Genomic DNA, 55026 nt, shown 5'->3' on the forward strand with positions numbered 1-55026 from the left:
GATCAGTGCTGGTTCGATCAAGCTGGAAGGCGAGGAACTCAGACTGCGCGACCCGGCGGACGCCATCGCCAGGGGAATCGTGATGGTTCCGGAAGACCGCAAGGAGCAAGGCCTGATCGTCGGGCACCGGATCAGCGAGAACATTATCTACGCCAATCTCGATAAGCTGGGCGGCGGCTGGATCACACCGCGCATCAAGCGCTCCTTTGCGGAAAAGGCCGTCGCCAAATTCGGCGTCAAGGGCCGTGCCGAGCAATACGCCTCGGACCTATCAGGCGGCAACCAGCAGAAGGTCGTGATCGCCAAATGGCTCATGCGCGATCCCAAGGTCGTCGTGCTCGACGAACCGACGAGAGGCATCGATGTCGGCGCCCGCGCCGGCATCTACGACATCATCGTCAATCTCGCCAAACAGGGCGTGGCGGTCATCGTCGTAAGCTCGGACCTCGAGGAGGTTCTCGGCGTTTCCAATCGCATTCTCGTGCTTGCCCAAGGCAAGCAGGCAGGCATCCTCGATCGTGACCAGGCAAATGACGTCTCGGTCATGGAGTTAGCGACCATCTAAACAGACAGAGAAAGGAAGAGCGGTGTCTGACATCTCTCTGAACGCCCCGAAGCTTTTCGACCTCAGCGGCCAGGTTGCTATCGTCACCGGCGCCGGGAGCGGCATCGGGCAACGCATTGCCATCGGCCTTGCGCAATGCGGCGCCGACGTGGCGCTGCTCGACCGTCGAACCGACGACGGGCTGGCCCGGACGGCTGAACATATTCGCGCCGCCGGCCGTCGCGCGATCGAGATCGCGGCTGACGTTACGAGCAAATCTTCGCTTGCAGATGCCGTCGCACGAACCGAAGCGGACCTCGGCGCACTGACGCTGGCCGTCAACGCCGCAGGCATCGCTAACGCGAACCCGGCGGAAGATATGGAAGAGGATCAATACCAGACGTTGATGGATATCAACCTGAAGGGCATCTTTCTTTCCTGCCAAGCCGAGGCCCGCGCCATGCTGAAAAATGGACGCGGCTCCATCGTCAACATCGCTTCCATGTCGGGCGTCATCGTCAACCGGGGGCTGAGCCAGGCGCATTACAACGCCTCCAAAGCGGGCGTCATCCATATGTCGAAGTCTATGGCGATGGAATGGGTCGGCCGCGGCATTCGCGTCAACACCATCTCCCCCGGATATACGGCAACGCCGATGAACACCCGTCCGGAGATGGTTCATCAGACCAAGCTTTTCGAGGAGCAGACGCCGATGCAGCGCATGGCAGCGGTCGACGAAATGGTCGGTCCGGCGGTGTTCCTGCTGTCGAATGCGGCAAGTTTCGTCACCGGCGTCGATCTTCTCGTCGACGGCGGTTTCTGCTGCTGGTGATGCCTGAGGAGGCTCATCGCCGGCCGCTGGAAATGAACGGTCTCGCCTCCTCCCTGGCTGAGATCGAGGCGGTGAAGGGACCAACGGGCGACGGCGTGCAATATCGCCGTCCGCCCGCCCTTCGCGCCGACTGAACGGGCGCTCGCGCCGAGATTTGCTGTGTATGTCAGGATACCGGGAAGGAAAAAGCATGAAACGCTTTGAGCAAAAGACCGTCGTCATTACCGGGGGCAGCCGCGGCATCGGCGCCGCGATCGCCAGGCGCTTTGCGCGCGAAGGCGCCAATCTCGTCGTCTCGGCCAATGAAGATCTGGTCCACAGGGTTGCCGAACAGATCCGCATCGAAGGCGGCAAGGCGATCTCCTTCATCGGCGACGTCACCGACAAGGCAAGCGTCACCGCACTCTACGATGCCGCTGAAAAGGAATTCGGCACGGTCGACGTCTCGATCCAGAATGCCGGCGTCATCACCATCGCCCGCGTCGAGGACCTGACCGAAAACGAGTGGGACAAGGTCATATCAGTCAACACCAAGGGCGTCTTCCTCTGCGCCCAGGAGGCCATTGCAAGAATGCGCAAGCACAAGCGCGGCGGCCGCATCATCAACACCGCCTCCGGCCAGGCCCGCGACGGCTTCATCTTCACGCCGCATTATGCCGCCTCGAAAATGGGCGTCGTCGGCATCACCCAGAGCCTGGCGAAAGAAGTCGCGACCGAAAACATCACCGTCAACGCCTTCTGCCCCGGCATCATCGAGACCGACATGTGGGCTTATAACGACCAGGCCTGGGGCAAACTCCTCGGCAATTACGGTCCGGGCGAACTGATGAAGGAGTGGGTCGAAGGGATCCCGATGAAACGCGCCGGCTCCGGCGAGGACGTCGCCGGCCTGGTCACCTTCCTCGCCAGCGATGACGCCGCCTATATCACCGGCCAGACGATCAATGTCGATGGTGGGTTGATCATGTCTTAGGTGGGGTGGCGGCTTTTTGGGGAGAGGATGCAAGCGTGCCTTTCGCTTGCCGCTCAAGGCGTGCGTCGCTGACGCTCCTCACCCCCCTCATCTGCCCTGACGGGCATCTTCTCCCCGCTGGGGAGAAGGGGGAGCGAGCTGCACGGTGGCCACACCTATCGCAACGTCTCAAATGGAGCGAGGCGCCGCCGCGATTCCGCTTCTCCCCAGCGGGGAGAAGATGCCGGCAGGCAGATGAGGGGGCCGCACGGCACATCTTTCATTGCCTGGGCAAAATGCCCCTTCACCAACCCTACGTCCGACTGATCGAAACCCCGCCATCCGCCAGCATCGCCGTCCCCGTCACAAAGCTCGCCATATCCGACGCCAGGAACAACGCTGCATTGGCGATCTCCTCCGGCTGGGCCATGCGCTTCAGCGCATGCAGCCCCTCGACGAAGGCAAGCAGTTCCGGTGTCGCATCCGGCGCATTGGTGATCGCAGCCGGCGTATCGGTGCCTCCGGGAAGCAGGGCGTTGACACGGATATTCTGCCGCCCGAGTTCGGCCGCGAGCACCTGCACGAAGCCGATCAGCCCCGCCTTGCTTGCTGCATAGGCAGCCATCCCGGGCATGCCGGCGGTGTGGCCGACGAAGGTCGAGGTGAAGATCAGCGACCCGCCGCCTTTTCCCATCGCTGCCGACTGGTACTTGGCGCCGAGGAAGGAGGCGGTCAGATTGGTCTCGATCGTCTCGCGCCAGCCCTCCAGCGACAATCCGGCGGCCGGCCCCATCTCACCAAGGACGCCGGCATTGTTGAAGGCGATGTCGAGCCTGCCGAAACGCGAAACCGCCGTCTCGACGAGCCCTGCCTGCAGCGCCTCATCCCTGACATCGCCGGCAACGGCGATGGCCTCTCCGCCCTTCGCCTCGATTTCGGCGACGACGGCGTCAAGCGCCTCCTGCCGCCGGCCGTTGATCACCAGCTTCGCGCCTTCCCGTGCAAAAACCTTCGCAGCTGCGCGGCCGATGCCCGAGCTTGCGCCGGTGACGATCGCGACCTTGTCGTTCAGAAGTGTCATGTCCGTTTCTCCTCAGTTGTTGAGGCATCCCAAATCTCAGACATCTGACGATGCAGCCACCCGTTTCCCGCGCGCAAAAACAAAAGGCCCGATGGCAGATCGTCTCGGACAGACCAGTTTCGTTGGGCTGGCCGCATACGAAATGCCGGATTCACCAGACAAAACGGTCATTTGCCGTTGTTTTCACACGAGCACCTGCCGTTGCGTCAGCACCATTGTGCGCTGCATCGTCGATTTATCCCGGGTGTGACATTCATCCGATTCCCTTCATGTATCTTCCCGACTAAGAAGGGGCGCACAGGTAAAGGGAATCTCTTCATGCCGCGGTCACGCAATACTGAGGGCGCCATCTATATGAGCATGGCGATGGCCGGCTTTTCCTCCAGCGATGCCCTCTCCAAATCGGTGGTCGCCTATATGAACGCCGGCGAGATCATGTTCCTGCGCGGCCTTTTCACCAGCCTGCTCGTCTATCTGATCGCCTGGAAAATGGGCGCGCTGCGCTCCTGGCGTGTCATGCTGAAGCCGATGATCATTCTTCGTATCGTCTGCGAGATAATCTCCGCCGTCACCTACATCACCGCGCTCGGCATGATGCCGATCGCCAATGCCTCGGCGATCCTGCAATCGCTGCCGCTGGTCGTCACTTTCGGCGCCGCGCTGTTCTTCCGCGAGCCTGTCGGCTGGCGGCGCTGGTCGGCGATCCTGGTCGGTCTTGTCGGCGTCATGATCATCATCCGCCCCGGCCCGGAAGGATTCACGGCCGCTGCCCTGCTCTGCGTCGGCGCGGTGCTGACGACGGCCGGCCGCGATCTCGCCACCCGGTCAATCGACCCGGAGATTCCCTCGCTGATGATCACCGTCATCACCGCCATCTCCATCTCCTTCTTCGGCGCGCTTCTCATCCCCGTGCTCGGTGGCTGGCACCCGGTCAGCGCGACCTCGCTCGGGCATCTCCTGCTCGCCTCGGTTCTGGTGCTCGTCGGCTACCAGTCGGTCATTCTCGCCATGCGCACCGGCGAAATCTCCTTCGTCGCGCCGTTCCGCTATACCAGCCTGATCTTCTCCTCGCTGCTCGGCTTTTTCTTCTTCGCCGAAGTGCCCGACAGCTGGACGCTCATCGGCGCCGCAATCGTCATCGCTTCCGGCCTCTATACGTTCTATCGTGAAGCCAAGCGTCACGTGGCGCCGATCGCGCAGGAATCGGCGCCGCGCTCACCGGTTTGAGGCAGGATGATGACTGAATTCTCGCTCGACAGATCCGATATAGCAGGCGTCGTGCTGGCCGGCGGCCGCTCGCAGCGCATGGGCCACGACAAGGCGGGCGCAATGCTCGGGACCGAAAGCCTGCTCCGTCATGTGCTGACCCGCCTTTCGCAGCAGGTCGTCCCCGTCGCCGTCAACGCCGATACCGCCGCCGAGAATGTACCTCTCGTCCCAGACCGGTTTCCCGGCAAGGCCGGGCCGTTGGCCGGCATCCATGCGGCCATGCGCTATGCCGCCGGCCTTCCCGCGATCACCCATGTCGTCACCGTCTCCGTGGATTGCCCGTTCTTCCCGACCGATCTCGTCGCCCGGCTGGCGGCATCGGTCGAACGCCCGTCGCAGATCGCCATTGCCGCTTCCGAGGGCCGCAGCCATCCCGTCTTCGGGCTCTGGCCGGTGACGCTCGCAACCGATCTCGAAACCTGGATCGCCACCGACGAAAAGCGCCGCGTGCGCGACTTCCTGTTGCGGCATGACGTAACGGAAGTGGCGTTTCCGCTGCATCCGACCCGTGCCAGCCTGCTCGATCCCTTCTTCAACATCAACACGCCTGATGACCTGATCGAGGCGGAACGCTGGCTGGAGGCCCTTCGCGCATGAATGCACCCAAAATCTTCGGCATCGCCGGCTGGAAGAACTCGGGCAAGACAGGTCTCGCCGTCCGGCTCGTAACGGAGTTCACCCGCCGCGGCTACAGGATCTCGACGATCAAGCACGCCCATCATGATTTCGACATCGACAAGGTGGGCGCCGACAGCTACCGCCACCGCGAGGCCGGCGCCCATGAGGTCACCATCGTCTCCGGCACCCGCTACGCCATCATGCACGAACTGCGCGGTGCGCCCGAACCTGCATTCGAGGAAATCCTCGCCCGTCTCGCCCCCTGCGATCTCGTCCTGATCGAAGGCTACAAGCGCGAACCGATCCCGAAGATCGAGGCCCGCCGCCTGGAGGCCGCCAATCGCCAACCGCTGGCGACGAGCGATCCCCATATCTGCGCCATCGCCGCCGATCATGCCGTCGCGGACACGGCCCTGCCCGTCTTCGATCTAGATGACACAGGCGCCATCGCCGATTTCATCGCAACGATCGTCGGCCTTGAACAACGGCCCTGAACCACGCGCGCGGCCCGATCCGAGCACTGGAGCCGTCTCGCCGGCCACCGCCCTGGCGATTTCCTTGGCGAGCTGCGCCTGGTTATAGGGTTTTCCCAATCTCGGAAGATCGATGTCGGTGCCGGCGGGAAGATCGGCATAACCTGTCGCCAGCACGATCGGCAGCGCCGGATGAATGTCCCGCGCCGCCGCGGCGAGCTGTGCGCCGGTCATGCCGGGCATCGAATAATCGGTAATGACAAGGTCGAAATGCTGACCGCTCCTGATCAGCTCCAGCGCCTGCAAACCGGAATTTGCCTCGACGACCACATGGCCGAGATCTTCCAGCATGTCGACCGAACTCATGGCGATCAGGGCATCGTCATCGACCAGCAGGATCTTCAGCCCGGAAGCCGATAGCGGGACGGACAACTCCGTCTCGGCCGGCCGCTCGGGGCGCCGTTCGGTCGCCGGGAGCCACAATTCGGCGGTCGTTCCCACCCCGAGCTCGCTTGTCAGAACAAGCGCGCCATTGAGCTGAACGGCAAGTCCGTGAATCATCGATAAGCCAAGACCCGTGCCCTTTCCGACTTCCTTGGTCGAGAAAAACGGATCGACGGCCTTCTTCAACGTCTCCGCGTCCATGCCGGTGCCGCTGTCGGCCACCGCCAGCACGAGATAGCTCCCCTCGCCGAGATCGCCGTCATTGCCGACAACCCGCTCCTCACGCAGCGATATGGAGAGCCTGCCCCCATCCGGCATCGCATCGCGGGCATTGACGGCAAGGTTGAGCAGCGCCAATTCGAGCTGGTTCGCATCGACCAGCGCCGGCGGCAATCTTGCCGGCAGGGTGGGTTCGATGCTGACCGAAGTGCCGACCGAGCGCCGCAGCAGGTCGTTCATGCCGGAAACCAGCTCGGCCAGGTCGACGGGCCTGACCTGCAGATCCTGCTGTCTGGCAAAAGCCAGGAGCCGCTGCGTCAACGCTGCCCCGCGGCGCGCGCCCTGAAGCGCTCCCTCGACGAGACGCGTCGCCTTGGCATCTCCGGACAGGTGTTTGCCGAGCAGCTCCAGATTTCCGAGAACGACCATCAGCAGATTGTTGAAGTCATGGGCGACGCCGCCCGTGAGTTGACCGATCGCCTCCATTTTCTGGGATTGGCGAAGCTGCTCTTCGGCTCTTTCACGCTGGGCGACCTCTTCAAGCAGGGTCTGGTGGGCGGCATTGACCTCCCTGGTCCGCTCCCTGACACGCTCTTCGAGGGTTTCATTGAGCCGTCTCAGATTTTCCTCGATGGTCTTGCGGGCAGTGGTATCGGAGCAGACGCCGACGAGTTTCCTGGCGGAACCGTATCTGTCGGCATAAAGCTGGGCATGAACCTCGGTCCAATGCAGCGATCCATCCGGCCAGATCGTCCTGTGCTCCAGCGAATAGTCGCGGCCGGTATCGATTGTCTGGCGCAGGCGCGCCAGCACAAAGTCGCGATCGTCGGGATGGATGCTTGCGATCAGATCGTCACGCGTCACCTCATCATCCGGCCCTCGGCCGAACACTGCCTTACAGGTCGCCGAAGCCGACAAGGCCATCGAGGACAGCTCCAGCTCCCACGCCCCGAGACGACCGGCGGCGAGTGCGGTCTGCAGCCGCCGCTCTCCCTCTCCCAAAGCCTCCAGCCGGGCGCGCGCTTCATACTGGCGCAGGCGCCCCTTCAGTGCGGTCCGCGCAACGCTGATGAAGGACGTGGCATGGAACGGCCTCTCCAGAAAAGTCACGTTGCCGAGGAGCTCGGATAGCCTGGCAGCGGCAGGATTCCGGTCAGGTCCGCCGCCACGCTGGGTGAGGACGATGAACGGCAGATCGGACCAGCTTGGTTGAGCGGCAACCCAGGCAGCAATCGGTGTCAGGTCACACCCGCGGACGGCCTCTTCCGTCAAAATGCCAACCGCGACTTCGTCGTCGAGTGATGATGCGAAGAGAGTGAGGTCGGCAACAGCTATCGAGGCTAGTCCGGCCTCATCGGTCAACGATGCCGCGACCTGGGCGTCGCGTCCGGCCGGTGCATAGATCAGCGCCTTCGGGTCGTGGAGATTAGGAATTGCCGCCGTCCTCGCTGTCAGTTGGCAAAAGCGGAGCGGTCCCTGCGACGAACTCCGGAACACCACGAAGCACTCCCTGGAAACCGACGATGGGATCTCCGAATGTCAGGCCGCCAGCATCGATCCGATATTCCCGGATGTTGTCCTCGTGGTGGCCGGTCCTTTTCTTGATGATGGAGACCGCCCGCCGCACGCGTCCTACCGCCTCGAAATATCGCAGCAGGATGACGGTGTCGGCGAGATAGGTCACATCAACAGGCGCCTTCATGTCGCCGACCAGTCCATGCTGGGCAACGGTGAGGAAGGTGTTGGCGCCTTGCCTGTTCAGATATTGCAGCAGCTCGTGCATATGCAATATCAGCGAATTCTCATCCGGCATTGAGGCCTGGTAGCCGTTGATGCTGTCGATGACGACAGTCTTCGCCCCCGATCTGTCGACGGAAGCACAGACCCGATGGGCGAATTCACCCGGTGACAGTTCCGCGGCATCGAGCTGCTCGATATGCAGCAGCCCCTCATCCCTCAGGGCCTCAAGATCCATGCCGAGCGCTTTCAGGCGCGTGAACAGCAAGCCAAGCTCCTCGTCAAAAATGAAGGCAGCCGCCCGTTCGCCGCGTGCGATGGCCGCCATCAGAAATTGAAACGAGAAGGTACTCTTGCCGGTACCGGCCGGCCCCAGGATCAATGTACTCGACCCTCGTTCGACCCCGCCGCCGAGAAGCAGGTCGAGCCGGGCAATACCGCTGGAAAGCTGATCGCGAGCATAATTCGACCTGTGTTCGGCGGCGACGAGGCGCGGAAACACGACGACACCGCCGGTCTGGATGGTGAAATCGTGATAGCCGCCGCGGAAGGCCTGCCCGCGGTATTTCGTCACCCTCAGGCGTCGCCGCTCGGCGCCGTAGTTCGGCGCCAGCTCATCGAGATGAATGACCCCGTGCACTACACTGTGTACCGTTTTGTCAAGCGTGTCGGAGGTCAGATCATCGAGGAGAAGGACGGTCGCCCCTTGTCGGGCAAAATAATGTTTGAGCGCAAGAATCTGCCTGCGATAGCGCAGCGAGCTTTGCGCGAGCAGCCTTATTTCGGACAGGCTATCGAGAACCACCCGGTTCGGCTTGACCCGCTCGAAAGCTGCGAAGATTTCTTGAGTCGACTCACCGAGTTCAAGATCCGACGAATAAAGCAGGCTCTGCTGCTGGTCGGCATCCAGCAAGCTTTCCGGAGGCACGAGCTCGAAGACTTCGATATTGCCGTCGACCACCATGCCGTGCGATGCGGCAGCGGCCCTAAGCTCGCTCTCGGTTTCCGAAAGGGTGATGTAGAGCCCCTTCTCGCCGAGCCGCGCCCCTTCGATCAGAAACTGCAATGCGATGGTCGTCTTGCCCGCTCCCGGATTTCCTTCCAGGAGAAACACGTGGCCAGTGGAAAGGCCCCCCGCCAGAATTGTGTCCAAACCGGACACGCCGATCCGGGCTTTCGTGGCAGGTGCCGCAGTATTCATCCATTGTTTCCTCAGTTTTAATGGGAATTAGCGGCGAGCGATGGAATGTCAAATCGCCGGCAGGCGTGATTTCGCTTCCGGTAAAGCCGATCGACGCCGGCGTCTATTCTCGATAACGAAGCGCATCGACGACGACGGCGAAGGCCGGCGACGTGTGCCGGCGGCTCGGATAATAGAGATGATAGCCGGGAAACGGCAGGCACCAGTCCTCGAGCACGCGCACCAGCCGCCCGTCGGCCAGATGCGCCGCGACCACGTCCTCCGGCATGTAGGCAAGCCCCAGGCCTGCCAGCACCGCGCTGAGCCGCAGCGCGATATTGTTGAAGACCAATTGTCCTTCGACGCGAACCCTGATCTCACGCCCGTCCTTCTCGAACTCCCAGGCATAGACGCTGCCATAGGTCGGCAGGCGCAGATTGATGCAATTGTGGTCGGTCAGTTCCTGCGGCGTCAGCGGCTTCGGCCTCGTGTCGAAATAGGCGGGAGCGCCGACCACGGCCATGCGCATGTCCGGGCCGATGCGCACCGCGATCATGTCCTTCGCCACCTGTTCTCCAAGCCGCACCCCCGCATCGTAGCGCTCGGCGACGATGTCGGTCAGGCCGTAATCGACGATGATTTCGACATTGATATCGGGATAATCAGGCAGGAGCCTTTCCAAGGCCGGCCAGAGTACGGCATCGGCCGCATGCTCGCCGGCATTGATGCGGACGGTGCCGGCCGGCTTCTCCCGGAACGCGCTCAAGGCCGCAAGCTCGGTCTCGATCTCGTCGATGCGCGGGCCTATGGTGAGAAGCACCCGTTCCCCGGCCTCCGTCGGCGAGACGCTGCGCGTCGTCCGTGTCAGCAAGCGCAGTCCAAGCCGTTCCTCCAGCCCGCGGATGGTGTGGCTGAGCGCCGATTGCGAAACCCCCAGCTTGCCCGCCGCCTTGGTGAAGCTCTGCGCGCGCGCAACGGCAAGAAAAGCGATCAGGTCGTTGACGGCGGGACGCGACATTTATGAAATTTCCTCATGAGTTCTTGCCGTTTATACCACCTAATCACGACCACGCCCACGCGCTAAAGAGCTTGTCATCCCAGGCGGACCTGTCCGCCGAGGCAGACATGTCTGCCCCAGGCGGAAACTCCACCCCAACAACAGGAAAGGAAGACGAGATGAACATCAAGCGAAGCGGTTCGCAGCCTTCGGCCAGGGGACCGTCCGACTGGTTTACCGGCAGCGTGCGCATCGACCCGCTGTTTGCGGTAACAGGCCCCGCACGCGCGGCCGGCGCCAGCGTCACCTTCGAGCCCGGCGCCCGAACCGCCTGGCACACCCACCCGCTCGGCCAGACGCTGATCGTCACCTCGGGCTGCGGCCGCGTGCAGCGCGACGGCGGACCTGTCGAGGAGATCCACGCCGGCGACGTCGTCTGGTTCTCCCCCGGTGAACGCCATTGGCATGGCGCATCGCCGACGACGGCAATGACCCATATCGCCATCCAGGAACAGCTCGACGGCAAGGTCGTCGACTGGATGGAGCACGTCACCGACAGACAATATCAAGACTAGAAAGAGAAACTTCTATGCAGAAGCGTGAACTCGGAAAGAGCGGACTTCAAGTCTCGGCCATCGGTCTCGGCTGCATGGGGCTGAGCTATGGTTACGGCCCGGCGACCGGCATTCCGGAGGCAACCGCATTGCTGCGGCGGGCATTCGAACAGGGCGTGACCTTCTTCGACACCGCCGAGGCCTATGGGCCCTATAAGAACGAAGAGCTTCTGGGAGAGGCGCTTGCGCCCTTCCGCAGCGAGGTGGTGATCGCCACGAAATTCGGCTTCAACTTCGATGCCAATGGCGGCCAGAGCGGCATGAACAGCCGGCCGGAACAGATCCGCGTGGTGGCCGACCAGGCGCTGAAGCGCTTGAAGACCGACGTCATCGATCTGTTCTACCAGCATCGCGTCGATCCCGACGTTCCGATCGAGGATGTCGCAGGCACGGTCAAGGCGCTGATTTCAGAAGGCAAGGTGAAGCATTTCGGCCTCTCCGAAGCCGGCGCCCAGACGATCCGCCGCGCCCATGCCGTCCAGCCGGTGACGGCGCTGCAGAGCGAATATTCGCTGTGGTGGCGCGAGCCCGAGCAGGAGATCCTGCCGGTGCTGGAAGAGCTCGGCATCGGCTTCGTGCCGTTCAGTCCGCTCGGCAAGGGCTTCCTCACCGGCGCGATCAGCGAAACCACAACCTTCGACAGCAAGGACTTCCGCAACATCGTGCCGCGGTTTTCGGCAGACGCGCGAAAGGCCAACCAGGTGCTCGTCGATCTCCTCGCAGAGATCGCCGCGCACAAGAAGGTCACTTCCGCCCAGGTGGCGCTCGCCTGGCTGCTGGCGCAAAAACCCTGGATGGTGCCGATCCCCGGCACCACCAAGCTGCATCGCCTGGAGGAGAACATCGCCGCCGCCGCGGTCGAACTGACGGCCGAGGATCTCGGCTATATCGAAAGCGCACTCGCCACCATCAAGGTGGAAGGCGATCGTTATCCCGCACATCTGCAGGCAAGGGTCAACCGCTGAGAAAAGGAGCGGCCGCCATCGTTTGCGGCCGCTTCTTCGCCAATCGCATCATCGTCTCGGCGCCGGCGCATTCTCCTGGAAAGCCGGGATCGCCTCGAGCCTGCCGACAATCTGCGCGATATTGGGCCACCGGGCGAGATCGAAGCCCATGCGGCGGGCGCTGATCGCCTGCGGGAAGAGAAAGATATCGGCAATACCAGGCCGATCGCCGACGGCGAAGACGCCTTGCCTGCGGCCGGCGATCATCGTCTCCACGGCGGCCATTCCCTCGCCGACCCAGTGACGGCTCCAGGCGGCAATGGCATCGGCGTCGGCCTGGAAGGCCGTTTTCAGATGAAGGCCGATCCGCGGCGGCAGCAGCGCATGGATCTCGGCGGCAATCGCCAGCGCGATCGACCGTGCCAGCGCCCTGCCCTCCGCCGTCTCGGGCAGCAGCGGCGGTTGCGGCTGGAGCTCATCGAGATATTCGACGATTGCCAGCGACTGGGTGATGAGAACGCCGCCATCCGTCAGCAAGGCCGGCACCAGCCCCTGCGGATTGACGTTGCGATATCCGGCCTGCCGGCTTTCGGCCTCTTCGCCGAGAATGGTGACCGGCAGCGCCTCTGCCGTCAGCCCCTTCAGGGCGAGCGCGATCCGGACTCTCGAGGTCGCCGAGGAAATTTCGTTCTGATAGAGTTTCACTGTCTTTCTCCTTGGTGATTTAAAAAGGAGCGGCGGACGCCGCCGTTAGGAAGCCCACGAGGGGCGAAGGTTCCTGCGAGCTTATGTCGTAGATGCAGGGCGCGGCAAAGACCGCCGCCCCCAGAATGCAGATGATCATCAATCGCATCAAATCCTCCGTCGGTGCGGCCGCGACCGGCTTGAACGGAGTGTGGTTTGACCGACTGTTATATCCGGCATGTTTCCGAAATCGGCCGATATGTCACAAAACGTAGCATCCGGCATCCGGGACATTTTCCCCTACAAACCGCCGGAAAATTTCCGGCGGCTCCAATCGTCACCGAAGGGTGACTTCCGCCGCCAGCCCGCCGCCGGGGCGATTGTAGAGCCGAAGGGATCCGCCGATCTTGGCCGTCAGCTGCTGGGCGATTGCAAGACCGAGACCCGTGCCGCCGGTCTCCCGGTTGCGGGATTGCTCCAGCCGGAAGAAAGGCTGCATGGCGGCTTCGAGCATGTCGTCAGGAATTCCAGGCCCCCGATCCATCACGGTGATGACGATATCGTTTTCCGCGTTGCGCCCGACGCTGATTTCGGCGGCACCTGCAAACTTCAACGCATTGTCGATGAAGTTCGAAAGAATGCGGCGAAGGGCGTGCGGCTTGGTCAAGGCGGCGCCCTGCACCAGCCCGACGACCGTCACCGCCTTGCCGGTGTCCTGGTAGTCGTAGGATATGCTGTCGATGAACGAGGCAAGATCGATGCGGGCATTCTTCTCGCCGCTGCCGTGGGCGCTGCGCGCATAGGCTATGCCGTCCTGGACGAGGCGCTGGATCTCGCCGAGATCGTGCACCAGCTTGTTCTTTTCAGGCGAATCCTCCGCCATGTCGGCGCGCAGCCGCATGCGGGTGATCGGCGTCTGCAGGTCGTGCGAAATCGCCGCCAGGATCTGCACCCGCTCTTCGAGGTAATGGGCGATCCTCTCTCGCATCGCATTGAATGCCCTCGCTGCATGCGCGACCTCGCTCGGACCCGCCTCACTCAAGGCAGGGCCATCCTTGTTGGGGTCGAGGGCGTCGGCAGCGGCGGCAAGCGCGCCGAGCGGCCGGATCGCCTGGCGCACCGCAAACCAGGTGCAGAAGATGAGCAGCAGCATCTGGATGACGAAGACATAGGGAAGCCATGCGGCGATCGGCATAACGCCCTTCGGCGTAACGTCGATCGTCAGCGGGCTTCCGTCGCTCAGCGTCAGATGAGCCTGCAATCGGTTCACCTCGCCCGGAATCCGCTCGATGTTGATCGGAAATCGGTGGCCGACGGCCTGCTCGATCTTGCCCGATATCTCCGCGCCCTTGCTTGACGTGTCGGGCACGCCGGGAAGGCCCGTCCCGAGCACGAAGCGGTAATTGCCACGGCTCAGCCTGTCCAGGAGATCGCCGCGTTCGCCCGGCGGAAGCCGGTCGAGAACGGCGATCGATGTCGCGACGTCATTCTCCAGCGTGCCGAGCATCACCGCCTTGGCCGACATGGTGCGTTCCATGTAGAGCACGCTGAAGGACAGCCCGTAGGCAAGGGCGAGACCGATCAGCAGGATGAGGAAGATCCGCGAGCGCAACGTCCTCGGCCACGCCAGGCTCGAAAGCAGGGGGATCGCCGTCCTCATTGGCGCAGCTCCGTGATTTCGACCGGAACGGAAAAGACATAGCCTTCGCTGCGCACCGTCTTGATGTAGGTGGGTTCCCGTGCATCGTCTCCCAGCCGCTGGCGCAGGCGGCTGACCAGGAGATCGATCGAGCGATCGAAGAGGTCGGCATCGCGGCCCTGCGTCAGGCTCAGAAGCTGGTCGCGGTTCAGCACCCGCTGCGGGTGATCGATGAAAACGCGAAGCAGGCGGTATTCGGCGCCGCTGAGCGCGATCGCGGTTCCCTCCTTGTCGAGAAGATGCCGGGCGACCGTGTCGAGCCGCCAGTCGCCGAAAGTCAGCAGCTGTCCGGCCTCGCTGATCTGCAGGTTCGGCGGCAGCATGCGCGTGCGCCGCAGCACCGCCTTGATGCGGGCAAGCAGTTCGCGCGCGGCAAAGGGCTTGGCGAGATAGTCGTCTGCGCCCATTTCCAATCCGAGGATCCGGTCCATCTCGTCGGTGCGGGCCGTCAGCATCAGGATCGGGATCGCCTTGTGCCGGCCGGCGCGCAGTTCGCGGCACAGCACCAGCCCGTCGTCGCCGGGCATCATCACGTCGAGCACGATCAGGTCGACGGCATTGGCTTCGAGAAAGCTGCGCATCTGGCGCCCGTCTGCGGCAATGCTCGTCCTCAGGCCGTTTTTCTGCAGATAAGCCGAGACCAGCTCGCGGATTTCGCGATCGTCGTCGACGACCAGGATGTGATCGACATGATCCATATGTTCCTGTTCCCTTACCGATAGAAGCGGCCCCGACCTACGCATATTCGGCCGGCCGGAGCAACGAAGCTCTGCGGCCGGCCTCGTCGATCAGAAGCGGTCGACGTCGATGACCGCCTGCGCAAAGGCCTGCGGTGCCTCCTGCGGCAGGTTGTGGCCGATGCCGCCGCCGATCGTGCGATGCTCGTATCTGCCGGAGAACTTTCCGGCATAGGCTGACGGTTCGGGATGCGGCGCACCGTTTGCATCACCCTCCATGGTAATGGTCGGCACCGAAATCACCGGTGCTGCAGCAAGCGTTTCCTCATAGGCATCATACTTGGCCTCGCCTTCGGCAAGTCCCAGGCGCCAGCGATAATTGTGGATGACGATGTCGACATGGTCAGGATTGTCGAAGGCGGCCGCCGATCTGTCGAATGTCGCATCGTCGAAATTCCACTTCGGCGAGGCCGTCTGCCAGATAAGCTTAGCGAAATCGTGCCGATTGCTCTCATAGCCGAGACGTCCGCGCTCAGTGGCGAAATAGAACTGATACCACCACGCAAGCTCGGCCTTCGGCGGAAGCGGCTTTTGGTTGGCCTCCTGGCTGCCGATCAGATAACCGCTCACCGAGACCATCGCCTTGCAGCGCTCCGGCCACAGCGCGGCCATGATATTGGCAGTCCGCCCGCCCCAATCGTAGCCGGCAATCACCGCTTTCTCGACATCGAGCGCGTCGAGCAGAGCGATCATGTCGGCGGCGAGCGCCGATGGCTGGCCGTTGCGAACCGTCTTATCATCGAGGAAGCGAGTGGTGCCATAGCCGCGCAGATAAGGCACGATCACCCTATAGCCGGCCGAGGCAAGCAGAGGCGCAACGTCGACGAAACTATAGATGTCATAGGGCCAGCCATGCAGCAGCAACACGACTGGGCCGTCCGCCTTCCCCGCCTCGGCATAACCGATATCGAGCACACCTGCCTTGACCTGCTTCAGCGTTTCGAACGACGTGTTGGTTCCGGCCTTCACGTCGGACGGGGATGCGGCGGGCGATGCCTGAGCGGCGGCAACGCCGGCCACGCCGAATTCGACCGCGGCGAGGGCAACGGCGGTCATGCCGAAGAAACGGCGGCGGTGATGGTTGATTTGCTCTGACATCGGTCTCTCCTGTCGAATGATCACGGTGCTGATGTGACCTTGCGCTTGTATCCCCCATATGTCGCAAGCCGTCGATTTTTGAATGGGAATGTAGCTTCCGGCCGCCGGGATACATTCTGATACAATCCCGCCTTGCCGGCAAAACATCGGTATCGGCCCGCAATCCGTAGCGGTGACGTCAGCTTGTATCGCTTTGTATCGCCCGCGCCGATCCGCAACACTTCGGTACATTTTGCCGCCAAACCAGACACATCGGGGATACTTCCGCCCGGCCATATCCCCGCCGTTGCTGGTTCAGGCCCATCGCCGTCCAGAACCCGATCAATCGGTTTCAAAGGAAACGATGATGACACTTCTGATCATTGCCTATCTCGGGGGCGCGCTGACGATCCTCAGCCCGTGCATCCTGCCCATCCTCCCCTTCGTCTTCGCTCGTGCCGGACAGCCCTTCGTCAGGAGCACGCTGCCGATGCTGGCGGGTATGGCCGCCACCTTCGCCCTCGTCGCCACGCTTGCGGCGGTCGGCGGCAGCTGGGCCGTTCGCACTAACGAATATGGCCGCCTTGCCGCAATCGTCCTGCTGGCGCTCTTCGGCGCAAGCCTGCTTTCGCCGCGCTTTGCAAGCACGCTTGCCCGCCCGATCGTCGATCTCGGCAACAACCTCACGAACGCCGGCAGTGGCGGACGCTCCACCCCAACGATCAAGAGCGCCATTATTCTCGGCGTTGCCACCGGACTGCTCTGGGCGCCCTGCGCCGGGCCGATCCTCGGTTTGGTTCTCACCGGCGCCGCCTTGCAGGGCGCCAACCTGCAAACGACCTTCCTGCTGATCGCCTATGCCGCCGGCGCCGCAACCTCGCTTGCTCTCGCTCTGCTTGTCGGCGGCAGGATATTCGCTGCCATGAAACGCTCCCTCGGCTTCGGCGACCGGATCCGTCAGGCGCTCGGTGCAGCCGTCTTGGCCGGCGTCGCCGTCATCGCGCTCGGCCTCGACACCAGCCTGCTGGCACGGCTGTCCTATGCCAGCACCGCATCGCTGGAACAGGCCTTGCTCGACAGGCTGCATGCCAAGCCCGCCGGCGGCTCATCGTCCGAGGTCGCCAGCAGCGATGTGATGATCGCCAATGCGAAGAAGCCGTTCCGCAGCGATTTGGCCGTCGAAGGTTATGCGCCTTCACTTGACGGCGCCGTCGAGTGGCTGAATTCCAAACCGCTGACCATGGAGCAGTTGCGCGGCAAGGTGGTGCTCGTCGATTTCTGGACGTATTCCTGCATCAATTGCATTCGCACGATCCCTTATGTCAGGGCCTGGGCGGAAAAATATGCCGATCAGGGTCTCGTCGTGATCGGCGTCCATGCTCCGGAATTTGCCTTCGAAAAGAAGATCGACAACGTCAGGAAGGCGGTCGGCGACTTCAAGCTCGGTTATCCCGTTGCCATCGACAATGATTACAAAATCTGGCGCGCCTTCGAAAACAGCTACTGGCCCGCCGCCTATCTGATCGATGCCAAGGGCCAGATCCGCTACCACCATTTCGGGGAAGGCAATTATGACAGGACCGAGAAGGCCGTTCAGGACCTGCTGCGCGAGGCGGGCAGTGAAACGACGGCAAGCGCTCTGGTCACGCCCGATGCGAAGGGTGTGGAAGCCGGTCCCGACCTCGGCAGCATCGGCTCCGGCGAGACTTATATCGGCTATGAGCAGGCGGCGAATTTCGCCTCTCCCGAAGGCCTGCAAGCCGACGCCCCACACACCTATTCGATCGCCGAACCAGACCTCAATGGATGGGGCTTGTCGGGAACCTGGACTGTCGGCAAGGATCAGGCGACGCTTGATCAGCCTGGCGGCGGCATCACCTACCGCTTCAGCGCCCGGGACCTGCATCTCGTTCTCGGGCCTGGCGCCGACGGCAAACCGATCCGCTTCCAGGTGATGGTCGACGGCAAGGCGCCCGGGGCGGGCCATGGCTCCGACATCGATGCCGATGGCAACGGCACAGTAACGGCAACAAGGCTCTACCAGCTCGTCCGCCAGTCCGGCACCGTCGCCGCCCGCAACTTCGAGATCCGTTTTCTCGATCCCGGCGTCCAGGCCTACGCCTTCACATTCGGCTGAATAAAACCGGCGGCGATGACGACGGCCGAATTGAATTGCCCCTCTCCACGAATGGAGAGGGGCAAGACATCTTTACTGGTTGGCGGCGACCGGGCGGACCAGCGCTGTGACACGGCGGATGGTGACGCGGCGGTTTTCCTGTTCGGGGCCTGACGTGTTGACCTTCAGGTAGCGCTCGCCGTAGCCCTGGGTCGCCAGGTTCTCCGGCGGAATGCCGTAGACGTCGGAGAGCACGTTGGCGACCGATTCGGCCCGCTGGTCGGAGAGGACGAGATTGCTCTGATCCGTGCCGACGGCATCCGTATGCCCCTCGATCAGGAAGGTTTCGCTCGGATCCTTCTTCAGCACCTGGCTGATCGCGTCGGCAACCTTGCGCAGGGTGCGCGCCTGGGTCATCGGGATCTCGGCGCTGCCGGTCGCAAAGGTCACCGTATCGAGGTCGATGCGGCGCACCTTGTCGCGGATACGGGCCGAATATTTCACCTCGTCAAGCGAATAGACACGTTCCACCGGCTCGACGGGCGGCTCGCTCAGGAACTCGTAATAATCCCGGTTCGGATCGCTGCGGGTATCGATGATGTAATCGCTGAGCGGCACGCGCAGCCGCATCGGCGGCAGATCGGCGCCCGGATCCTCGAAGTAATCGCGGTCAGGATCCTCATAGAGGTCCTGGGAGTAATAGAGCACGTGCTCGCGTCCGCGGGCATCTACGCGCGACCGCTGGATGATGTCACCATAGCGATTGCGGATGGTAACGATGCGGTAGCCCTCCGGCCGCGTGATCGTCTCGCGGTAGCGATCACCCGACAGCTCCTCGTAGGTCGGCCGCTCGCCGTCGCGCAGGAACCGCCTGTCGTCGTCGCCGCGCACGATCACCTGATTGTTGTACTGGATGATCACGCGGCTGTCGTCCTGGCTGTCGCTATACCGCGCACCGTCAGGGCGGACAAATTGCGGCCGCTCGTTGAGCCTCGTGCCCTTCTCGCTGGTGACCGCCTCGAGCTTGACCGGCGCCGGCGCCTTGGCGCCGGTAGCGGCCTGCGCGTCGGCGTCCGAGGTCGGCACCTTGAAGTCCTGGCTGTCGGCGCGCTGCTTGTCGCGGTCGCGGCGGCCTTCCCGGCCCTTGCTGCGGTCGGCATCCTTGTCGCTGTCGAGCACGGCCGCACCGTTCTCGACCGGCAGCACGACGGTTTCATTGCTCTTGGCCGGATCTGCGGCGATCTTCTTACGGCGCTCCAGCTCCTCGGGCGATACTTTCTCAGGCGCCGGAATGGCCTGCTCCGCCTGCTGGCCACCACTGGCATCCGGCAGCGGCTGGGCGGTGTCGGTCGCCGGCGCGGCCGGCTGTTCGCCGGCAGGTTTTGCCGCGGTGCCGTCCTTCGGCTTTTCTGCGGGTGCGACAACAGGTGCCGCCGCCTTGTCTTCAGTCGCCTTTTCTTCAGTCGCCTTTTCTTCGGTCGCCTTGTCTTGGGTCGTCTTGTCTGCGGCCGGCTTCTCGCCAGTCGTCTTATCGGCGGGGGCCGCGGCCTCCCCCTTTGCCGGCTTCTGCTCGGCCGGCGCCTCGGCGGCAGGTTTTGCCTCCGGCTTGACTTCGGGCTTGGCCTGTTCTTCGGCCGGCGTCACCGCCTCAGGCGCAGCGGTCTCCGCCTTGCCCTTGCCTTTCTCTTTGCCCTGGGCCTTATCCTGCCCCTTGTCCTGCCCCTTATCCTGCTTGTCGCGCGGCCGCTGCTTGCCGCCATCCGGCTTGGATTCGGGCTGAGCCTGCTCGGTCGCGGGCTGAGCCTCCTTCGCGGCCGGCTGCTGTTCCTGTGCCGGCTGAGCCTCCGGCTCGGCCTGCTGGGCTTCCTGCTTCTTAGGCTTTTTCGGTTTTTCCTGCGTTACCGGCTGCTGCTCCTGCTGCGGCGCGGCCTCCGGCTTTGCCTCGGGCTGGGCTTCCTGCTTGGCTTTCCGCTCGGGTTTGCTTTCGGCCTTGGGCGCGGGCTCCTCCTTCGGCGCTTCGGCCTTCGGCGGTTCCGGCTCTGCCTTGGGTTCAGGCGCCGGCGCCTCCTTCCGCTCCGCTTTCGGCTTTTCGGCAGGCGCTTCCTTGGGCTGCTCGGCGGCCGGAGCCTTTTCAGCCGGAGCCTCTTCCTTCTCCTTATGCTTTTTCTTCTTCAGCAGTTCCTCTTCGGAGGGTGCGTCGGCCGGCGCATCCTGCGCCACTTCGAAACTTCCCTGGTCAACTTGCCGCACGGCTTCGGCCTGCGTCTGAACGCCGCGTATGGCGGCCAGCGCCGATGCCGGCTGGAAAGCCAGCGAGAGAGAAAGCAGCGGAAAAGCCGCGCTTGCGAATAATCTTGATTTCATGCCCATCGGATTTCCTCGATCCTGTTTGAACTTCCTGAAGGCCGACAGGCCCTGCTTCCGCCCCTAGCGTCGCATTGAGGCGAAACGGCGAAATGGCAAAGCGCCAAGCCGCCGATTTGTTCCGGTTCTAGGAATTCGGGGATTAACCTTACATGAATGTTGCAGTCCGGCGCCGTTCATCTCACCCGCTGTTTGCGCGGCAAATCGCGCGGGAATTTCTGTTGCATTTCCATGAAAAAAAGTCTGATTATCGCGGCAAGGCGGTGCCCCGTCACCGTTGAACAGCAGCCGTCAGCCCAAGAGAAAAATGCGCGACGGCTACCAACAGAGAGGATCCTCATGCATATCTCCACTCGTATTTTCGCGGCAGCTTCGATCGCGGCGATGTCCCTTTTCGCCGGTTCGGCCATGGCCGATGGCGAGAAGTATGTGATCGGCACCGATTCGACTTATCCGCCCTTCGAATTCGTCGACGCAAGCGGCACGATCCAGGGCTTCGACATCGACATCACCAAGGCGCTCTGTGCCGAGATGAAGGCCGAATGCTCCTTCGTCAGCACCGATTGGGACGGCATCATCCCGGCGCTCAACGCCAAGAAGTTCGACATGATCGTCTCCTCGATGTCGATCACGCCGGAGCGCCTCAAACTCGTCGACTTCTCCAACAAGTACTACAACACCCCGCCGGCCGTTGCCGTGCCGAAGGATTCGACGATCACTGACGTTGCCGGCCTGAAGGGCAAGGTCATCGGCGCACAGACCTCGACGACGCATGCCAACTACGCCGAGAAACACCTCCCGGACACCGAGCTGAAGCTCTACCCGACGGCCGACGAATACAAGCTCGACGTTTCCAGCGGCCGCGTCGACGCCGTCATCGATGACGTCGTCGTGCTCTCCGAGTGGGTCAAGTCCGACGCCGGCGCCTGCTGCAAGATCCTGACGACCCTGCCGGTCGACAAGGAGATCAACGGCAACGGCGCCGGTATTGCCATTCGCAAGGGCGATCCGCTCAAGGAAAAGCTCAACACTGCGATCGCTGCGATCCGCGCCAGCGGCGAGTACAAGAAGATCCAGGACAAGTACTTCGATTTCGACGTTTACGGCGAATAAGAAATTCGGTACTGGCCAATGAAAGCGAATGGCGGAAGGCTTGCTCTTCCGCCATTTTTGTTTGACAAAGGTAGCAAGATCAAAACGGCAAAAGCCGTGAGGGGAATCCACGCATGGGCGGATTGTTTTCCGCGCTCGGCTCCTTCTGGAGCTCACTTGTGCACATTTTCGATCCGCTGTGCGGACCCGTCGGCATCTTCACCTGGTTTGGTCAGTCGACGCTTCTTGCGTGCGGCGATACAGGCTGGGGCGACGAGATCGCGCTCGGCTTGCAGGTTACCGTTTCGGTGGCGATCGTCACCTTGCCGATCGGGCTCGCCATCGGTTTTCTCGTGGCGCTGGGCCAGCAGTCGGAGGAAAAGCCGCTACGGCTGGCGGCCGGCATCTACACCACGATTTTCCGCGGACTGCCGGAGCTTCTGACGCTCTTCATCATCTATTACGGCATGCAGATGCTGATCCAGTCTCTGCTGACCTTCGTCGGTTATGATGGACCGCCGGTCGAGATCAACGCCTTCCTCGCCGGCGTCATCGCGCTGTCGGTGGTCTTTTCCGCCTATTGTTCGGAAGTACTGCTCTCGGCCTTTCGCGCCATTCCCAAGGGGCAATATGAGGCGGGCGACGCGCTTGGACTGCATCACGGCCGCACGCTGCGGCTGATCATCCTGCCGCAGCTCGTGCGCATCGCGCTGCCCGGCCTGACGAACCTCTGGATGGTCCTCCTGAAGGACACCTCCTACGTCTCGATCATCAGCCTTGCCGATATTCTGCGCCAGACGAGCGTCGCGGTGCGCGTGACCAAGGAACCCTTCTTCTTTTATGGCCTGGCCTGCTGTCTCTATCTGGTGCTCGCCGTCCTCTCCTCCTTTCTGCTCGTCTATGTCGAGCGCTGGGCCAAGCGTTCGGAGGTCCGGCGATGAGCTACGCTGAAACATTGATCCCGCCGCAGCCCGCCCCCCGTAAAGTGGCAAAGCCGATAACGGGTGCCCGCCTTGCCGGCTATATCCTCGTTGCGATTTGGGCGCTGTTTGCCGCACTGCTGGCCTATACCGTCGTCAATGGCTGGGATCCGGAGAAGTTCACCCGCTACGGGCCGCGCTACCTTCACGGTCTCGGGGTAACGCTGAGCCTCGTTGTCATCTCCGTCGTCTGCGGCGCCCTCCTGTCGCTGCCGCTCGCCATGGCGCGCCTGTCGAGCAGCCGGGTACTGAACTGGCTGGCCTACGGCTATATCTACTTCTTCCGCGGCACACCGCTGCTTGCCCAGTTATTCCTGGTCTACTACGGCCTCGGCATATTCCGGCCGCAGTTGGAGGCCGTCGGCATCTGGTGGTTTTTCCGCGACGCCTGGTATTGCGGCCTTTTCGCCATGACCATCAATACCGCGGCCTACCAGGCGGAAATCCTACGCGGCGCTATCCAAAGCGTACCGCACGGCCAGCGGGAGGCGGCAGCCGCACTCGGCATCCACAAGTTCATCGCTTTCCGCAAGATCATCCTGCCGCAGGCTCTTATCGTCGCACTTCGCCCTTACGGCAACGAGATCATTCTGCTGATCAAGGGCTCGGCAGTCGTCGCCATTATCACCGTGCTCGACCTGATGGGCGAAACCCGCTACGCCTTCTCTCGCACCTTCGACTACCAGACCTATCTTTGGGCGGCGATCTTCTACCTTTCCATCGTCGAGGCATTACGCCATCTCTGGGCCTGGATCGAGCGCCGCCTGACCCGCCATCTCAAGCGCTGATGCATGACGCCCAAAACTGTGCGGCACGACGTGCATCAACAGGAAACGGCTTGGCAGCACTCTCGGCAATCTGCTGCCAAGTATTTGATATTAAAAATCAATTGTTCTTTTCTGAAGTGCCTGTAAGGTTTTCGTTAACCACTCGCATGTTTCCATATCACGCAGCGCTAATAAGCGCGCGAGTGGGAACGAGAAGAAACGGAATACGATGCACAAGGACATGGAAAAACAACTGCAGGGCTACGGTCTGACGACAGCCCAGATCCTCTACCACCTGCCCGACCACCCGGCGATCCTGCAAAGCTACGTCTGGCAGGAGTACGACCTCGCCCCCGATTTTCCCGAAATGCGCGGCTTCCTGAAATTCTGGGAAGAAAAGCTCGACGGGCCATTGCATTCGGTACGCTACGTCCACCGCAAGCTGATTTCGGCAACCGAGTGGCGGGCGTTGAAAGGCGAGTTCATCCTGCACTGATCGGAGCCCGCCACGTCACACATGCGCCTCGCCGTGACCGAACTCGCCCTCGTCGCGGTCGGGACGCAGGGCGAAAGCAAGCATGCCGAGATAGAAGGTGAGGACAATGGCAATGACGACAAGGCCGGGAATCGGCCCTAGCACGGCATTGTCGATGACATAGGTCCATGACTGCGCCTGTAGCGCCGGCATGCCTTCCGTCTGCAGTTTCGGCGTCGAGATCTTCAGGCACCAGGCAAGCAACAGGATCAGGTACATCCAGCCATAATTGCGCTTGAGGCGGCGGTGCATCGCTTCGTGATAGCTCAGCAGGAAACGCGGCTTGCGCAGGCTATTTGCGATAATCGTAGCCCATTCGCTGCCGGCATTGGCGTCGGGCGCCATGATCTGAGCGAAATAGCAGCGCTCGACCTGGCGAATGCGAGCCCGGTAAATGTCGAAGAAGCGGTAGCGTCGCGCCTCTATCATCAGCAGCAGCGTCACCAGCATGATCCCAAACAGCAGCACACCGTGATGCGAGGTCGGCGTCGACAGTGACACCGACAGTAGCGCCGCCACAACGGTGATCGCCCAGTTCGACGTCCGGTCGATGCGATCGCGCCAGCTCGTCATCCGCCCGAGTTCGCCGCGGTAATAATGGCTGAGCGAATTGGTGATCTCACCAGGCGTGCCTGGCATCAGCGGTATCCGCATGCCCTCTTCCTCCCTTGCCGACGGCACCCTGTCTTGCTTGGTCTCCATGGCTTTTCCTCCCTTCGTGTTCTTTTCAGCCGGTCGATCATAGGCGTCGCTCATTCTGCGCCTGCAAGCGCGCCATTGCAAAACATCGAAAGCGGCCTTAGAGCCATTCCTGAAAACACAGAGACGGTGAATTGCGATGGCAAAGAAGATCGACGAAGAAGCCCTCGGCGAAGCCTACAACCGCGCGCTGGCGCTGGAAAAGGCCGGCGATGTCGACGCGGCCGTGGCAGCCTATGAGGAAGTCCTGGCAATCGACCCCGACGATCACGGTGGCGCGGCCGTGCGCATCGCCGCGATGGGGCGCGGCGAAACACCGGTCAAGGCGCCCGACGCCTATGTCGAGACCTTGTTCGACCAGCATGCCGAGGTTTTCGAAGACGTGCTCGTCGAGCAACTCGGTTATCACGTGCCGATGCTGGTGCGCCAGCGTCTGCAGGCCCTGAAGCTCGGGCCGTTCAAGCGTCTGCTCGATCTCGGTTGCGGTACCGGCCTGACCGGTGGCGCCCTGCGCGACCTCTGCGAGGACATGACCGGCATCGATCTATCGGAGAATATGGTCGAGATCGCCCATGAGAAAGATATCTACGAGACGCTCTTCGTCGCCGAGGTCGAGGATTTCCTCGACGACAATGACGAGGAAGCCTTCGACATCATCACCGCCACCGACGTGCTGCCCTATCTCGGCGCGCTCGAACCGCTGTTCTTCGGCGCCGCCGAGAACATGGCGCCAGGCGGCCTGTTCGTCTTCTCGTCGGAAACCCTGCCGGAGGAGACCCTCGCCGGCCGCGCCTACATGGTCGGCCCGCACCAGCGCTTCGCTCATGCCGATGCCTATGTGAGAGAACGGCTGACAGCCACCGGTTTCGAACTCGTCGAAATAACCGATATCAACGTGCGCATGGAAGACGGCCAGCCGACTCCCGGCCATCTGGTGATCGCCAAATATCTTGGCTGACGGAATAGTTGCGCGATCGGCGAAGTATCTGTTGCGCAATTTCTTCCGACCTGATACTTAGTCGATCGGTAAAGTTTACAGCAACGACAGGAAGTCGCCGCATGTCGCTCGTTTTCTATGGACATCCGCTCGCCTCCTTCTGCCACAAAGTGCTGATCGCGCTTTACGAAAACGGCACGCCCTTCGACAATCGTCTCGTCGATCTTTCCGATGAGACGTCGCGCGCCGATCTTTTCCGCTTCTGGCCGATCGGCAAGATGCCGCTGCTGAGGGACGAAGCGCGCGACAGCACCATTCCCGAAACGTCGATCATCATTGAATATCTCGATCACTACTATCCCGGTCCCGTTCGCCTGCTGCCGCTGGAGATCGACCGTGCGCTGCAGGTCCGGCTGTGGGACCGTTTCTTCGACCACTATGTCCAAGCACCGATGCAGACGCTCGTCAGCAATCGCCGACGCCCCGAGGGCACGGCCGATGCGATCGAGATGGCAGCCGCCAGGACGACACTCGCCACCGCCTATGCGATGATCGAAAAGCAGCTCGCCGACAAGCGATGGATAACGGGGGAAGCCTTCACCATGGCCGATTGCGCCGCCGCCCCCGCCCTGTTCTATGCCGAGACGCTAGTGCCGTTCTCGCAGGACCAGCCGAAGCTTCGCGCCTATTATGATCGGCTGCTGGCTCGCCCGTCCTTTGCAAGAGCGCTGGAAGAGGCCCGCCCCTACTTCAAGTTCTACCCTTATCACGACAGGCTGCCGGCCCGCTTCCGGGATGCGGCGGGATGATCGAAAGCCAGGCGGATCTCGACCGCATGTTCCATGCGCTTTCCGACCGCAGTCGCCGCGGCATGATCGACCGCCTCGGCCGCGGCCCGGCGTCCGTCACCGAGCTGGCCGCGCCGCTTGCGGTCGCCCTGCCGACGGTGATGAAACATCTGCAGGTGCTGGAGGAAAGCGGCCTCGTACTCTCCGAAAAATCCGGCCGGGTGCGAACCTACCGCCTGCAGCAGGATGCGCTTGCCGCCGTCGAGCGTTGGGTAGAACAGCGAAAGAGCGGCTGGACCGCCAGCTTCGACAGGCTGGATCAATATCTCGCCGAAGAACCGGAGACCTTTTCCGAATGACGATACGATCCGCCGAACACGCCACCCTCGTCATCGAGCGCCATCTGAATGCACCGGTCTCCCGCGTCTTCCGCGCCTGGTCGACGCCGAAGGCCAAGCGCCAGTGGTTCGCCTGCCACGGCGAATGGGTGCCGCTGGAATACGGGCTCGATTTCAGACCGGGCGGCACGGAAAGGAACCACGTCGCAGACACCGATGGGCTTCTGCACGCCTATGACGCGCATTACATCGATATCGTGCCGGATACGCGCATCATCTATGCCTATGAGATGAAGCTCGGCGAAACCCGTATCTCCGCCTCGCTCGCCACCGTCGCCTTCGAAGTCCAAGCCGACGGCACCAGGATGGTCTTCACCGAGCAGGTGGTCTTTCTCGACGGCTACGCCGACAACGGCGCCCGCCTCCAGGGCACCGAGATCGGCCTCGACAATCTCGAACTCTTTCTCGAGCGCGAGGCGAGCCCGATCCATTAGCCGAATCTCAGCCGCTTTATTTCTTCCGGGAGGCGGCAGCCTTTGCTGACACATTCAATGCTGCGGCGGCGCGAAAGAGCACCTTCAGCGCCTCCTCGTCGATCTCGTCGCCCTCATGGAAATCGATGGCGCGCCTCGTGTTACCGTCGAGGCTGGAATTGAAGAGACCTGAAGGATCCTGCAATGAGGCGCCCTTGGCGAAGGTCAGCTTCACCGCGCTCTTATAGGTCTCGCCGGTGCAGATGATGCCGGAACGCTCCCACACCGGAACCCCTCGCCACTTCCATTCCTCGACCACCTCGGGCTCGGCCTGCTTGATGAGCGCCCGAACCCGGGCGAGTACTTCGCCGCGCCAATCGCCGAGTTCCTCGATCCTCGCATCGATTAGCTGAGATGGGGAGGCTCTCCCCTCTGCTTCCCCGGAATCGCTCTTCTTCATGGCTGCTGTCGCTTTCTTCATGGTTCCTCCCGCCCGTCATTCGAGGGTTATGGTTATCACATCCGTTCGCCGGGCAATCGGCTCGCCTGCTCCACCCAGGCGGCGAGCTGGGCCTCATCGATTTCGTCGTCCTCGCGGATGTCGAGGTAACGAACTTCCTTCTGCTTGGAATGGCCGGGCGGCAGAGGCTGCAGCGACGCACCCCGGAAGAATGCCACCTTGACGTATTTCGTAAAGCAATGAATGCCGAGGAACCAGCCCTGCCCTTCGATGCCGTAGAAGGGCGAGTTCCATTTGACTGCCTTATGCACATTGGGCACGGTACGCGTGATCAGTGCATCGAGGTGGCGCCCGACGTCGCTTTTCCAACCCGGCATCGCGGCGATATAGGCCTGCACCGGAGCTTCGCCATAACCCTTGGCGATCTGCGGATTGCCGCCCGAAAGAAGGGTCGGCTCTGCAGCGGCCGGCTTGGCGGCGGTCTTCTCGGTGAGCGTCACTTGGGTCGTGGACGTCTTACCCGCCATTGCGTCACTCCTATCTCCCACGCCATCTGCCGGCATAGGGCAGCAGGAAGAGGTAAAGACCGGTCAGCAATAGCAGGCCAAGCGCCAGCAGTGCCAAGAAGCCGCCCCAGACGGTCGATTTCTCCTGTACCATGGCGATAATATTGAGAATGACCGCCACGGTAAAGGCAACGGACAGCAAGCGGGGGATCTGCCGCAACCAGTTGCTCCAGCTCAATAGGGCCTCCCCCGTTTACATCAGCCGAGGCGACGGGCGGCGTCACCCCATCCGCGCCAGCACCTGCTCCAGATTTGCAAGGAACTGCATCCACCCGCTCCTGGCGCCGCCGTAAGCCTGCCGCTGATCCGGCCGGAAACCCGCCTGCTCCATGCGCAGGTGCGTACCCGTGCTGGTCGGAGTGAGAGTCCAGGTGACGGTGCTTTCGAGACCGTAGGCATCCCAAGTATAGGACAGCGTCTTGTTCGCCTCGACCTCCAGAACCTTACAGTCGACCGAACCCCATTCGGCATTGAACCGGAAGCGATGGTCTGCGACCGGCTTGAAGTCGCTCTTCATCAGCCATTCCTGGATCAGGTGGGGCTGGGTGAGCGCCCGCCAGATCTTTTCCGAGGGAAAAGGAAATTCCCGTTCGATGACGACGGAGCGCGTTTCTGTCGATATGTCGGTCATTGATCCATCCTTTTCAGCAAATCTTCGAGATCGTTGAAGCGGTTTTGCCAGAAGCCGGCCATCTCGCTCGTCCAATCGACGAGCGGAGCAAGCGCGCCGAGCTGCGCGCTATAATGCGTCTGGCGACCTTCGTGGCGGTCGCGCACCAATCCGGCTTGCTTGAGAATGCCAAGATGCTTTGAGACGACCGGCTGCGAGACCCCGGCCCGGGCGGTCAGTGCGCCGACTGTCTTCTCGCCTTCTCGGCACAGCCGCTCGAAGAGCGCCCGCCGGGTGGTATCGGCAAGTGTCCTGAACAGCACGTCCGGAGCATTGGGCATTTGAAATCCATACCTTGCTAGCTATGGATTAACCTATAGCTGCGAAGGCATGGGTTAGTCAAGCGACAAAAAAATTGACATAAGAAGGCGCAGCAAGCATGTCGGGCATAGAGAACATGCGGGTTCGAGAAGATCATTTGCCAATAACGCATAGTCTATCGGCTATACATCAATTTTTTCCAGATCACGCGGGATCGCATCCGGAAGACGGCCCTCAGGCTGCCGAGGCCTTGCCTTAGCAACAAAATGCCGAAAGCCGTAAACGGCTTCCGGCGATATCAAGCTCGGCGTCTTTGTTCTGGTTCAGGAACCGGAGACGACTTTCAGGTTGCCGCCATGGCTGCCGCCTGCAAAGATCTGCTTGCGGCCGAACTCATTGTTGAAGGCCAGGCGCTGTTGCTCGCGGGTGATGCCGAGCTCGGGGAAGAGCAGCTCGGCGACGCGATAGGCTTCTTCCAGGTGCGGATAGCCCGAACCGATCACCGTATCGATGCCGATCTCCTGATATTCGCGCAGACGCGCAGCCACCGTCTTGGGCGAGCCGACCAGTGCCGTGCCTGCGCCGGCGCGCACCAGGCCGACGCCGGCCCACAGGTTCGGCGAAACCTCGAGCTTGTCACGGCGGCCGCCATGAAGGGCTGCCATGCGCTTCTGGCCGACCGAGTCGGATTCGTGGACGAAACGCTCCTGCGCCTCGCGGATCGTATCGTCGTCGAGATGGCGGATCAGCCGCTCGGCCGCCTCCCATGCCTCCTCATCGGTTTCGCGCACGATGAAGTGCAGGCGGATACCGAAGCTCACCTCGCGGCCACGCTCGGCGGCGGCCTTGCGCACCTTGGCGACCTTCTCGGCCACCTGCGCCGGCGGTTCGCCCCAGGTCAGGTACTTGTCGACGCGGCCGACGGAGAAATCGATGCCGGCATCCGACGAGCCGCCGAAATAAAGCGGCGGACGCGGGTTCTGCACCGAGGGAAAGCCGAGGCGCGCATTGGTCGCCCTGATGTATTTGCCGTCGAAGCTCGCCGTACCCTTGTCCAGCAGTTCCTCGAACACGGTAAAGAACTCCTCGGCATGGGCATAACGCTCGTCATGCTCGAGATGAATGCCGTCGCCGGCAAGCTCCGCCGGGCTGCCGCCGACGACGATGTTAAGCAGCAGACGGCCGTTGGAAATGCGGTCGAGCGTCGTCGCAAGGCGAGCGTAGTAAGCGGGTGAGGCGGTGCCGGGGCGGATCGCCACCAGGAACTGCAGTTTCTCGGTCTTGGCGGCAAGCGCCGCTGCCGTCACGAAGGATTCCTCGCAGGCCACCCCGGTCGGCAGCAGCACGCCGGAATAACCGAGCCGATCGACCGCCTGGGCGATCTGCGTGAGATAGCCGATCTCGGGCGCGCGGTTGAGATCGGCGGAACCGAGATAGGTGCCATCGCCCGACGTCGGGATGAACCAGAGGAAATTGATGGGATCGGATGGGGCGGTCATGGAAACGGTCCTTTGCTGCGAAATTCAAAATTCAGCTCGCGCGGCTAAGCCGGCCTTCGCACGGGCCTGCCACCGCCCCGCGCGCATGTTTGGGAGGATCGCGGGGCGGCGTCGGGAGGAATGCCGGGGCTCTGTCTGCGCGTGAACATCTGCAATATCCTGTCGATCGATGGCGGCTGGCCGGGTCCTCGAGAGTCGCCTTCGATCGTCAGGATATTGACATAGACTATGAATTATATCGACAATATCAATTTTCCATTGTCATCCGCTTCGAGGAATATTTTTCCCCGTTCGGGCGCTCGTCGGCAAGCGCCTGCCGTCACACCTCCCGACGTTCGACGGCCAGCCGCTCCCGGATAAAGCCGGGGCCGCCTGCAAGGCGCGTCGCAAGCAGGCTCGCGGGATCCACCATGCGCCAATAGGGCGTAACCGTCGAAACCGGCTCGCCCTTTTCCAGCGCATCGAAGGACATTTCGGCAATCGCGCGCAAATGCCGCTGCACGGTCACCGGGCAACAGGCATCCGCCCCATAGTGGGCAGCGAGACGGCGGCGAAGGACGCCGACCTCGGTGGAAACACCTTTCGGCGCCGACCGGATCTGCTCTACGACCATCTGCTGCGATGGAATGAGCATCGCCTGCATTCCGCTGCGGCCTCTGCGCCGCGCCTTGATCACGGGAACTTCGTCCATGTCTCCCCCGGAAACATTGTGGTTTCTCCTCAATCTAGGGTTCGAGCGATTGACGGCCAGCTTCGATGCGTCAATCGGAACGAAGTCGGTCTTCACGGCTTTTCTGCTCTCGCCGTTTCGGTTAATCCTCGAAGCCTCGCACTCGGGATAAGGATAGGACATATGGCTAAAGTCGCATTCATCGGTCTCGGCGTCATGGGATTTCCCATGGCCGGTCATCTGAAGACGAAGGGCGGCCACGATGTCACCGTCTACAATCGGACGGCCGAAAAAGCCGCCGCCTGGGCCGAGAAATTCTCTGGCAAGTCCGCCCCGACCCCGGCGGAGGCAGCAGCCGGAGCCGACTTCGTCTTTGTCTGCGTCGGCAATGACGAAGATCTCCGATCGGTGACATCGGGCAAGGACGGCGCCCTGCACCGCATGAAGCCGGGTTCGGTGCTGATCGATAACACGACCGCCAGCGCCGAGGTCGCCCGCGAACTTTATGCTGCGGCAAAGGAGAAAGGCGTCGACTTCATCGACGCTCCGGTCTCGGGTGGCCAGGCCGGCGCCGAAAACGGCGTCCTGACCGTCATGTGCGGCGGTGACGAGGCCGTCTTCGAACGCGCCAGGCCCGTCATCGACGCCTACGCCCGCATGGTCGGTCTGATGGGGCCGGCAGGCTCAGGCCAACTGACCAAGATGGTCAACCAGATCTGCATCGCCGGCCTCGTGCAGGGGCTTGCCGAAGGGCTGCATTTCGGCAAGCGTGCCGGTCTCGATATCGAAAAGGTCGTCGAGGTGATTTCCAAGGGGGCCGCCGGCTCCTGGCAGATGGAAAACCGCCACAAGACAATGAACGCCGGTAAATATGATTTCGGCTTCGCGGTCGACTGGATGCGCAAGGATCTCGGCATCGTGCTCACCGAAGCCCGCCGCAACGGCGCCAAGCTGCCGGTCACCGCCGTCGTCGACCAGTTCTACGGCGACGTCCAGGCGATGGGCGGCAATCGCTGGGACACGTCCTCGCTGCTCGCGCGCCTCGAAAAATGATCACGTCAGCCTCCGACGCAGCCGAACTGATCGCATATCTCGAAACGCTTCGTTCGGAGGAAAATATCGCCGGCATGGCCCGCTTCGGCATTGTCACGAACCGGGCCCTCGGCATCCCCAATCCCGATGTCAAAGCGGTCGCCAGGCAAGCGAAGAAGGATCACGCCAGGGCTATGCAGCTCTGGCGTAGCGACATCCGCGAGGCCCGTCTGCTCGCTCTCTTTACAGCCGAGCCGAAGCAACTGACGGCGGACAATGCGCGAAATTGGGCCGATGATTTCGACTCCTGGGAGATCGTCGACTGCGCCGCCGATCTCTTCGTCGAGGCCCGGCTCGACGAGCTCGTGTTGGAATTCGCCGCCGATGAGCGCGAATTTGTCAGGCGCACTGCCTTCGCCATGATTGCCGGTGCCGCCGTTCATCGGAAGAAGGAGCCTGATGCCACCATCCTTGCCTGGATGCCGCTGATCGAAGCCTATTCCGCCGACCCTCGAAACTTCGTGCGCAAGGCGGTCAATTGGGCACTCCGCAGTATCGGCAAGCGTAATCTCGCCTGCCATGCGCCGGCGCTCGCACTCGCGGGAGTCCTGGCGGAAAGCCCCGACAAAACCACCCGCTGGATCGGCAAGGATGCCGCCAGGGAGCTGACCGGCGAAAAGCTGCTGGCACGGCTGAGATAGAGCGAATGCCGAAGCCCTCGCCTCTTCGTCAATGATGTCTGGATTTTTCGACCAGGAAATCGATCAGCACCCGGACCGCCGGCGGCATGCCCTTGGCGGTCGTGAAGACGATATAGAATTGGCTCTCCTCCGATTGCCATTCCGGCAGCACCCGCACCAGCCTGCCGGCCTGGAGATCCGTCTCGCAGGCGCTTTCGAGCAGAAGGCCAAAGCCGAGGCCGGCACGAGCCGCGTCGAGGATGGCGGTCATACTGCGGCAGGTGAGCCTCGGCTGATGCCGAATCACCCGCCTGGTATCATTCGGGCCGAGCAGTTCCCAGCTATGGAACGACACCCATGAGGTCATTGCCAGCGTCGGCAACTCGGCGAGTTCGTCCACGCAATTGAGGCCACCGGTGCGCTCGATGAGCGAGGGACTTGCAACGAGGATGCGCCGCGCCCGGTCGAGCTTGCGCATCGTCAGACTCGTCTGCGTCTCCGGCTCGTTGGTCGCCCTCACCTCAAGATCGATCCGTTCATTGATGAGATCGGCGCGCCGGTCGGAGCCGATGATCTGCAGCTTGATCTTCGGATAACGCTCCAGGAATTCAGGCAGAATGCCGCCGACCGAAATATCGACGAGGCCGAGCGGGCACCCCATTCGCACCACGCCCTGCGGATCGGACTGGGCCTCGCTGACGATCGACTTGGCGCGGTCGGCCTCCTGCAGAATGGTCTGGCATCTTTCGTAAAAAGCCTGGCCGATCTCCGTCACCCGGAAGTGACGTGTCGAGCGTTCTATGAGCCTTGCGCCAAGCCCATCCTCAAGCCGGCTGACCCGCCTGCTCAACTTCGAACGCGGTATCTTGAGATCGCGACTTGCGGAAGCAAAACCGCCGCTGGAGACAACAGCGGCGAAATAATAGTAATCGTTGAGATCGTCCATAAGAACAAGCTGTCCGAGTAAAGGAATGAATGCCAGCCCCCTGCAAAGGTTGTATCTTCTCTTCCAAAAAGAGGTAATCACATTGTCGGCATTGGAATTTCTTTTCGCGACCTGTTGCGGCAACGCCAGCCGGCGGAGAAGCGGCCAACAGCGCCCGCCTGCACGATGGTGCTATCGATCAATCCAGCGCGGCTGAAAATTGAAGAGGGAGTTCATCGAGAAACGAGGTCGCCAAAAAGCCGACATGCGCAAGCAATGAGCCGCTTGCACGACCTGAAAACTCTGTCGAAAGACTAGCTTGAAGACTGGGCGTCAAAAACGCTGCAAGGACGGTCCGGCAGGGAAGACCGGACCCGTCCCCGTAGCTGATCGGAGGTCACTCGGATCAGAAACTGATTTGAAGTGCCCCCGGCCCGAAAACCGGGGGCATCCACTAAGTAGATTAGAACGAACGCTGCAGACGGAAGTAGCCCGTCGTGGAGTCGTCGCCATCATCCGGATCGAGGTACTGAACCGAGGCCTTGGCGTAGAAGTTGTCGACGATCTGGTAATCAACCGTCAGACCAACCTTCCAAGCATCGCCGAGACCATCGTAGTCGTCCGGAACGGCCTTGCCACCGCCGAAGTAGTTGCCGTAGTACTGAACGGCCGGGGTGATCTTCAGCTTGTCGGTTGCCTTGATAGCGTATTCGGCAGCGATAGCCCATTCAGCCGACGAGTAATAGGAGTTCGGGCCGGAAGAGTAGACGCCAGCGAGGCCGAGCGTGCCGGGGCCGATGTCAACTGTACCCATTGCGCGGATTGCGCCATCTTCGTTGTCGAAGTCCCAGCCACCGGTAACCTGGTAGCTGAATGCGCCGGCAGTGCCACCAACGCCGAAGGCAACGCCAACGTTGTTGGCTTCTTCGCCAGTCTTGTAAACGCCATCTTCCAGTTCGTCGACGCTGAGGCCGGCGTAGAAGGTGCCGCTTTCATACTGATAACGGATGGAGTTGTGCAGCGTTACGACCGAGCCGATGTCGTCGGTTTCGCCGGAGAGGCCATCGTCCCACCAGCTGTAGAAGAGACCGGCGCGGAAGCCCGCGACGTCGAGGTAAGCGGAATCGAGAACGGCGTCCTGATCGGTGGCGTTGTCAGCATTGAACTGCATGACGATGACGCCGGTCAGCGGACCATACTCGGTGTCGCTCTTGGCCGTGAACTGAACCTGACCGCGGGTAACTGCATCCCAGTCCGAATCGCCGCCGACGTCTTCGCCAACGTTAACCTGGAAACGGATGTAGCCTTCGATCTTGAGGCAGGTTTCGGTGCCCGGGATGTAGAAGTAGCCGGTGCCGTAAGCGTCGCAGACGCGAACATATTCAACCGGTTCCGGCTCAGCAGCAACAATAGCGTCAGCTGCAAGAACCGGCGTCGATGCAGCAAATGCTGCTGCTGATGCAAGCAAAACCATTCTGATGTTCATTTACCAATCCATTCCTTTGTCGATCGGGGCTGGCTTCCAATCGGGTAGTCGATTTGAAGCCGGCCCAGTTTGAACAGCCATCTCGGCGTGCGGATCGATCGAACCGCCAAACCGTCATCCCACACGCTGCGTTATCAAGCAATTCTCGATACACGTGAGATGGGCCTACCGAAGCCACTTTCCCCGTAGCCGTGATTTTTATACAACAATTTCAATTATTTAGACGGAAAACAGCACGAGCGGCCCTGCGACGGAAATCATCCATCGCAAGCCGCAAACGCTATACACAGTTCGTCAAATTCTTCACCGTTCGACTCCCGTCGAACATAAAGGTGAAGCGCATAAACTCTACCGCCGGCTAATCAACACATACAAGGCAGCAGTTTAGAACATGGTGTCCTGAATTCGATACCAATGAGACAAAATGATGACGCACCACTCACCGGTCGTTGATAAGCATAGCCTTATATTCGTTACCAGGCTATTTATTTTTGAGAGTTTGGCACGATTTGAGCGTTTTTTCGCTATTTCCAGGGCTTTTCTACAGTCGCGACCATATTCTGCCTCACCCTGCGCTTCCCAGATCGTTCAAATGTGGCCGGATTGCCTTCGGGCAGCTCAATCCTCGCGCAATTGTGGCGTGCGGCAGCAGGCCGCACGCTGCCTTCAATCCTCGTTGGATTTGGCATTCTCCAGAATCATGTAGTCGAGCGGCAGCTGCGTCGAATACTTGATCTGCTCCATCGCAAAGGCGGAAGAAACGTCACGAATCTCGATCTTGGCGATCATGCGCTTGTAGAAAGCGTCATAGGCGGCGATATCGGGCACGACGACTCGCAGGAGATAGTCGACATCCCCGCTCATCCGGTAGAATTCGACCACTTCGGGGAATTCGGCAACCACCTCGGAAAAGCGTCGCAGCCATTCGATCGAATGTGTGGCAGTGCGAATCGACACGAAGACCGTGACTTTGGTGTTGACCTTCTCGGGATCAAGGATGGCGACTCGCCGCTTGATGACGCCGTCTTCCTCCATCTTCTGGATGCGCCGCCAGCACGGCGTCGTCGAAAGCCCGACTTTCTTGGCGAGATCGGCCACGGCAAGGGTCGAATCTTCTTGCAGCAGACGCAGTATTTTGCGGTCGAGGCGGTCCATGCGCACAACAGTCCTTTCGAATTATTTTTCTTTGTATAACGCGATTCCGCACAACGAAAAGAATTTTGTTTCAGGAAAGCAGTATTTTCGTCCGCCCGCGCAAGACCGGGAGAAGTTCGCCCTCAAACCAGGGATTACGCTTGAGCCAACCGCTGTTGCGCCAGCTGGGATGCGGCAGCGGCAGTACCGCCGGCAACCGGCCGGACAGCAGGCTGTCGCGCCATGCCCGCACGGTCTCGGTCATATTGCTCTGCTTTTCGTCAACCATATGCCAGGCCTGCGCATATTGACCGATGACCAGCACCAGTTCGATCTGCGGCATCGCCGAAATCACCCTCTGCCGCCAGAATGGCGCGCATTCGCGGCGCGGCGGCAGATCTGCGCCCTTGTCGTCGTAGCCGGGAAAGCAGAACCCCATCGGCACGATGGCGAATCGGTCGCGGTCGTAGAAGCTTGCCCTGTCGACGCCGAGCCAGGACCGCAACCGGTCGCCCGAGGCATCGTCAAACGGCAGGCCGCTCTCATGCACCCTGAGCCCCGGCGCCTGTCCGGCGATCAGGATGCGTGCCTTCGAGGAGATCACCACCACCGGCCGCGGCTCGTGCGGCAGCCGATATTCAGGGCCTTTGCCCGGCATATCCCGACAGATGCGGCAGGAGGCGATTTCGCTCCTCAGCATCTCCAGGGTGGCTTCGTCGGTCATGTCTTTACTCCCACCCGGCGATTTGCCGGATGAAACGCAGGGGGCCGTCGAAGCTGGATTTGTGGCGCGCGTGATCGCGCACATCACGCGGCCGCTCGAAAGCCCCGGCCCAAAGGCCCGCCTTCGCGGCCCTCGCCTCGGCCTCCTCCTTGCCATAGCCGCCATAGGAGATGGCCATGCCCCGGCGCACCATGGCGGCATTGATGTCACCACCCGCCTCGCTTCGGCAGACGACAAGCAGCCTGTCGTACCGGTCGCGCCGGCTGCCCTGGCAAAGCGTTCCCGATGCCAGGACCATGCTCTGCAGCGCCTCGCGCGCCGCGCGCCCGCAAGCCCAGGTCTTCCCCGCCCGTTCGCAGCTCTGGTGGAGCTCCGGTGCATCGATGCCTTCGAGGCGCAAACGTTCGTCTCCCAATATCAAACTGTCGCCGTCGGCAGCATGAAAAGCGCCAGCACGCTCGATTCTCGCTGCGTCGTTGAGCTTGGCGGCAATCAGCGCCAGGAGCGCCAGCAGGGCAAAAGCGATCACGCCGTCGCGAATCAGGCGCAGGCCCCGTGTCACGCTTTCGCCTCCTTAAAAAACAAATCCTTGGCAAAGATGGCAAACATCTTCTTAAGAATTGCCGGTTAAGCTCTTATCCACCCTGGGATGAAGTTTCAACGTGCACATGAGTACCGGCGTAAGCACATCGACCGACAAGATTATCGTCGACAGGTCGCGCAGTCACCGCAACAAGGCCGTTTCCAAGGCCGTGCGGCAGACGCGCGAACGTCTTCAGTCCGGCCATGCGTCCAATTCCTCCTTCGACCGCGACGTGCTCAAGATGTATGTGACGTCGATGCTGCAGGGCGCGACGATCATGCCGCTCTTCGTCGTCATCATCACCGCCCTCGGCGTCTATTTCACTCAAAACACGCAATTGCTTTTCTGGGCGCTGCTGACGCTCACCTGTCACGCCGGCAATATCCTGCTAGCGCGGCGTGCACGTCGGCAGGAAATCACCTCCGAGAACGCCCGCAAATGGCGCCGCCTTCTGCTGCTCGGCCAGTTCCTGCTCGGCTGCTGCTGGGCCATCTTCGCGCTGCAGGGCTGCGATAGCTGCGAGCCGTCGAGCTTCATCCTCTATAAGGGTGCGACCCTGTTGATCGCTCTCTCCGTCACGGCGATGTCGAACTTCATGCTGACGCCTGCCGTGCTCGTCGCCTTCGCGCCGGCGATTCTGGCACTCGCCGCCAAGAGCGGCCTGTCGCGCGACCTGCTCGAAATCAGCCTGACGGGCGCCTTCACCACCACCGTCGTCTTCTTCAATTATATCAGCGACCGGCTCTTCAAGTCGAACCTCAAGATCCTTTCCTACCAGTCGGAGAAGGATGATCTGATCGCCGAGCTCGAGGTGGCGAAATCGATGTCGGACGAGGCCCGCCGCCGCGCCGAGGAGGCAAACCTCGCCAAATCCCGCTTTCTCGCCTCCATGTCGCACGAGCTCAGAACCCCGCTCAACGCCATTCTCGGTTTCTCCGAAGTGATGTCGGCGGAAGTCATGGGGCCGCTCGCCAATCCGACCTACAAGGAATATGCCGGCGATATCCACCGCTCAGGCCAGCATCTACTCGATCTCATCAACGAGATCCTCGACCTTTCCCGCATCGAGGCCGGCAAATACGAGCTGAGCGAGGAGGCGATCTCGCTTCTCGATATCACCTAAGATTGCATCGGCATGGTCCAGTTGCGCGCCCGCGCCAAGAACATCGCCATTTCGGATCAATTCGAGAGGCAGCTGCCGGCCATCTGGGCAGACGAGAAGTCAATGCGCCAGGTGGTGCTCAACCTTCTCTCCAATGCCGTCAAGTTCACGCCGCAAGGCGGCGAAATCCACGTCAAGGTCGGCTGGACGGCCGGCGGCGGACAATACATTTCGATCAAGGACAACGGTCCCGGCATTCCGGAAGAAGAGATCCCCATCGTGCTCTCGGCCTTCGGTCAGGGCTCGATCGCCATCAAGAGCGCTGAACAGGGCACCGGCCTCGGCCTGCCGATCGTCCAGGCGATCCTTGCCAAGCATGACGGGCAGTTCTTGTTGAAATCGAAGCTGCGCGAAGGCACCGAGGTTATCGCCATCCTGCCCGCCAAGCGCGTTCTGCAGAGCCTGCCAGCCGTCGAAGAAGCTCATGCCGTCGCTCGCAAGCGCCGGAGCTTTGCCTGATTCAGCCCGCGTGGTTTCGGCCGATCCAGTCTAAATCAGGCGGGGCTGAAAAACAGGTGCTTGCCGAGAACGAAGCCGAGATAGAGGCAGCAGGCAGCGATCATGCAGGTCACTGCAAAGGAGCCGAGATCCTTGGCATGTTTGCCGACGATCGAAATCTCCGGTGAAATCCGGTCGATCACCTCTTCGACGGCGGTATTCATCGCCTCCATCGAAAACAGCCCGAGAAACAGCAGCACTGCGACGACGATTTCACCCGCGCTCGCCCCCACCAGCGCCAGCGTCGCCATCGAAACGACGAAGAAGCCGAGCTCCTGACGGAAGGCCGCCTCTTTCAGCACGCGCAGGAAACCCGCCCAGGAATAGCTCGCCGCGGCGATGAAATGCCGAAATCCGGTCTGCTTCGTCACCGCGGGCTTCGTCAAGATCCATCCCCTAATGCTTGTTGGCCACACCCGCCTGGGCGAAAGTCGCCATGCCGGAATGGCAGGCGGCCGCCGCCTTGACGATGCCGGCGGCAAGAGCAGCCCCCGTGCCTTCGCCGAGCCGCATACCGAGCGCCAGAAGCGGCGTCTTGCCGAGCATCTCGATCGCGCGCAGATGTCCGGGCTCGCCGGAAACATGTCCGATCAGGCAATGGTCGAGCGCGGATGGATTGGCGGCCTTCAGGATAGCCGCAGCGGCCGTCGCGACATAACCGTCGATCAGCACCGGGATGCGCTCCATGCGGGCGGCAAGGATGGCGCCGGCCATGGCCGCGATCTCGCGGCCTCCGAGCCGCCGCATGATCTCGAGGGGATCGTCGAGATGATCGCTGTGCAGCGCCACCGCCTTTTCCACCGCCGCGATCTTGCGCTCCAGCATCTCGCCTTCCGAACCAGTGCCGGGTCCAACCCAGTCGCGCGCCGAACCGCCGTAGAGCGCGTAGTTGATCGCAGCGGCAATCGTCGTATTGCCGATACCCATTTCGCCGATGCAGAGCAGGTCGGTGCCACCGGCAATCGCCTCCATGCCGAAGGCCATGGTGGCAGCGCAATCGCGCTCGGAAAGCGCAGCCTCCTCGGTGATGTCGCCTGTGGGATATTCAAGCGCCAGATCGAAGACTTTCAGCCCGAGATCATAGGCAACGCAGATCTGGTTGATCGCCGCACCGCCGGCCGCAAAATTCTCGACCATCTGCTGCGTCACCGCGGGCGGAAAGGGCGTGATGCCCTGCCTGGTGACGCCGTGATTGCCGGCAAAGATTGCCACCAGCGGCCGGTTGACGGCGGGGGCGCGGCCCGTCCAGGCAGCAAGCCAGAAGGCGATTTCCTCGAGCCTTCCAAGCGCGCCCGGCGGCTTGGTCAGTTGCGCGTCGCGTTCGCGCGCGGTCACCAGCGCGCGGGCATCCGGCCCCGGCAGGTCACGGAGCAGGGTACGGAAATCGTCGAACGGCAGGCCTGAAACGCTCATCTGTGCGGTTTTCCTATGAATCCGGTATTCTTGTTTTCACGCAAACCACTTGTTTGCATCGAGCAAATCAGCTTCTTTGCGGATGGCAACTCTCTTAAAGCGGGCGGACGAGGCGAACAACTCCAAAAGCACCGCCGCGACCATAAGCCGAGACCACAAGCCGAAACCTCTGGCAGAACGAAGCAGAATGAAGATCAAGGACCTTGCGGTCGATACCGCCCGCGCCGTCGCCTTCCTCAGCCGCATTCCCATGCCGCAGTCACTGTTCAAGACCTATGACGGCAGGCTCGGCCGGCTGGTGCGCGCCTTTCCCTTCGCCGGCATCGTCATCGGCCTCGTCCCCGCACTCGCCCTGCTTCTGCTTTTGGGGCTGCGCGCCGATCCGCCGATGGCGGCCCTGATCGCGCTTTCCATCCAGGTCGTCGTCACCGGCGCACTGCACGAGGATGGCCTGGCCGATACGGCCGACGGCATCGGCGGCGGCAAGAGCCGCGAGCAGAGCCTCGAGATCATGAAGGACAGCCGGATCGGCACTTACGGCGCGATAGCGCTGATCCTCTCCTTCGCGATCCGAGCGGCAGCACTTGCCGCCATTGCCGGCCACGCCTCGCCGCTCACGTCGGCCCTTGCCATTCCCGCCGTCGCCGCGCTCAGCCGCGGCGCCATCGCCTGGCACTGGCAGTGGCTGCCGCCGGCCAAGGCCGATGGCGTCGCCGCCTCGACCGGCCAGCCGGATGAAGCGGCGATGCAATTTGCCCTCGCCTCGGCCGGCCTCTTGGCGGCGCTTCTGATCTGGCCGGCCTTCGGTCTGCGGCCGCTGGTCGCCAGCCTGCTTGCCGCCGGCATCGCCGCACTTGCCTTTACCGCCTTCATCCGCCGCAAGCTTGCCGGCCACACCGGCGACACGCTGGGCGCGACGCAGCAAATTTGCGAAATCGCCGCGCTTTGCGCCCTTGCCACGGCTCTTTGAAACTCCGATATGTCCTTCATGCAAACACCCTGCATTCACGTCTGCTCGCTGGATTCAGCCACCGGATTTTGCGCCGGATGCGGCCGGACTCTTCAGGAAATCGGCAGCTGGGTGAGCTACTCCGACACCGAGCGGAGCCGGATCATGGTGTTGCTGCCAGCAAGGCTTGCAGCCGTCGCCGCGCTATCGAACCACATCGAAACAAGCCTCGCCAGCGGGCCGGAGCGGCCTTTATGATCCGTTTGACCGTCTTCCTCGTCGTAATCGGCATCGGCCTTGCGCTGCTGATCGTCAACAATGACAGCAGCCGAATCCTCGGCCTGCAAAGCGATGACTTCGTTCGCGTCGTCTATCTGCTGCCGATCGCGCTGATGCTGTCGGCCGGCATCTGGGCGCGCCGGAGCAGCGTCGGTGAAACGATGCGCCAAATGATGATCTGGCTGGTGATCATCCTGGCGCTCGTGACTGTCTATCTCTATCGCCAGGAAGCGCTCGGCGTCGGCAACCGGCTGCTCGCCGGCCTCGTTCCCGGCCGCGCCGTCGTCGTCACCACAAGCGAAGGCGGCCAGGAGATCATCCTGCACAAGCTGCTGAACGGCCATTTCGAAGCCGATGTCGCCGTCAACGGCCAGACGATCGAGATGCTCGTCGATACCGGCGCCAGCATGGTGGCGCTGTCCCACGAAGATGCCGAGCGGATCGGCATCGACCTCTCCCGGCTCACCTATTCCATGACCGTCATGACCGCCAACGGCCGCGGCCGCGCAGCGCCCGTCACGCTCGACCAGGTGGCGATCGGCCCGATCGTCCGCAACAATGTCGCAGCCAGCGTCGCCGAGGACGGCCGGCTCGACCAGAGCCTGCTCGGCATGAGCTTCCTGGAAACGCTGGGCTCGCTGCAGATGCAAACCGACGAACTCCGCATGCGGAATTGAACCGGCGCAGCTTTACGCGGGCATTCGGATCTGTCACCTTCAAACGCAACAACAAGACCACAAAGAGCAACAAGAAACTCCTAGTCTGGTGGCACCGCATGTTCGACCGGGTTTCGCCTTCGGTGAGGCCTTGATCCCGGGTGCGACAGGAGTTTCGCGATGAATTCACTCTGGCCGATCATCATCGGCGGCGTTTTGCCGGCGCTCTTCTGGGGCATCACCGCCATCTTTCAGAAGCAGAGCGCCACGGCTGCCACCGGCTCCGCCGTCTATCTGATCGCCTTCGGCGTCGCCTGTGCACTGGCCGGCCTGATCGTCGCACTGATCTGGCGCCCCGCCCCCTGGACGGCCGAAGGTATTGGTTTTGCCGCCACCGCAGGCGCCTGCTTCGCTCTCGGCACCGGCCTGATCAGCTTCGCGCTTTTCGCCTATGGCGTCCCGGTCTCCAAACTGGCCCCGATCTGGAGCTGTAACGTACTGGTGACGCTGGCAGTCGGCGCTGTGTTTCTCGGCGAAGCCTCCGAGGTCAATCTGATGAAGCTTGCCGCCGGCACCCTGCTCATCCTCTCAGGCGCTCTGTTAGTCAGCAGTGCCTGAGAGGAAGCCCTGGCAATGAGGCAATCAATAAGAGATGAGGATTTCGCCAATTCTCGGCCGTTGCCTTATCACCAGCGGAATCGCGAAACCAACGTCAGCCTCGCCGGAAAAGATGTCGACCGTCACTCGCCTGCCGGAGAAATTGATCCGCGATCGCGAATTCTTGAAGGAACAGGGATTGGTCCAGCAAGAGATGCTCAATTCACCATCCGCGCCCGAACCCGAATACACGGTGATCGCCAGAGCGACGTTAGCATCGTTATAGCCGGTGAGTTGGCAGGCAGTGTCAGGAAAGCATGATACCTCAGCAGAGACGGGCTCTTTTCCATCGACCACCACGGCATAGGTAACCTTGATCGGACGGACAGCTTCCTGCGGCAAGCTTTCCTGCGGGACGGAGTAAAGGTGCAAGGCCACCGCGAAATGCCCAAGTACACGGCTGCCGATCATCCCATTGCCCCATGACTGATGATGTCATCCCTGGGCAAGGTTCATGGTGAAATTGCGGCGCCTCTTCAGCACTGAACGTTGCTGCATTGCCGCTGGATTAGCTTTGTTGATATCCTGTTCCCACGCAATGCCGGAGCTCGACATGAACCCGCGACAATTGAAGACGTTCCTTGCGGTGACCCGACACGGAAATCTCACGCGCGCCGCTGCCGAGGTTAATCTCGCCCAGTCGAGCCTCAGCGACCAAATCCAGGCGTTGGAGGAAGAGCTCGGCGTAGAGCTTTTCCTGCGCTCTCGGCAGGGTGTCGTCCCGACAGCGGCGGGTGCGGCGCTGAAGACCTATGCGGAAGAAATCCTGACGCTGAACGACGAGGCAAAAAGCGCCGTCCGTGCCGCCGCCGGCAACGCCCAACACTCCATCAGCGTGGGCACGCTTGAAACCATCGCCGCCGAAAGGCTGGCGCCCTGGCTGTCGCTCTTTGGCAAGCAGAACCCGGGCCTTGGCCTGAAGCTGAAGATCGGCGGCAGCGGCGAATTGCTTGCGCAATTGCAGGCGGGCTCGCTCGATGTCGCCTTCACCTTCGATCGTGGGGAGCAGGACCAGCGTTTCGCCATGCGCCAGGTCTCTAGCGAGCCACTGGTGCTGATCGCCGGCGGCAATGCGCGCGCCCTTCCACCCGAAAGTCTCGCGGCATTGAGCACTGCGCCCTTCATCGCCACCGAAGCCGGCTGCGTTTACCGCCACCTGTTCGACACCGCCTTTGGCGCGGCTGGTGTAGCTGCGCCGCCTATTGTCACGGAAGTCGACAGCATCGCGACAATCGTCCGCCTTGTCGCCTCTGGCGCAGGTTACGGGCTGGTCCCTCGTCTCGTGGTCGGGGCGCGCCGCGATATTGTCGAGCTGCCATGGCCAGGCGAACCACCCGCGGCAGCGCTGGTGATGATGTGGCGGCGCAGGCGCGTGCAGCCGCCGGCGCTCACCCTCCTGCTACAATCGGCAAGCGACGAACTCTCGCCGGTCAGACCAGCCGATGCCCGCCTTCGACATGCAGGATAGTGCCGGTCGTGAAGCCATTGCCGATCAGGAAACGGATCGCGTCGGCAATATCCTCCGGCTGACCGACACGCCCTGCCGGCAGGCGCTGCGCCATCGCCTCCAGCGTCGCCTGCTTGGCGTCTCCGGCGACCAAGCTCCAGATCGGTGTATCGACCCATCCCGGCGATATGGCATTGACGCGGATCGGCGCCAGTTCGACGGCAAGCGCTCTGACCAGGCCCTCGAGCGCCGCATTGACGGCTGCGACCACTGATCCGCGCGCTGCCGGCCGATAAGCCGCGACACCCGAGGTAAAGGTGATCGATCCTGACGGCGGCAGACGGGCCGCACCATATTTCGCCAGCAGCAGCGGCCCGTAAAACTTGCTCTCGACCACCCGTCGCGCTGCCGCAAGCTCGATCGACGGCAGCGGCTGGTAGGCCCCTTTGATATCGGCGGCCGTGCTGACGATATGGTCGACCGGTCCGCTCTCTCGAAACAGCGCCGCGACTTCCTCCTCCCGCGATATATCGACGACATATGTCGCAAGCTTCGGATGCCCGCCCAGTTGTTGGTGCGCCATCGCGAGCCTGTCCCGGCTGCGTCCCGCAATCATTACCGACATCCCCTCATCGAGAAGGCGCCTGGCAAGCGCCTGCCCCATGCCGGAGCTGCCGCCGACGATTATCACCTTCGCATCTTCGATCCCGATAGCAGTCATCTCACTTCTCCTTTGGGCTGGGAGAGCAGATGCCGCGAACCGAGGCGGAAGAAAAACGGAAGAAATCGATTGCATTATCGGGTTTTCCGATGATGCATTCGGAGCGATCAGTTGCGCAGCCGGTAACCGGTCTTGAAGATCCAGCCGAGCGTTCCCAGGCAGATCGCCAGGAACACCGTGATCATCGCCAGGCTGATTGCCGGGTTGACGTCGGCGATCCCGTAGAAGCTCCAGCGGAAGCCGCTGACGAGATAGAGCACTGGATTGAGGTGGCTGACCGCCTGCCAGAACGGCGGCAGCATGTTGACCGAATAGAAGCTGCCGCCGAGGAAGGTCAGCGGCGGTACGACCAGCATGGGAATGAGGTTCAGCTGCTCGAAATTGCCGGCCCAGATGCCGATCATGAACCCGAACAGGCTGAAGGTGATCGCCGTCAGCAGAAAGAACAGGATCATCATGAAGGGATGCTCGATCCTGACATCGACAAAGAAATTGGCGGTGAGAAGGATGATGAAGCCGATGATCATGCCCTTGGTCGCCGCTGCCCCGACATAACCGATCAGGATTTCAGTCATCGCCACCGGCGCCGAAAGCACCTCGTAGATCGTGCCGGTGAACTTCGGGAAATAGATGCCGAAGGAGCCGTTGCTGATGCACTGGCCGAGCAGCGTCAGCATGATCAGGCCGGGCGTGATGAAAGCGCCGTAGGAGACCCCCTCCACCTCCTGGATGCGTGAACCGATCGCGGCACCGAAGACGATGAAATAGAGCGATGTCGAGATGACGGGTGAGATGACGCTCTGCAGCAGCGTGCGGCGGGTGCGGGCCATCTCGAAGAAATAGATGGATTTGATCGCTTCGACGTTCATTTGCCCGCTCCCACCAGCGCTACGAAGATGTCTTCGAGCGAACTCTGCCGCGTCGAGAGATCCTTGAAATGGATGTTGTTCTCACCGAGTCGGGTCAGGAGTGCCGCGATGCTCTCCTGCTCGTTGTCGGCGTCGAAATCGTAGGTCAGCCGGCTGCCGTCCGCTTCCAGCGTCAGTCCGTTGCCGGCAAAACAATCCGGAAGCCGTTCGAGCGGTTCGGCGAGATCGAGAATGAGTTGCTTGCGGCCGAGCTTGGCCATCAGCGCCGCCTTGTCTTCGACAAGCAGCAATTGCCCGCCATTGATGACGCCGACACGATCGGCGATCTCCTCGGCTTCTTCGATATAGTGGGTGGTCAGGATGATGGTGACGCCCGAGGTTCGAAGCTCCTGAACGACATTCCACATGTCCTTGCGCAGCGTCACGTCGACTCCGGCTGTGGGTTCGTCGAGGAAAAGAATATCCGGCTCATGCGACAGCGCCTTGGCGATCAGCACCCGGCGCTTCATGCCGCCGGAAAGCTGGCGCAGCATGTTGTCCTTCTTGTCCCAGAGCGAAAGCGCGCGCAGCACCTTCTCGATATGGGCCGGATTGGCCTTCTTGCCGTGCAGCCCCCGCGAAAAACTCACCGTATTGAACACCGTCTCGAACTGATCGGTGGTCAGTTCCTGCGGCACCAGCCCGATCATCCCGCGCGTGGCGCGAAAATCCTTGACGACGTCGTGGCCTGCGACCAGCACCTGGCCGCCGCTCGGATTGGCGATACCGCAGATGATCGAGATCAGAGTCGTCTTGCCCGCGCCGTTCGGCCCGAGCAGCGCCAGGATCTCGCCCTTTTCGACAGTGAGATTGATGCCTTTCAGGGCCTCGAACCCGTTGGCATAAGTCTTTGTGAGGTTCTGAACGGAAATAATGGGGGCCATGCAGGACTCTTGCGGATTCGGAAGGTATTTCGGCCCGCTATATAGTTCGTCTGTGACGCTTTGACATCCTTCGGGAACATGAACACTGCATTCACACAGCACCAACACCGTCACCAACGACTACGAGGTCACAGCACAGTGATATCGCCGCGGCAGCCGATCTTGCTGTGAAAAGAAAGTCATGGCCGGCTTGGAATGTCATCGTCCGGTGATATTCATGCCCGATAAGAGAGCCGAGGCATGCAGCGGCATCCGCCCCGCCGCCCATTCCTTTGCGGAGCCGTCTTCCCGGCGTTCTCGTTGCGCCCTTTTCCGCTGCCTCGCATGTAATGAAAGTTATTGTCAGTCACCAAGTGCTTGGAACCGGCCAGTATCCCCTGTTCAGCCGCGTTCGTCTTAAGCCGGCCTCTGCGCCGGCTTTTCTTTTTATGGCGGGAAGCGTCGGGATGAACATCCCCCTCGAAGGGCCGGCCTCATCCTTCGACGCCCCTTCGGTCAGGATGAGGCCGGAGAAAGGTCACGGCTCGCCTCACCGGCGAGCGGAACTCACAATTCATCGTAATTGAACCAATCGAAATCCGCCGTCTTCCCTCGTCCTGACGTGTCGAAGGCAAACACGCCGGCGAAGGCGCCGGTGAAGGAGCCGTGTTCGCCGCGCCCGCCCTCGTCGGAAATCACACCGGCGTCGAGGACCGGGCCGATCGGCTGCCAGGCGCCCTTCCCCTCGGTCTGCCAGAAACATTGCAGGTCGTTCTCGCGAATTTCCATGGCGAGCTGGACACGCCCCTCGGCGGCAATGGCGACGCCGCTTTCGGCGGGGAAGCTGAGGCGTCCGTTCGGATAGTCGCCGTTGCAGGAGAGGATCGTCACGCAGCGGCCGAGTGTTTCATGCAGCGTCACGGCGACGGCGTGGAACTTGTGACGATTGTAATAATGCGTCAGCCCGGCGACCTGCTGATAGGTGTCGGGCGCGAATTCGACCACGGTCTCGACACGGAAGCTGTGATGTTCCTGTCGGCGGGCGACCAGCGACTGCTCGAACCAGGAACCGATACTCTCGCGTGCAATCAGACGCAGATGGCCGGGACGATCCGTCAGGTTGAAGATGCGCGCGGGTTCGGGCGTGCGCAGCCACTGGAAATCGGCCGGCAATGTGGCGCCATCGAAGCTGTATTCACTGCGCATCGGCTTTTCCACCGGCACAGCACCAAACAGGCCCGGCACATCGACATCGGGCACCGAGGTGCCGTTTTCGAGATAAAGCCAGTCATCACCGCGCCAGACGCATTTCTGCAAGCTGGTCTCTCGCCCCAGCGTACAGCGCCGCTTCGGCGGCAGCGGCCGGCCGCAGAGATGGGTATGATAGGCCTCGCCATCAGGCGTTTCGACATATTGGCCATGCCCCGCCCGCTGCAGCACCGCACCAGGATGATCCTTGGAGGTGATGAGGTGCGTGTTCGGATGCATCTCATAAGGCCCTTCGATGAGGCGCGAGCGAGCCATGGTGACGGCGTGGTCGTAGCCGGTACCACCCTCGGCGGTCGTCAGATAATACCAGCCGTTGCGCTTGAAGAGATGCGGCCCCTCGACGAGGCCGAGCGGACTGCCGGCGAAGATATTGCGGATCGGGCCCTTGAGCGCCTTCGTTGCCGGGTCCCATTCCTGCATCAGGATGCCGTCGAAAGCCGGTGATTTCGGCGAGCCGCCATAGCTCTCGGTGCGGTGGTTCCACTGCATGTTGACGAACCATTTGCGGCCGTCGTCGTCGTGGAAGAGCGAGGGATCGAAGCCGGGGGAATTGACATAGACGGGATCCGACCATTCGGCCTCGATCGAGGGCGCGGTGACGATGTAGTTCGGCGCGTCCTTGAAACTGCCATCGAAACGCTTGACGTCGGTGTAGACGAGCCAAAACTGGCCATCGGCATAGGAAAGACACGGAGCCCAGATGCCGCAGCTATCCGGATTGCCCCGCATGTCGAGCTGCGAGGCGCGCTCCAGCGGCCGTCGCACCAGCGTCCAGTTCACGAGATCCTTGGAATGGTGGATCTGCACGCCGGGATACCATTCGAAGGTGGAGGTGGCGATGTAATAATCGTCACCGACGCGGCAGATTGAGGGATCGGGATTGAACCCGGGCAGGATGGGATTGCGGATCATGGACAGGCTCCCCAGATTATTGTGGTACGTACGTCAGGATGGATGCGGTTACCTCGCCTCCCTCTTCTCCCCAGCGGGGAGAAGAGGGAGCAAGCCGCACTCCCGCCTCTCTCCTAATCCCGCTCCGCCGACTTAGCCCAAAGATTGATATCAGCCTCCTTGGCATAGACATCGATCTCCGCAAGCTCCTCGGCCGAAAATTCAAGATTATCCAGCGCCTTGACGCAATCGACGATCTGAGAGGAACGGCTGGCGCCGATCAGCGCTGAGGTCACGCGTCCGCCGCGCAGCACCCAGGCAATCGCCATCTGCGCCAGCGTCTGGCCGCGCTTTTCGGCGATCCCATTGAGCTTCCTGATATTGTCGATGATCGAAGGGCGGATGAAATCGCGCTTGAGGAAATGGTTCTGCGCCGCTCGGCTGTCGTCGGGAATGCCGGCGAGATATTTGGTCGTCAGCATGCCCTGAGCAAGCGGCGAGAACACGATCGAGCCCATGCCGACATCGTCGAGCGTATCGAGCAGTTTGTCATCCTCGACCCAGCGGTTGAGCATCGAATAGCTCGGCTGATGGATCAGGCACGGCGTGCCGAGATCCTTCAGAATTTTTGCGGCTTCGCGCGAGCGTTGCGAATTATAGGAGGAGATGCCGACATAGAGCGCCCGGCCGGAGCGGACGATATGATCGAGCGCACCGCAGGTCTCTTCCAGCGGCGTTTCCGGGTCGAAGCGATGCGAATAGAAGATATCGACATAGTCGAGGCCCATACGCTTCAGGCTCTGGTCGCAGGAGGCGATCAGGTACTTGCGGCTGCCCCACTCGCCATAAGGGCCTGGCCACATGTCATAGCCTGCCTTGGAGGAGATGATCAGTTCGTCGCGAAGCCCGGAAAATTCGGTGCGCAGGATCTCGCCGAAGGCGGTCTCGGCGCTGCCGGGAGGCGGGCCATAGTTGTTGGCGAGGTCGAAATGGGTGATGCCGAGATCGAAAGCCGTGCGGCACATGTCGATCTTGCGGTCATGCGGCGTGTCGCCGCCGAAATTGTGCCAGAGGCCGAGGGAAACGGCCGGCAGCATCAGGCCGGAACGGCCCGTGCGGTTATATTTCATCTTCGAATAACGGTCCGCGGCGGGTTGCCAGCTCATCTGAATGTCTCCTTAAAATATCTCTATGATCGTCATGCTCGGCCTTGTGCCGAGCATCTGCCGTGCTCTCGATAGATCCTCGTGACAAGCCCGAGCGCGCGAGAACTATTGGAACAAGCGCGCTGATCCGGCAAGCGAACGCGCGAGCTCCTGACGGCTTCAAGAGTGCCCGCGACCAATCGATGCCGAGCATTCGCCGCCTGGTTGCAGATCCTCGGCACAAGGCCGAGGATGACGTTCGGAGGGCGCACTTGGCGATCAGCAGACCTCAGGCGATACGTTATCACCTCAACAACGCCTGCGCCTCTTCGATGCCGAGCGCGGCCGGCTGCGTGCAAGTCGTCGTGAGCTCGATGAAACGGCCCTCCGCGCCCGACTTCAGGATCGACGTCATGACGTCGACGCCGTGCAGCGTGCGGTCGAGCGAGCAGCGCGCGTCGCGGCCTTCGATCAGTGCCATCGCCATATCGGCAAGGCCGGCCGTGCGGTAGTTGGCGCGCGCCCCGTTCGGGTTTTCCTGGTTGATCTTGCCGAAGGGATGCTCCCATTCCTCAAGCGGCTTGATCTCCTTGTCGCGGCCGCTGGCCTCGACGGTGCCGCCGAAGAAGTTCGGATCCGGCACGTAAAGCGAGCCGTCGGTGCCGTAGAGTTCCATATTGGCATGACGATGCGACCACACATCCCAGCTCGCCGTCAGCGTCACGGTAGCGCCGTTGACGAATTCGAGCAGCGCCTGGATCGTCGTCGGCGTCTTGACCGGGATGATCTCGCCATTGCGCGGCTCGCTGGTGATGGTGCGGGTCGGCGACGCCATCGAGGTCATGGCGCCGACGCGTTTGACCGGGCCGATCAGGTTGATCAGATTGGCAATGTAATAGGGGCCGAGATCGAGGATCGGGCCGCCGCCCGGCAGGAAGAAGAAATCCGGGTTCGGATGCCACATCTCCATCCCCGGGCTCATGACGTAGCAGGCGCCCGAAGTAACCCGGCCGATGCCGCCATCGTCGATGAACTTGCGGGCGAGCTGATGAGCGCCGCCGAGGAAGGTGTCGGGCGCGCAGCCGACGGCAAGATTCTTCGCCTTGGCGATTCGGCGAAGCTCCTCGCCCTGTTCCAGCGAAAGGACCAGCGGCTTTTCGGAATAGACATGCTTGCCGGCTTCGAGGATTGCCTTCGACACCGGAAAATGCGCGTCGGGGATCGTCAGGTTGACGACGACGTCGATCTCGTCATTGGCGAGAAGCTCCTCGATCGTCTGCGCTTTGACGCCATATTCCTTGGCGCGCGCCTCGGCCGCCTGCAGGTTGATATCGGCGCAAGCCAGCACCTTCAGCCCCTTGAAGAGCGGTGCCAGCGAAAAATAGGTGGTGGAGATGTTGCCGCATCCGATGATGCCGACGCCAAGTTCCCTGGTCATGATGTGCCTCAATAAGTCTGGAAGGATGCGATCGAGCGGGTGATCAGGCGATCGACATCGGCCGGATTGTCATGCTCGACGACGTAGTGCTTGGTCTTGGTGGCCTTCAGGGCTGCGACGAGCTTTGCCCAAGGCAGAGTGCCATGGCCGACATCGGCCCAGCCATCCTCGTTCTTATTTTCGCCTGCCGGCGCAATGTCCTTGACGTGAGCCGAGGTGATGCGTGAGCCGAGCTTTTCGATCCATGCGAACGGATCGGCACCGCCACGAACGACCCAGGCGATATCGGCTTCCCAGGAAATGTCCGGCGCGCCTTCGAAAATGCGCTCGATCGGCAGCGAGCCGTCGGCGAGCTTGACGAATTCGAAATCGTGGTTGTGCCAGCCAAACTCATAGCCGGCATCCTTGTAGGGCTTACTCATTTCCTGCAGGCGCTTGCCGAATGCCAGCCAGCCGGCACCGTCGATCGGGCGCTGATCGGCTGCCAGATGCGGCGCATAGATCGAGTCCATGCCGAGAATCTTGGCAATGTTCAGCGACTTCCGGACTTCGCCGTCGAGGAAATCGGGGCTGAAGTGGCCGCTCGCCATCGTCAAGCCGTTCCTGTCGAGTTCGGCGCGCAGGCTCTTCAGACCGGCATCGTCAAGATCGGCATAGATGCCGCCGAAACCTTCGACTTCCTGATAGCCTGATTTGCCGAGCTTTTCGAAGATTGCCGAATAAGGTTGGAAGTTACGGGCGCTGTAAAGCTGGAAACTCAGTTTCGTCATCATTCCTCCTCGGGCCTCGTGCCCATTGAATTCAGTCCAGATCAATCCGCGGACTGACAAGATTGCAGGTCGTAAAAGCGGAAGTCCGGCAGCTTGCCGCGTTCGAGCGGATGTGCCGGAGTGAAGCTGATGCGGCGGCTCTCGCCTGCTGCAAGATCGAAGGCGTTGTCGGAATATTTGCCGTCCGTCTCGCTTTCGATCATCACGAAGAGCGCAAGTCCCTTTGCGGTGACATTGATGTCGACGGCGCCGCTCGCCTCGACATATTCATGGGTGATGGTCAGCCCGGAGGGCTCCAGCTCCAGGGCCTTATAGGTGCCGTTGACATGGTGCCCCTCGCCGCCCATGCCGTTCGACGCGGTGAAATGCCAGGCAAGCAGCGTTCCCTCGTCAATCTCGGACACGTCGATGGTCGCAGCCGTCACCGCCGCCTCCGGCGAACACATGGCCTGGACGTCTTTCAGATGCTTCCGCTCGCCCTTCATCGTCAGAAGCGAGATCGAAAGATCGATGCTGACGTCCGAAAGCGTGTCGTTAACAAGCGAGAAGCGGATCGTCTTGCCGTCTTCCGATGGAATGGCAGCGACCGCGACCGGCTGGAAGAAACGTTTGACGAGATAGTGCATCGCCTTCCAGCGGCCGCCATAATCGAGGCTCGACCAGGAGGCGACCGGCCAGGTGTCGTTGAGCTGCCAGTAGACCGTGCCCATGCAATGGGGCTTCAGTGACCGCCAATATTCCACCGCCGTCTTGATCGCCAGCCCCTGCTGAATCTGGCTGAGATAGACGAAGTTCGGGAAATCCTTGGGGAAGCGGAAATAGCGGAACATCGTGCCGGCGATGCGCTCGTTGCCCCCGGCATTCTTCTGATGCAGCTCCATGACGGGGGAAGCGACGTTCATGTCCTTCTCTTCGGCATAGGTCCTGATGACAGGCAGCGAGGTATAGGACTGGAAGCCGAATTCCGAGCAGAAGCGCGGTCGCACCGACCGGTAATTGTCGAAGGATTTATTCTCGTGCCAGACCGACCAGTAATGCATGTCGCCGGACCCGTCAGCATGCCAGGCGTCGCCGAAATCGAGATAGCCTGATGCCGGGCTCGACGGCCACCACAACGCACCAGGGAGCGCCTTCTTCACCGCCTGTTCGATCGCGCGGTTGAGCCGGTCGTACGAAACGAGGTAGCGGTCGCGGTCCTTCCGCGATTCCTCGAACCATGTCAGCGCGCCCACCAGCTCGTTATCGCCACACCAGAGCGCGATCGAAGGATGCGAAGAGAGCCGGCGCACCTGGTAATCCACCTCGATCGCCACATTGCCGAGGAAGTCTTCGGTCGAGGGATAGAGGTTGCAGGCGAACATGAAGTCCTGCCAGACCATGAGGCCCAGCCGATCGCAGAGATCGTAAAAATAGTCCTGCTCGTAGAAACCGCCGCCCCAGACGCGGATCATGTTCATGTTGGCGGCTTTGGCCGATTGCAGCAGGTCCTCGGTCTTATCAGGCGAAGACAGCGAGAACAGTGCATCGGCCGGAATCCAGTTGGCGCCCCGGCAGAAGACCTCGCGGCCGTTGACCTTGAAGGCAAAACGACTGCCGGCCGCATCCGGCGTGGTGATCAGTTCGATAGTGCGAAGGCCGATCTGCTTCGTCACCACCTCGTCGGACAATTCGACGGAAAGCGCATAGAGCGCCTGTTCGCCGCTGCCGGAGGGCCACCAGAGACGCGGATTGTCGATATGGAAGAGGTGGTGGACATCCGTCTCGCCCTTGACGCCGACATCGAGACGGACGCGCTCGCCGTCGAGATCGAAATAGACCTGGGCGATGCCGGCATGCTTGGCAAACAGGCTCGCCGTCACCATGAGGTCGACCGAGCCGTCATTATTGTGGATCTGGCGGGTGACGACATGTTCGATGCGCGCCGTCTCGATCTTTTTCAGCGCGATCATGCCGTAAAGGCCGAACGGCGCGATGGCGATGTTCCAGTCCCAGCCGAAATGGCATTGCGGCTTGCGCAGCATGTTACCGTCGGGGATTGGTGAGTTGCCGGTGCTGTAAGGAATGTAGAAAGGCTGCTGCT

The 55026-nt window shown here is 61.7% G+C and carries 58 protein-coding genes and 1 pseudogene (2 of these 59 running past the window's edge); 26 read left to right on the forward strand and 33 right to left on the reverse strand.

The window, feature by feature from the left end; translation table 11 throughout:
- The 4 genes in view from RHEC894_RS12255 to RHEC894_RS12265 are tightly spaced (at most 56 nt apart) and all read left to right on the forward strand, a layout consistent with a single transcriptional unit that may run on beyond the window.
- On the forward strand, nt 1–565 hold the 3' end of the coding sequence (locus tag RHEC894_RS12255; protein ID WP_085737466.1) for a sugar ABC transporter ATP-binding protein. The gene continues 914 nt to the left of window position 1, outside the view; only the last 565 of its 1479 coding nucleotides appear in the window; its start codon lies beyond the left edge, outside the window; its stop codon occupies nt 563–565.
- Between the two features lie 22 nt (nt 566–587).
- Nucleotides 588–1376: an SDR family oxidoreductase gene (locus RHEC894_RS12260; protein ID WP_085737467.1), complete on the forward strand. Its 789-nt coding sequence runs from the start codon at nt 588–590 to the stop codon at nt 1374–1376.
- Nucleotides 1376–1510 carry a hypothetical protein gene (locus tag RHEC894_RS33780; RefSeq protein WP_010066922.1) on the forward strand — a complete coding sequence of 45 codons (135 nt, stop codon included), beginning with the start codon at nt 1376–1378 and terminating at the stop codon, nt 1508–1510. Before RHEC894_RS12260 ends, RHEC894_RS33780 begins: the two co-directional genes overlap by 1 nt.
- 56 nt (nt 1511–1566) lie before the next feature.
- Complete coding sequence (locus RHEC894_RS12265; RefSeq protein WP_085737468.1) at nt 1567–2349, forward strand: glucose 1-dehydrogenase; 783 nt, start codon at nt 1567–1569, stop codon at nt 2347–2349.
- A gap of 292 nt (nt 2350–2641) precedes the next feature.
- On the opposite strand, the gene RHEC894_RS12270 is transcribed toward RHEC894_RS12265, so the two are convergent.
- The gene (locus RHEC894_RS12270) at nt 2642–3409 is read right to left on the reverse strand and encodes an SDR family oxidoreductase (RefSeq protein ID WP_085737469.1); all 768 of its coding nucleotides are present in this window, start codon (nt 3407–3409) and stop codon (nt 2642–2644) included.
- Nucleotides 3410–3727: 318 nt separating this feature from the next.
- Between RHEC894_RS12270 and RHEC894_RS12275 the strand changes: the two genes are divergently transcribed.
- Genes RHEC894_RS12275 through mobB form a run of 3 tightly spaced genes read left to right on the forward strand, consistent with a single transcriptional unit; the run spans nt 3728 to nt 5790 of the window.
- Complete coding sequence (locus RHEC894_RS12275) at nt 3728–4636, forward strand: DMT family transporter (protein WP_085737470.1); 909 nt, start codon at nt 3728–3730, stop codon at nt 4634–4636.
- Between the two features lie 9 nt (nt 4637–4645).
- Nucleotides 4646–5275 (forward strand): molybdenum cofactor guanylyltransferase MobA, encoded by a 630-nt coding sequence (mobA, locus tag RHEC894_RS12280; RefSeq protein ID WP_085738960.1) that lies wholly within the window; start codon nt 4646–4648, stop codon nt 5273–5275.
- The gene (mobB, locus tag RHEC894_RS12285; protein WP_085737471.1) at nt 5272–5790 is read left to right on the forward strand and encodes a molybdopterin-guanine dinucleotide biosynthesis protein B; all 519 of its coding nucleotides are present in this window, start codon (nt 5272–5274) and stop codon (nt 5788–5790) included. Before mobA ends, mobB begins: the two co-directional genes overlap by 4 nt.
- Here mobB and RHEC894_RS12290 read toward each other — a convergent pair.
- The 3 genes from RHEC894_RS12290 to RHEC894_RS12300 form a co-directional block, all read right to left on the reverse strand.
- A complete protein-coding gene (locus tag RHEC894_RS12290; RefSeq protein WP_281069157.1) occupies nt 5725–7887 on the reverse strand; it encodes a hybrid sensor histidine kinase/response regulator in 2163 nt (720 codons plus the stop codon). The two genes, mobB and RHEC894_RS12290, sit on opposite strands and share 66 nt — an antisense overlap.
- Entirely contained in the window at nt 7859–9370 is a 1512-nt protein-coding gene (locus tag RHEC894_RS12295) for an ATPase domain-containing protein (RefSeq protein ID WP_085737472.1), read from the reverse strand. Before RHEC894_RS12295 ends, RHEC894_RS12290 begins: the two co-directional genes overlap by 29 nt.
- A 103-nt stretch (nt 9371–9473) precedes the next feature.
- A complete protein-coding gene (locus RHEC894_RS12300; protein ID WP_085737473.1) occupies nt 9474–10367 on the reverse strand; it encodes a LysR family transcriptional regulator in 894 nt (297 codons plus the stop codon).
- A gap of 158 nt (nt 10368–10525) precedes the next feature.
- Here RHEC894_RS12300 and RHEC894_RS12305 point away from each other — a divergent pair, with 158 nt between their 5' ends.
- The gene (locus tag RHEC894_RS12305) at nt 10526–10921 is read left to right on the forward strand and encodes a cupin domain-containing protein (RefSeq protein ID WP_085737474.1); all 396 of its coding nucleotides are present in this window, start codon (nt 10526–10528) and stop codon (nt 10919–10921) included.
- Between the two features lie 14 nt (nt 10922–10935).
- Nucleotides 10936–11925, forward strand: a complete 990-nt coding sequence (locus RHEC894_RS12310; protein ID WP_085737475.1) for an aldo/keto reductase — start codon at nt 10936–10938, stop codon at nt 11923–11925.
- Nucleotides 11926–11973: 48 nt separating this feature from the next.
- Here RHEC894_RS12310 and maiA read toward each other — a convergent pair whose 3' ends face one another.
- The 4 genes from maiA to RHEC894_RS12330 form a co-directional block, all read right to left on the reverse strand.
- Entirely contained in the window at nt 11974–12609 is a 636-nt protein-coding gene (gene maiA / locus RHEC894_RS12315; protein WP_085737476.1) for a maleylacetoacetate isomerase, read from the reverse strand.
- 316 nt (nt 12610–12925) lie between these two features.
- Nucleotides 12926–14248, reverse strand: a complete 1323-nt coding sequence (locus RHEC894_RS12320) for a HAMP domain-containing sensor histidine kinase (RefSeq protein ID WP_085737477.1) — start codon at nt 14246–14248, stop codon at nt 12926–12928.
- Complete coding sequence (locus tag RHEC894_RS12325) at nt 14245–14985, reverse strand: response regulator (RefSeq protein ID WP_085737478.1); 741 nt, start codon at nt 14983–14985, stop codon at nt 14245–14247. The genes RHEC894_RS12320 and RHEC894_RS12325 overlap by 4 nt, the downstream gene beginning before the upstream one ends.
- A 90-nt stretch (nt 14986–15075) precedes the next feature.
- A complete protein-coding gene (locus RHEC894_RS12330; RefSeq protein WP_085737479.1) occupies nt 15076–16122 on the reverse strand; it encodes an alpha/beta hydrolase in 1047 nt (348 codons plus the stop codon).
- A gap of 346 nt (nt 16123–16468) precedes the next feature.
- Between RHEC894_RS12330 and RHEC894_RS12335 the strand changes: the two genes are divergently transcribed.
- Nucleotides 16469–18238: a cytochrome c biogenesis protein DipZ gene (locus RHEC894_RS12335; protein WP_085737480.1), complete on the forward strand. Its 1770-nt coding sequence runs from the start codon at nt 16469–16471 to the stop codon at nt 18236–18238.
- A 72-nt stretch (nt 18239–18310) separates the two neighbouring features.
- Here RHEC894_RS12335 and RHEC894_RS12340 read toward each other — a convergent pair whose 3' ends face one another.
- Entirely contained in the window at nt 18311–20587 is a 2277-nt protein-coding gene (locus RHEC894_RS12340) for an OmpA family protein (protein WP_085737481.1), read from the reverse strand.
- Between the two features lie 333 nt (nt 20588–20920).
- On the opposite strand from RHEC894_RS12340, the gene RHEC894_RS12345 reads away from it, so the two are divergent.
- The 4 genes from RHEC894_RS12345 (at nt 20921) to RHEC894_RS12360 (ending at nt 23916) form a co-directional block, all read left to right on the forward strand.
- Nucleotides 20921–21694: a transporter substrate-binding domain-containing protein gene (locus RHEC894_RS12345; RefSeq protein WP_085737482.1), complete on the forward strand. Its 774-nt coding sequence runs from the start codon at nt 20921–20923 to the stop codon at nt 21692–21694.
- A gap of 113 nt (nt 21695–21807) precedes the next feature.
- Nucleotides 21808–22614: an ABC transporter permease gene (locus tag RHEC894_RS12350; protein ID WP_085737483.1), complete on the forward strand. Its 807-nt coding sequence runs from the start codon at nt 21808–21810 to the stop codon at nt 22612–22614.
- Nucleotides 22611–23441 carry an ABC transporter permease gene (locus RHEC894_RS12355; protein ID WP_010065923.1) on the forward strand — a complete coding sequence of 277 codons (831 nt, stop codon included), beginning with the start codon at nt 22611–22613 and terminating at the stop codon, nt 23439–23441. Before RHEC894_RS12350 ends, RHEC894_RS12355 begins: the two co-directional genes overlap by 4 nt.
- A gap of 208 nt (nt 23442–23649) precedes the next feature.
- The gene (locus tag RHEC894_RS12360) at nt 23650–23916 is read left to right on the forward strand and encodes an usg protein (RefSeq protein WP_085737484.1); all 267 of its coding nucleotides are present in this window, start codon (nt 23650–23652) and stop codon (nt 23914–23916) included.
- A gap of 15 nt (nt 23917–23931) precedes the next feature.
- Here the strand turns inward: RHEC894_RS12360 and RHEC894_RS12365 are convergent, their stop codons facing one another.
- A complete protein-coding gene (locus RHEC894_RS12365) occupies nt 23932–24657 on the reverse strand; it encodes a DUF2270 domain-containing protein (protein ID WP_085737485.1) in 726 nt (241 codons plus the stop codon).
- Between the two features lie 136 nt (nt 24658–24793).
- Here RHEC894_RS12365 and RHEC894_RS12370 point away from each other — a divergent pair, with 136 nt between their 5' ends.
- The 4 genes from RHEC894_RS12370 (at nt 24794) to RHEC894_RS12385 (ending at nt 27211) form a co-directional block, all read left to right on the forward strand.
- Nucleotides 24794–25612 carry a methyltransferase domain-containing protein gene (locus RHEC894_RS12370; RefSeq protein ID WP_085737486.1) on the forward strand — a complete coding sequence of 273 codons (819 nt, stop codon included), beginning with the start codon at nt 24794–24796 and terminating at the stop codon, nt 25610–25612.
- A gap of 101 nt (nt 25613–25713) precedes the next feature.
- The gene (locus RHEC894_RS12375; RefSeq protein ID WP_085737487.1) at nt 25714–26400 is read left to right on the forward strand and encodes a glutathione S-transferase family protein; all 687 of its coding nucleotides are present in this window, start codon (nt 25714–25716) and stop codon (nt 26398–26400) included.
- A complete protein-coding gene (locus tag RHEC894_RS12380) occupies nt 26397–26738 on the forward strand; it encodes a metalloregulator ArsR/SmtB family transcription factor (RefSeq protein WP_085737488.1) in 342 nt (113 codons plus the stop codon). The genes RHEC894_RS12375 and RHEC894_RS12380 overlap by 4 nt, the downstream gene beginning before the upstream one ends.
- Nucleotides 26735–27211: an SRPBCC family protein gene (locus RHEC894_RS12385; protein ID WP_010066435.1), complete on the forward strand. Its 477-nt coding sequence runs from the start codon at nt 26735–26737 to the stop codon at nt 27209–27211. Before RHEC894_RS12380 ends, RHEC894_RS12385 begins: the two co-directional genes overlap by 4 nt.
- A gap of 16 nt (nt 27212–27227) precedes the next feature.
- Here the strand turns inward: RHEC894_RS12385 and RHEC894_RS12390 are convergent, their stop codons facing one another.
- The 7 genes from RHEC894_RS12390 to RHEC894_RS12420 form a co-directional block, all read right to left on the reverse strand.
- Nucleotides 27228–27671: a DUF1801 domain-containing protein gene (locus RHEC894_RS12390; protein ID WP_010066436.1), complete on the reverse strand. Its 444-nt coding sequence runs from the start codon at nt 27669–27671 to the stop codon at nt 27228–27230.
- Between the two features lie 35 nt (nt 27672–27706).
- Nucleotides 27707–28177: a DUF1801 domain-containing protein gene (locus tag RHEC894_RS12395; protein ID WP_085737489.1), complete on the reverse strand. Its 471-nt coding sequence runs from the start codon at nt 28175–28177 to the stop codon at nt 27707–27709.
- A 10-nt stretch (nt 28178–28187) separates the two neighbouring features.
- A complete protein-coding gene (locus RHEC894_RS12400; protein WP_085737490.1) occupies nt 28188–28394 on the reverse strand; it encodes a hypothetical protein in 207 nt (68 codons plus the stop codon).
- Nucleotides 28395–28436: 42 nt separating this feature from the next.
- Complete coding sequence (locus RHEC894_RS12405) at nt 28437–28847, reverse strand: SRPBCC domain-containing protein (protein ID WP_010066440.1); 411 nt, start codon at nt 28845–28847, stop codon at nt 28437–28439.
- Nucleotides 28844–29167 (reverse strand): metalloregulator ArsR/SmtB family transcription factor, encoded by a 324-nt coding sequence (locus tag RHEC894_RS12410; RefSeq protein WP_010066439.1) that lies wholly within the window; start codon nt 29165–29167, stop codon nt 28844–28846. The genes RHEC894_RS12405 and RHEC894_RS12410 overlap by 4 nt, the downstream gene beginning before the upstream one ends.
- A gap of 303 nt (nt 29168–29470) precedes the next feature.
- Nucleotides 29471–30646 carry an FMNH2-dependent alkanesulfonate monooxygenase gene (ssuD, locus tag RHEC894_RS12415; protein ID WP_085737491.1) on the reverse strand — a complete coding sequence of 392 codons (1176 nt, stop codon included), beginning with the start codon at nt 30644–30646 and terminating at the stop codon, nt 29471–29473.
- Between the two features lie 319 nt (nt 30647–30965).
- Nucleotides 30966–31337: a hypothetical protein gene (locus RHEC894_RS12420; RefSeq protein WP_010067807.1), complete on the reverse strand. Its 372-nt coding sequence runs from the start codon at nt 31335–31337 to the stop codon at nt 30966–30968.
- Nucleotides 31338–31499: 162 nt separating this feature from the next.
- Here RHEC894_RS12420 and RHEC894_RS12425 point away from each other — a divergent pair, with 162 nt between their 5' ends.
- Together RHEC894_RS12425 and RHEC894_RS12430 are read left to right on the forward strand one after the other, a co-directional pair.
- Nucleotides 31500–32369: an NAD(P)-dependent oxidoreductase gene (locus RHEC894_RS12425; RefSeq protein ID WP_085737492.1), complete on the forward strand. Its 870-nt coding sequence runs from the start codon at nt 31500–31502 to the stop codon at nt 32367–32369.
- Nucleotides 32366–33049, forward strand: coding sequence for a DNA alkylation repair protein (locus RHEC894_RS12430; RefSeq protein WP_085737493.1), 684 nt, complete (start codon nt 32366–32368; stop codon nt 33047–33049). The genes RHEC894_RS12425 and RHEC894_RS12430 overlap by 4 nt, the downstream gene beginning before the upstream one ends.
- A gap of 28 nt (nt 33050–33077) precedes the next feature.
- Here RHEC894_RS12430 and RHEC894_RS12435 read toward each other — a convergent pair whose 3' ends face one another.
- From RHEC894_RS12435 to RHEC894_RS12460, 5 genes are all read right to left on the reverse strand, one after another.
- Nucleotides 33078–33974 (reverse strand): LysR substrate-binding domain-containing protein, encoded by an 897-nt coding sequence (locus tag RHEC894_RS12435; RefSeq protein WP_085737494.1) that lies wholly within the window; start codon nt 33972–33974, stop codon nt 33078–33080.
- Nucleotides 33975–34416: 442 nt separating this feature from the next.
- Complete coding sequence (locus tag RHEC894_RS12440) at nt 34417–35439, reverse strand: porin (RefSeq protein WP_085737495.1); 1023 nt, start codon at nt 35437–35439, stop codon at nt 34417–34419.
- A 666-nt stretch (nt 35440–36105) separates the two neighbouring features.
- Entirely contained in the window at nt 36106–36594 is a 489-nt protein-coding gene (locus RHEC894_RS12450; RefSeq protein ID WP_004678404.1) for an Lrp/AsnC family transcriptional regulator, read from the reverse strand.
- Between the two features lie 70 nt (nt 36595–36664).
- Entirely contained in the window at nt 36665–37297 is a 633-nt protein-coding gene (locus RHEC894_RS12455) for a uracil-DNA glycosylase family protein (protein WP_085737496.1), read from the reverse strand.
- 4 nt (nt 37298–37301) lie between these two features.
- Nucleotides 37302–37859, reverse strand: a complete 558-nt coding sequence (locus tag RHEC894_RS12460; protein ID WP_010066851.1) for a thermonuclease family protein — start codon at nt 37857–37859, stop codon at nt 37302–37304.
- Between the two features lie 106 nt (nt 37860–37965).
- Between RHEC894_RS12460 and RHEC894_RS12465 the strand changes: the two are divergent.
- Nucleotides 37966–39501 (forward strand): annotated as a pseudogene (locus tag RHEC894_RS12465) (HAMP domain-containing sensor histidine kinase).
- 35 nt (nt 39502–39536) lie between these two features.
- On the opposite strand, the gene RHEC894_RS12470 reads toward RHEC894_RS12465, so the two are convergent.
- The gene (locus RHEC894_RS12470; protein WP_010069055.1) at nt 39537–39926 is read right to left on the reverse strand and encodes a diacylglycerol kinase; all 390 of its coding nucleotides are present in this window, start codon (nt 39924–39926) and stop codon (nt 39537–39539) included.
- A gap of 10 nt (nt 39927–39936) precedes the next feature.
- The gene (cobT, locus tag RHEC894_RS12475; RefSeq protein WP_085737497.1) at nt 39937–40953 is read right to left on the reverse strand and encodes a nicotinate-nucleotide--dimethylbenzimidazole phosphoribosyltransferase; all 1017 of its coding nucleotides are present in this window, start codon (nt 40951–40953) and stop codon (nt 39937–39939) included.
- Nucleotides 40954–41140: 187 nt separating this feature from the next.
- Here cobT and RHEC894_RS12480 point away from each other — a divergent pair, with 187 nt between their 5' ends.
- The 4 genes from RHEC894_RS12480 to RHEC894_RS12495 all read left to right on the forward strand — a co-directional run bounded on the left by RHEC894_RS12480 (nt 41141) and on the right by RHEC894_RS12495 (nt 43455).
- Nucleotides 41141–41923 (forward strand): adenosylcobinamide-GDP ribazoletransferase, encoded by a 783-nt coding sequence (locus tag RHEC894_RS12480; protein WP_085737498.1) that lies wholly within the window; start codon nt 41141–41143, stop codon nt 41921–41923.
- Between the two features lie 18 nt (nt 41924–41941).
- Complete coding sequence (locus RHEC894_RS12485) at nt 41942–42160, forward strand: DUF1289 domain-containing protein (protein WP_085738962.1); 219 nt, start codon at nt 41942–41944, stop codon at nt 42158–42160.
- Nucleotides 42157–42858 (forward strand): TIGR02281 family clan AA aspartic protease, encoded by a 702-nt coding sequence (locus tag RHEC894_RS12490; RefSeq protein WP_010069307.1) that lies wholly within the window; start codon nt 42157–42159, stop codon nt 42856–42858. The genes RHEC894_RS12485 and RHEC894_RS12490 overlap by 4 nt, the downstream gene beginning before the upstream one ends.
- Nucleotides 42859–43017: 159 nt before the next feature.
- Nucleotides 43018–43455 carry an EamA family transporter gene (locus RHEC894_RS12495; protein WP_010069306.1) on the forward strand — a complete coding sequence of 146 codons (438 nt, stop codon included), beginning with the start codon at nt 43018–43020 and terminating at the stop codon, nt 43453–43455.
- A gap of 24 nt (nt 43456–43479) precedes the next feature.
- Here the strand turns inward: RHEC894_RS12495 and RHEC894_RS12500 are convergent, their stop codons facing one another.
- A complete protein-coding gene (locus RHEC894_RS12500; RefSeq protein WP_085737499.1) occupies nt 43480–43905 on the reverse strand; it encodes a hypothetical protein in 426 nt (141 codons plus the stop codon).
- Between the two features lie 142 nt (nt 43906–44047).
- Here RHEC894_RS12500 and RHEC894_RS12505 point away from each other — a divergent pair, with 142 nt between their 5' ends.
- On the forward strand, nt 44048–44962 hold the full coding sequence (locus RHEC894_RS12505; RefSeq protein WP_085738963.1) for a LysR family transcriptional regulator: 915 nt from the start codon (nt 44048–44050) through the stop codon (nt 44960–44962).
- Here RHEC894_RS12505 and RHEC894_RS12510 read toward each other — a convergent pair.
- The 8 genes from RHEC894_RS12510 to RHEC894_RS12545 all read right to left on the reverse strand — a co-directional run.
- Entirely contained in the window at nt 44925–45662 is a 738-nt protein-coding gene (locus RHEC894_RS12510) for an SDR family oxidoreductase (protein WP_085737500.1), read from the reverse strand. The genes RHEC894_RS12505 and RHEC894_RS12510 overlap by 38 nt on opposite strands.
- Nucleotides 45663–45769: 107 nt before the next feature.
- Nucleotides 45770–46531, reverse strand: coding sequence for an ABC transporter permease (locus RHEC894_RS12515; RefSeq protein WP_085737501.1), 762 nt, complete (start codon nt 46529–46531; stop codon nt 45770–45772).
- On the reverse strand, nt 46528–47454 hold the full coding sequence (locus tag RHEC894_RS12520; protein WP_085737502.1) for an ABC transporter ATP-binding protein: 927 nt from the start codon (nt 47452–47454) through the stop codon (nt 46528–46530). The genes RHEC894_RS12515 and RHEC894_RS12520 overlap by 4 nt, the downstream gene beginning before the upstream one ends.
- 546 nt (nt 47455–48000) lie before the next feature.
- On the reverse strand, nt 48001–49614 hold the full coding sequence (locus tag RHEC894_RS12525; protein WP_085737503.1) for a glycoside hydrolase family 43 protein: 1614 nt from the start codon (nt 49612–49614) through the stop codon (nt 48001–48003).
- Nucleotides 49615–49727: 113 nt separating this feature from the next.
- Nucleotides 49728–50759 carry an L-glyceraldehyde 3-phosphate reductase gene (gene mgrA / locus RHEC894_RS12530; protein ID WP_085737504.1) on the reverse strand — a complete coding sequence of 344 codons (1032 nt, stop codon included), beginning with the start codon at nt 50757–50759 and terminating at the stop codon, nt 49728–49730.
- Between the two features lie 283 nt (nt 50760–51042).
- Nucleotides 51043–52176, reverse strand: coding sequence for a Gfo/Idh/MocA family oxidoreductase (locus RHEC894_RS12535; protein ID WP_085737505.1), 1134 nt, complete (start codon nt 52174–52176; stop codon nt 51043–51045).
- Nucleotides 52177–52184: 8 nt separating this feature from the next.
- Nucleotides 52185–52946, reverse strand: coding sequence for a sugar phosphate isomerase/epimerase (locus tag RHEC894_RS12540; RefSeq protein WP_085737506.1), 762 nt, complete (start codon nt 52944–52946; stop codon nt 52185–52187).
- Between the two features lie 41 nt (nt 52947–52987).
- Nucleotides 52988–55026, reverse strand: the 3' portion of a protein-coding gene (locus RHEC894_RS12545) for a glycoside hydrolase family 2 protein (RefSeq protein WP_085737507.1). 421 nt of this gene lie beyond the right edge of the window; the window shows 2039 of its 2460 coding nt (coding positions 422–2460); the start codon falls outside the window, past its right edge — the gene reads right to left on this strand; its stop codon occupies nt 52988–52990.

The organism is Rhizobium sp. CIAT894 (assembly GCF_000172795.2).
Taxonomy (GTDB): Bacteria; Pseudomonadota; Alphaproteobacteria; order Rhizobiales; family Rhizobiaceae; genus Rhizobium.

What these genes read in the sequence shown, in the direction of transcription:
- RHEC894_RS12490 (WP_010069307.1), top strand. Translation starts at nt 42,157, where the DNA reads ATGATCCGTTTGACCGTCTTCCTCGTCGTAATCGGCATCGGCCTTGCG.
- RHEC894_RS12335 (WP_085737480.1), top strand. Translation starts at nt 16,469, where the DNA reads ATGACACTTCTGATCATTGCCTATCTCGGGGGCGCGCTGACGATCCTC.
- RHEC894_RS12495 (WP_010069306.1), top strand. Translation starts at nt 43,018, where the DNA reads ATGAATTCACTCTGGCCGATCATCATCGGCGGCGTTTTGCCGGCGCTC.
- RHEC894_RS12300 (WP_085737473.1), bottom strand. Translation starts at nt 10,367, where the DNA reads ATGTCGCGTCCCGCCGTCAACGACCTGATCGCTTTTCTTGCCGTTGCG.
- mgrA (WP_085737504.1), bottom strand. Translation starts at nt 50,759, where the DNA reads ATGAGCTGGCAACCCGCCGCGGACCGTTATTCGAAGATGAAATATAAC.
- RHEC894_RS12340 (WP_085737481.1), bottom strand. Translation starts at nt 20,587, where the DNA reads ATGGGCATGAAATCAAGATTATTCGCAAGCGCGGCTTTTCCGCTGCTT.
- mobA (WP_085738960.1), top strand. Translation starts at nt 4,646, where the DNA reads ATGACTGAATTCTCGCTCGACAGATCCGATATAGCAGGCGTCGTGCTG.
- RHEC894_RS12365 (WP_085737485.1), bottom strand. Translation starts at nt 24,657, where the DNA reads ATGGAGACCAAGCAAGACAGGGTGCCGTCGGCAAGGGAGGAAGAGGGC.
- RHEC894_RS12345 (WP_085737482.1), top strand. Translation starts at nt 20,921, where the DNA reads ATGCATATCTCCACTCGTATTTTCGCGGCAGCTTCGATCGCGGCGATG.
- RHEC894_RS12355 (WP_010065923.1), top strand. Translation starts at nt 22,611, where the DNA reads ATGAGCTACGCTGAAACATTGATCCCGCCGCAGCCCGCCCCCCGTAAA.
- ssuD (WP_085737491.1), bottom strand. Translation starts at nt 30,646, where the DNA reads ATGACCGCCCCATCCGATCCCATCAATTTCCTCTGGTTCATCCCGACG.
- RHEC894_RS12430 (WP_085737493.1), top strand. Translation starts at nt 32,366, where the DNA reads ATGATCACGTCAGCCTCCGACGCAGCCGAACTGATCGCATATCTCGAA.
- RHEC894_RS12510 (WP_085737500.1), bottom strand. Translation starts at nt 45,662, where the DNA reads ATGACTGCTATCGGGATCGAAGATGCGAAGGTGATAATCGTCGGCGGC.
- RHEC894_RS12410 (WP_010066439.1), bottom strand. Translation starts at nt 29,167, where the DNA reads ATGCCCAATGCTCCGGACGTGCTGTTCAGGACACTTGCCGATACCACC.
- RHEC894_RS12515 (WP_085737501.1), bottom strand. Translation starts at nt 46,531, where the DNA reads ATGAACGTCGAAGCGATCAAATCCATCTATTTCTTCGAGATGGCCCGC.
- RHEC894_RS12480 (WP_085737498.1), top strand. Translation starts at nt 41,141, where the DNA reads ATGAAGATCAAGGACCTTGCGGTCGATACCGCCCGCGCCGTCGCCTTC.
- RHEC894_RS12505 (WP_085738963.1), top strand. Translation starts at nt 44,048, where the DNA reads ATGAACCCGCGACAATTGAAGACGTTCCTTGCGGTGACCCGACACGGA.
- RHEC894_RS12520 (WP_085737502.1), bottom strand. Translation starts at nt 47,454, where the DNA reads ATGGCCCCCATTATTTCCGTTCAGAACCTCACAAAGACTTATGCCAAC.
- RHEC894_RS12265 (WP_085737468.1), top strand. Translation starts at nt 1,567, where the DNA reads ATGAAACGCTTTGAGCAAAAGACCGTCGTCATTACCGGGGGCAGCCGC.
- RHEC894_RS12425 (WP_085737492.1), top strand. Translation starts at nt 31,500, where the DNA reads ATGGCTAAAGTCGCATTCATCGGTCTCGGCGTCATGGGATTTCCCATG.
- RHEC894_RS12375 (WP_085737487.1), top strand. Translation starts at nt 25,714, where the DNA reads ATGTCGCTCGTTTTCTATGGACATCCGCTCGCCTCCTTCTGCCACAAA.
- RHEC894_RS12380 (WP_085737488.1), top strand. Translation starts at nt 26,397, where the DNA reads ATGATCGAAAGCCAGGCGGATCTCGACCGCATGTTCCATGCGCTTTCC.
- RHEC894_RS12360 (WP_085737484.1), top strand. Translation starts at nt 23,650, where the DNA reads ATGCACAAGGACATGGAAAAACAACTGCAGGGCTACGGTCTGACGACA.
- RHEC894_RS12450 (WP_004678404.1), bottom strand. Translation starts at nt 36,594, where the DNA reads ATGGACCGCCTCGACCGCAAAATACTGCGTCTGCTGCAAGAAGATTCG.
- RHEC894_RS12295 (WP_085737472.1), bottom strand. Translation starts at nt 9,370, where the DNA reads ATGAATACTGCGGCACCTGCCACGAAAGCCCGGATCGGCGTGTCCGGT.
- RHEC894_RS12305 (WP_085737474.1), top strand. Translation starts at nt 10,526, where the DNA reads ATGAACATCAAGCGAAGCGGTTCGCAGCCTTCGGCCAGGGGACCGTCC.
- RHEC894_RS12525 (WP_085737503.1), bottom strand. Translation starts at nt 49,614, where the DNA reads ATGATCCGCAATCCCATCCTGCCCGGGTTCAATCCCGATCCCTCAATC.
- RHEC894_RS12270 (WP_085737469.1), bottom strand. Translation starts at nt 3,409, where the DNA reads ATGACACTTCTGAACGACAAGGTCGCGATCGTCACCGGCGCAAGCTCG.
- RHEC894_RS12330 (WP_085737479.1), bottom strand. Translation starts at nt 16,122, where the DNA reads ATGTCAGAGCAAATCAACCATCACCGCCGCCGTTTCTTCGGCATGACC.
- RHEC894_RS12390 (WP_010066436.1), bottom strand. Translation starts at nt 27,671, where the DNA reads ATGAAGAAAGCGACAGCAGCCATGAAGAAGAGCGATTCCGGGGAAGCA.
- RHEC894_RS12485 (WP_085738962.1), top strand. Translation starts at nt 41,942, where the DNA reads ATGCAAACACCCTGCATTCACGTCTGCTCGCTGGATTCAGCCACCGGA.
- RHEC894_RS12370 (WP_085737486.1), top strand. Translation starts at nt 24,794, where the DNA reads ATGGCAAAGAAGATCGACGAAGAAGCCCTCGGCGAAGCCTACAACCGC.
- RHEC894_RS12275 (WP_085737470.1), top strand. Translation starts at nt 3,728, where the DNA reads ATGCCGCGGTCACGCAATACTGAGGGCGCCATCTATATGAGCATGGCG.
- RHEC894_RS12325 (WP_085737478.1), bottom strand. Translation starts at nt 14,985, where the DNA reads ATGGATCATGTCGATCACATCCTGGTCGTCGACGACGATCGCGAAATC.
- RHEC894_RS12310 (WP_085737475.1), top strand. Translation starts at nt 10,936, where the DNA reads ATGCAGAAGCGTGAACTCGGAAAGAGCGGACTTCAAGTCTCGGCCATC.
- RHEC894_RS12320 (WP_085737477.1), bottom strand. Translation starts at nt 14,248, where the DNA reads ATGAGGACGGCGATCCCCCTGCTTTCGAGCCTGGCGTGGCCGAGGACG.
- RHEC894_RS12535 (WP_085737505.1), bottom strand. Translation starts at nt 52,176, where the DNA reads ATGACCAGGGAACTTGGCGTCGGCATCATCGGATGCGGCAACATCTCC.
- RHEC894_RS12385 (WP_010066435.1), top strand. Translation starts at nt 26,735, where the DNA reads ATGACGATACGATCCGCCGAACACGCCACCCTCGTCATCGAGCGCCAT.
- RHEC894_RS12440 (WP_085737495.1), bottom strand. Translation starts at nt 35,439, where the DNA reads ATGAACATCAGAATGGTTTTGCTTGCATCAGCAGCAGCATTTGCTGCA.
- mobB (WP_085737471.1), top strand. Translation starts at nt 5,272, where the DNA reads ATGAATGCACCCAAAATCTTCGGCATCGCCGGCTGGAAGAACTCGGGC.
- RHEC894_RS12395 (WP_085737489.1), bottom strand. Translation starts at nt 28,177, where the DNA reads ATGGCGGGTAAGACGTCCACGACCCAAGTGACGCTCACCGAGAAGACC.
- RHEC894_RS12405 (WP_010066440.1), bottom strand. Translation starts at nt 28,847, where the DNA reads ATGACCGACATATCGACAGAAACGCGCTCCGTCGTCATCGAACGGGAA.
- cobT (WP_085737497.1), bottom strand. Translation starts at nt 40,953, where the DNA reads ATGAGCGTTTCAGGCCTGCCGTTCGACGATTTCCGTACCCTGCTCCGT.
- RHEC894_RS12420 (WP_010067807.1), bottom strand. Translation starts at nt 31,337, where the DNA reads ATGGACGAAGTTCCCGTGATCAAGGCGCGGCGCAGAGGCCGCAGCGGA.
- RHEC894_RS12435 (WP_085737494.1), bottom strand. Translation starts at nt 33,974, where the DNA reads ATGGACGATCTCAACGATTACTATTATTTCGCCGCTGTTGTCTCCAGC.
- RHEC894_RS12540 (WP_085737506.1), bottom strand. Translation starts at nt 52,946, where the DNA reads ATGACGAAACTGAGTTTCCAGCTTTACAGCGCCCGTAACTTCCAACCT.
- RHEC894_RS12500 (WP_085737499.1), bottom strand. Translation starts at nt 43,905, where the DNA reads ATGATCGGCAGCCGTGTACTTGGGCATTTCGCGGTGGCCTTGCACCTT.
- RHEC894_RS12455 (WP_085737496.1), bottom strand. Translation starts at nt 37,297, where the DNA reads ATGACCGACGAAGCCACCCTGGAGATGCTGAGGAGCGAAATCGCCTCC.
- RHEC894_RS12350 (WP_085737483.1), top strand. Translation starts at nt 21,808, where the DNA reads ATGGGCGGATTGTTTTCCGCGCTCGGCTCCTTCTGGAGCTCACTTGTG.
- RHEC894_RS33780 (WP_010066922.1), top strand. Translation starts at nt 1,376, where the DNA reads ATGCCTGAGGAGGCTCATCGCCGGCCGCTGGAAATGAACGGTCTCGCC.